This window comes from Kineococcus aurantiacus, from assembly GCF_013409345.1.
Taxonomy (GTDB): domain Bacteria; phylum Actinomycetota; class Actinomycetes; order Actinomycetales; family Kineococcaceae; genus Kineococcus; species Kineococcus aurantiacus.
The window spans coordinates 572197-629867 of sequence record NZ_JACCBB010000001.1 but is presented as its reverse complement, the minus strand read 5'-3'; the positions used below and the strand labels follow the sequence as shown (position 1 = coordinate 629867).

The following is a 57671-nucleotide window of genomic DNA, read 5'->3' as shown; positions in this document are numbered from 1 at the left end:
TCGACCTCGATGCCGTCGGCGAACCCGGGGTAGCCGCGCTGGGCGAGCGTCTCCATGACGTGCTCGCGGTACCGGGGGGCCAGCCGGTCCCAGTGGATGCGCTCACCCGCCGACAGCGAGGGCGTCGGGAACAGCACGTAGTAGACGTGCTTGCCGTCGGGGGCCAGCGAGGCGTCGGAGACGGTGGGCCGGGAGACCAGGACCGAGGGGTCGCTCATGAGGCGGCCGTCGAGCAGCTCGGCGAACACCTCCTTCCACGCCGACCCGAAGTGGATCGAGTGGTGCACCGGGTCGGGGTAGTCCTTGCTGGAACCGGCCAGCAGCAGGTAGCAGCTGGGGGAGTACGCCAGCTTGCGGCGCACGGGCGCACCCAGCAGCTGCTCGCGGGCGACCGGCAGGTCGGGGTTGAGGACGACGACGTCGGCGGCGAAGCGGCGCCCGTCGGTCGTGGTCACCGCCCGGGCCCGGCCGCCGGAGACCTCGACCCGGTCCACGGTCGTGCCGTAGTGGAACTGGACGCCGTGCTTCTCGGCGGCCGCCGCCATCGCCGTCGGCAGCGCGTGCATCCCGCCCTTGGGGAAGAACACCCCCGCCACCGAGTCCATGTACGCGATGACGGCGTACAGCGCCAGGGCGTCGTACGGCGACAGCCCCGCGTACAGGGCCTGGAAGGAGAACATCCGCTGCGTGCGCGGGTCCTTCAGGAAGCGCCCCACCTCCGGGGCCATCTTCTTGAAGCCCCCGGCCGCCAGCAGCCGCACCAGGTTCGGTTTGAGCAGGTCCAGCGGGGTGTCGATGTTGCTGTCGATGAAGTCGCGGATCTCGTAGCGGTACAGCTTCCCGACGTGCTCGACGAAGCGCCGGTACCCGTCGGCCTCGGCGGCCCCGCACAGCTCCCCGATCGCCTCCGCGGTCCGCTCCACGTCCGCCGAGACGCGCAGCGACGTGCCGTCGGCGAAGTTCCCCCGGTACAGCGGGTCGACCGGGTGCAGGTCCAGCCAGTCGTGCACGTCCTCGCCGAGCGCGTCGAAGCAGTCGGCGATGAGGTCGGGCATCGTCAGCACGGTCGGGCCGGTGTCGAACCGGTACCCGTCCTTCACGACCAGGCCCGCCCGGCCCCCGGGGACGTCCTCGCGCTCCAGGACGGTCACGGTGCGCCCCGCGCCCGCCAGCCGCATCGCCGCCGACAGCCCCGCCAGCCCGGCGCCGACCACGACCACGTCCTGCGTCGGGCCGCTCACGTGCCGGGTGCGGCCCGGCAGCCAGTCCAGGGTGCTCACGAGCGCCTGCTCGTGGCCGCGACGACCAGTTCGTGCAGCGCCGCGCGGGCGCTGTCGGTGAGGTCCGCCGCGTCCAGCGTCGCGCACGCCGCGTCGACCTGGGCGCTGATGAGCTCCTCCACCCCGGCCAGCGCCCCCGTCTCGGTCAGCACGGTCCGCAGGACCTCCACCCCCTCCGCGTCCAGGTCCGGCGCGCCCAGCAGCCGGTCGACCTGCTCGGCCTGCGCCGGCGTCGCGTTCTGCACCGCCAGCCCGACGAGCACCGTCCGCTTGCCCTCGCGCAGGTCGTCCCCGGCGGGTTTGCCCGTCTCCGTCGGGTCCCCGAAGACCCCCAGCACGTCGTCGCGCAGCTGGAAGGCCTCGCCCAGGGCCAGGCCGAACCGCGAGTAGTCGGCCAGCAAGTCCGTGGAGGCCCCCGCGAGCGAACCGCCCAGCAGCAACGGGTGCTCGATGGAGTACTTGGCGCTCTTGAACGTCAGGACCCGGCGCGCGCGGTCCACCGCCCCGGCCGCCCCGCGCTGGGTGGAGGAGGCCTGCTCGAGCATGTCGAGGTACTGCCCGCCCATGAGCTGGGTGCGCATCGTGTTGAAGACCTGCCGCCCCCGCAGCAGGGCGTCGGCGGGCAGCTCGCTGCGCGAGAACAGCTCGTCGCTCCAGCCCAGGCACAGGTCCCCGGCCAGCACCGCGCCGGCCAGCCCGAACCGGGTCCCGCTGCCGTCCCAGCCGCTCTCGCGGTGCAGCGCCTCGAACCGGCGGTGCACCGCCGGCTGGCCGCGGCGGGTGTCGGAGTCGTCCATGACGTCGTCGTGGATCAGGGCGGCGGCCTGGAAGAGCTCCAGGGCGGCGGCCGCGGTGACGACCCCGGCGTCCGGCAGCCCCTCGGCGACGCCGTGGTAGCCCCAGAAGCAGAAGGCGGGCCGCAGCCGCTTGCCGCCGGCGACGAGGTCGCGGACGGCGTCGAGGACGGGTTCGCAGTCCTCGCTCACCTCGCGCAGGACAGCGGTCTGGTCGTGCAGGAAGTCGTCGAGGACGGCGGACACGGCGGTCCGCAGGTCGCTCGTCGCCCGCAGGGGGGCCGTGGTTTCGACACTGGTGGGCGGCACAGGGGGCACTCTAGGCACCTCCCCCTCCGGGGGCGAGCGGGTGGTGAGCGGGTGTCGTCGCTGGTCACGGGCAGGTCACGCAGGGTCGGGTCCTACGCTCGGCAGCGTGGCGATGGACCGGGAGGCCTACCTGCGGCGCTGGAGCGCGCTGCACGGCGGCACGCGCACCAGCGGGCTCGTGCGCGGCTGGCTCAGCGGCGCCCACGCGCTCGCCCGCCCGCTGGCCGACGCGGGGGTCCCGCCCGCCGCGATCACCCTCCTCGGCGCCGCCCTGGCCGCCGCCGCCGCCGCGGTCGCCGTGGTCGGCGGCCGGGGCGGGGCCGCCGCGGTGACCGCCGGCGCTCTGCTGGCCCTCGCCGGCGTCCTGGACAACCTCGACGGCGCGGTGGCGGTCATGACCGGCCGCACGAGCAGGCGCGGGGCGCTGCTCGACGCCACCTGCGACCGGGTCGGCGACGCGGCCTGCGCCGTCGTGCTGTGGGCCTGCGGGGCCCCGGCGTGGCTGGCGGTCCTCGCCGCCGGCCTGGCCCAGCTGCAGGAGTACGTGCGCGCCCGCGGCCAGGGGCTCGGCGCCGACGACGTGGACGTCGTCTCCGTCGCCGAGCGACCCGTCCGGCTCGCGATCGCCGCCAGCAGCGCCGTCGCCACCGCCCTGGTCGTCTGGCTCGACTGGGCGACCCTGGGCGCCGCGGTGTGGGCCGTGCTCGGGGTCATCGGGCTCGGCCAGGTCGCCACCGCGGTGGGCCGCCGGCTCTAGGCCTCGCCCACCAGGTCGGCCACGATGCGCGCGGACAACCCGACCAGCGGCAGCCCCCCACCGGGGTGGGCGCTGCCGCCGACGAGGAACAGCCCCGGCACGGGGGAGCGGTTCGCCGGGCGCAGGAACGCCGACCGCGCGCCGTTGCTGGCCGTGCCGTAGATCGCGCCGCCGTCGCTGCCGGTCAGCCGCTCCAGGTCCGCCGGGGTGCGCACCTCGCTCCAGCGCAACCGGTGCCGCACGTCCAGGCCGCGGCGCGCCATCGTGTCCAGGACCGTGCGGGTGTACCGCGCGACGAGCCCGGCGTCCTGCCAGTCCGTCCCGCGCCCCGGGTCGTGCACGGGGGCGTTGACCAGCACGAACCACGCCTCGCAGTCGTCGCCCGGGCGCAGCGCGGGGTCGTCGGGGGCGCTGACGTAGACGGTCGGGTCGGCCACCGGCCGCCCCGCCGCCAGGTCGGCGAACTCGGCGTCGTAGTCCGGCGGGAACAGCACCGTGTGGTGCCGCAGCCCCGGGGTGCGGCCGTCGAGGGCCAGCAGCAGGACGAACCCCGAGGACGAGCGCAGGCGCCGCTGGGGCTGCAGCCGCGGGCGGGGCAGCAGGTCCCGGTACAGCCGGGCCGCGTCGACCGCCGAGACCACGACGTCGGCCGCCACCTCGGTGCCGTCCGCCAGCCGCACCCCGCCGGCCCGGGTGCCCGACTGCAGGACCGCCGCCACGGGGGCGTCGGTGTGGATCCGCGCCCCGTTGTCCACCGCGCGGTCCGCCACGGCCCGCGCCAGCCGGTGCAGACCGCCCCTGACGTACCAGGCGCCGAAGGCCTGCTCCACGAACGGCACGGTGGCCAGCGCCGCCGGGGCCCTGGCCGGGTCCGACCCCGAGTACGTCGCGTACCGGTCCAGCAGCGTCCGCAGCCGCGGGTCCTGCAGGTACGTCCGGCCCAGGCCGCGCAGCGACGCCCACGGGGCCACCGTCCGCAGGGCGGAGGTGTCGCGCGCCAGCCGGACCAGCGTGCGCGAGCCGTCCAGCGCCGACTCCAGGAACGGTTCGCGGGCGACGTCCCAGATCTGCGCGGCCCGCCGCTGGAACGCCGTCCACTGCGCCCCCGTGCCCGCCCCCAGGGCCTCGTCGAGCGCGGCGGCGACCGCCGGCAGGCCCCCGCCGGGCAGGTCCAGCTCGGTGCCGTCGCCGAACCGGTAGTGCGCCACCGGGTCCAGCGGCACGAGGTCGAGGACCTCCTCGACGGGGGCGCCGGTCTTGAGGAACAGGTCCCGCTGGACGGCGGGCAGGGTCAGCAGGGAGGGGCCGGTGTCGAAGGAGAAGCCGTCCCGGCTGAACCAGCCGAGCTTCCCGCCGACCTGCGGGCCCTGCTCGAACACCTCGACGCGGTGGCCGCGGGCGGCCAGCCGCGCCGCGACCGACAGCCCCCCGAACCCCGCCCCGACGACGACGACGCGGCTCACAGCGCCCGTCCCTTCCAGCGCAGCCCGCCCCGTGACCGCGACCGCCACGAGTCGGCGAGCAGCCCCAGGAGCACGGCGATCGAGGCGGGGTGCGCGAAGGCGTCCGGCACCGACCGGCCACCGGTCCGCTCGGCCACCGCGTACCGGCCGACCACGGCGGCCAGGTACCCCACCGCGCCCACCGGCGACCCCGTCACGGCCGCCGCCGGGGGGACGAGGTACGTCACCGCCAGCCCGATCCCCACCGCCACCGCCGCCGGCCGCGACCCGAACGCCGACCACAGGGACTTCCCGTACCCCGCCCGCACCTCGGCCCAGCCGTCGTACATCCGGCACGTCGCCAGCGCCGTCCCGTCCGCGACCCCGCCGCGCCCGCCGGCGGCCTTGACCGCCCGCACCAGCGCCAGGTCCTCCAGCACCTCGGCCCTGACGGCCTCGTGCCCACCCGCGCGCCGGTACGCCGCGGCGTCCACCACGAGGAACTGCCCGTTGGCCGCGGCCAGGGACGGGCGCGGGGACACCTCGGCGCGCCGCAGCGGCAACGTCGTCAGCCACGACCACTGCAGCAGCGGCTGGACCAGCCGCTCGCTCCACGTCAGCGCCAGCTGCCGCGGGTACGGGCACACGACGTCCAGCCCCGCGCCGCGCAGCAGGTCGACCGCCGCGGCCACGGCGTGCGGGGCGAGCACGACGTCGGCGTCGACGAAGACGAGCACCTCACCCGTGGCGTGGCGCGACAGCACGTGGCACGCGTGGGTCTTGCCCAGCCACCCCGGCGGCGGGCCCTCGCTGCGCACCAGCCGCACCCGCGGGTCGGTGGCCGCCACGTCCGCCACGACGTCCGCCGTCCGGTCCCCGGAGGCGTCGTCCACGACGACCACCTCGTAGTCGGGCAGCTCCACCTGGTCCAGCAGGGACGCCAGGCAGGCCCGGACGCGTCCCTCCTCGTCCCGGGCCGGCACCAGGACGCTGACCCGCCCCGCCACCGGCGGCGGGTCCAGCGCCGGCACCCGCAGGGACCGGGCGTTGAGCAGCGAGTGCGCCGTGAGCGCGACGGCGCTCGCCGACCCCACCCACGACAGGGCCCGCCAGGGCCCCACCGGCCACGCGCTCACCGGCCACGCGCCAGGGAACGCAGGTAGGGGAGCACCGTCAGGCCCATGGCCGCCCCGCCGTACGCGGCGACCACGGGACGGCGGAAGAAGACCGCGTTGCCGAGGGTCGAGCCCAGCCACGTCCAGCCGATCAGCGTCGCCGGGACGGTCTGCGGCTCGTCGCGGTCGGGGGGCAGCGTCAGGTGCAGGGCCGAGCAGATCGCCAGGGCCGTCAGCAGCCAGCCGCCGTAGTTGGACAGCGGGATCCCCGGGACCCCCGGCAGGTGCGGGTGCGGCCGGGCGAAGGACCAGTGCCCCGCGGCCGTCATCTGCGGGTCGAGGAACAGGTCCCACGAGGCGAGCGTCCAGGCGGCCGCCGCGACCGCCGCGACGTCGCGCGTCCTGCCGGTCAGGCCGCGGCTGAGGTGCCGCCCCAGCCGGACGCTGGGGTGGGCCACCATCGTCCACGCCAGCGGCACGACGACCGGGACGTCGAGGACCTGCAGGCCCAGCGTCCCCGCGTACCGGTACCGGCCGAAGGGCCGGCCCGTGCGGGTGCCGACGGCCTCGGCGACCAGCCCCAGCCCGCCGGCGACCGCGAGCGTCCCCAGGGCCGACCGGGCACCCCCGCGGCGGGCGGCGTCGGCCACCGCGGCCGCCGAGAACGCGACGACCGACCCGATGGTCGTGCGCCGCAGGCGCTCCCCCCGCAGCAGGGGGTGGGCCACCTGGGTCAGCACGGCACCCCCGGCGAGCGCGCCGGAAAGGGTTCGGAGCAGCGTCGAGGGCACGGCCAGCACTCTAGGGACGCCGTCCGACACCTCCGACACGGGCCGACGTCAAGGGGTCCGGCCGTCGAGGGTGCCCCGCACGTCCACGACGCCGAACCGGGCGAACAGCTCCTCGGCGTACCAGCCCTCCCGGGGCGTGCGGTTCATGACGTCGCGGTGCGCGGGGCCGCGGTGGGCGAACTCCCGCAGCGCCTCGGTCGACTCCCACACCGAGAACGTGCCCTGGTAGCCCAGCGGGGCCTCGCCGATCCCGATCGCGCAGCGCAGCCCGGGGACGGTGTGCAGCTCCTGCGCCACGGGGGGCACCGACCGCCAGAACGAGGCCGCCCGCGCCGGGCGCAGCCGCGCCCGCGTGAGGGAGGCGACCGGTCCGGCCACCGCCCCGCCCGCGTCCGCGCCGAAGGGCTCCCGGCCCGACCACCGGCCGCGGCTGCTGCGCGGGGCGAGGCGGAACTGGACGCGCTCGCGGGCGATGCCGGCCCAGGCGCGGGCGGTCCGGGACCCCTCGAACGCCTCGGCGTCCTCCCGCGCGTCCCAGGCCACCAGCGCGGCCCAGCGCAGGGGGTCGGCGTCGCGGACGGTGAACGTGCGGCCGTCGCCGGTGCCCAGCATCTTCGCGAACCGCGCCCCCGGGAGCCGGCCGAGCAGCGGCCGGTCGGCCGCCATCCGCCACAGCGCGCGGGGGACGTCCCGCGCCCCCACGGTCCACACGTCGAGGGTCACGAGGTCCGGGGCGCTCACCCGCGGAGGCTACCCGCGGCAGGTGCTCTCGACCTGTTCGCGCACCACGCGGGCGCAGTCGGCGGGCCGGTCCCACGTCGGGACGTGCCCGCAGTCGGGCCACTCGATCCAGCGCGCGTGCGCCGGGGCGCAGGAGCGCCGGCAGTACCCCGGCGGCAGGACCCGGTCCCGCCCGCCCGCCACCACGGTCACCGGCGCGCGCACTTCCCCGGCGCGGGTGAAGGCCCCCGCCGCGATGCCGGCGTCCGCGGCGACGTAGCCCGGTGCCGTCGCGATGGCGGTCAGCGCCTCCCGGACCACCTCGACGGGCAGGGCCCGCGGCGCGGTGCTCGTGGCCGCCAGCGCGAGCGTCACCCCCAGCCGCGTCGTCGCGACCTGCCCGGGCAGGCGCCCGGCCCACCGCGCGAACTGCTGCCCCGTCGGCACCAGCGGGGGACGGCGGCGCGGAGTGGTCCACAACCCGGCCGGGGTGAAAGCGGTGACGTCCGCGACCACGCCGTCCCGCTCCCCGGCGGCGGCCTCCAGCGTGATCCAGCCGCCGAGGGAGTGACCCACCAGGTGCACCCGCTCACCCTGGGCCGCGGCGAAGCGCCGCAGCCGCGCACCGAGGGCGGCCGGCGTCATGCCCGCCGGCGGGACGGGCGGGGCCTGGCCGTGGCCGGGCAGGTCGAGCACGAGGAGCCGGTGGTCCTCGGCCAGCCGCGGCACCAGCAGCGACCACGCCGAGGCTGCGCCCCCCAGGCCGTGCACGAGGACCAGCAGGGGGTGCGAGGGGTCGGAGGACCCGGCGCGGTGGACGGCGAAGCCCTCGACCAGCCCGGTCATCCCAGTTCGACGGGGTGCCCCCCCGTCAAGCGCAGCAGCTCGTCGTAGCGGGTGCGGAACACCGCGTGCGGGTGACCCGCCGGGACCCAGATCTCGGGCTGGGGCGCCAGCGCGACGTCCACGTACGTCGGCAGCGGCTCGGCCAGCGACAGGGGGGAGGCCGACCCCAGGACCGAGCCGGTGCGGCGCAGCACGTCGGCGTCCCCGTCGCGGAACAGCTCCGGCTCGCACAGGACGGCGGCCAGCGAGGGCAGGAAGAGGGGGTGGGCGGCCGAGGAGATGACGAACAGGTGCTGGTCGGCGCGGGTGCGCAGGACGGCGGTCATCGCGATCGCCGCCACCGGCACCCGCAGGTGGCGGGCCAGGTCCGCGGGGTCCTGGAGGGAGGCCGGCACCTCCCGCACCTCACCGGCCGCGTCGAGGTCGACGAGGGCCTCCGCGGTGCACTCGACCACCGGCAGCTGCAGCACCGTCGGGGACTGCTCGGGGGGCGGACCCGTCAGGGAACCACCGCCCGCGGGGGGTTCCTGACGCGACGTCCACCTCATGCCCCCTCACCGTAAGACCGTTCCCGCGGCACGTCGCGCCGAGCGGCTCCGCCCTCCCGCCCGAGACCCTCGGGGCGGCCCGCCCCTCAGCGGTCCGGGGCGACGAGGACGTTGCGTCCCGCCAGGACGTGCACGGCCACCGGCGCCGAGGTCGTCGTCGCCGTCCCCTCGACGGGCCGGTACGGCAACCCCGCGATCGTGTACTCCCCGGCCCACGTCGTGGTGAGGGTGATCGCGTGGTCGCCCGCCGCGGTGTAGGTGTGCGTCAGCGTCTGGTGCGGGTACGGCCGCCCCGGGTCGTCCGTCGGCCCCACCACCGCCCCGTCCCCGAGGGTCCACGTCCACGACACCGGGGTCGCCCGGATCGTCACCGGGAACCCCAGCACGGTCGTGTCCCGGGTGACCGTCCCGCCCGTCGTGGTGAGGATGAGCGGGACGTTGAGCAGGGCCTCGCCCGTGCCCGGCTGCAGGTTCACCGGGCTTGGCGGGAGACCGACGCGCTGGAGGTCGGCGACGGTGACGGTGGGGATGGTGACGGCGGCCGCACCCCCGTTCCCCGCCGCGACGCACTGCATGTCTCCCGCCGCCCACGTCCCGTCGAGCCCCTTGGTCCACGTGGTCATCAGGGTGCTGTCGGCGACGCACGGGCCGAGGTCCACGCCGCACCCGATGCCCTGACCCGGAGCGCCTCCGGTGTCCACGCGGCAGGAAGGCTTTTTGATCGTTTGAGGCGGCGGTGCAGTTGAAACCTTCTTGCGCCCGCTGTACCAGTCAGGCGTTCTAGAACCTGAAATTTTCTTGCTAGCGCCTACTGATATCGACGAGCCGTTCCCTCTTGCCCAGTTGCTGCTTTGTGCATGAGCAGGTGCAGCGGTGAGTTGAACGACTCCGAGTAGGGTCAAGAGGGCGCTGGCTGCAATCCTGGGGATCTTTCCAATCACTGTGCTTCCCAAACAAGCCAGTGGTTGTCGACCCACTTCAACCACAAGTAGAAACTCGCGTCAGTCGCTCCTGGCGCTTCATCGATGACCGTCCCGCCTCGATCAATGACAGAATGTGCAGGTCGATCTACGTAGACCTGCATTTGAGAGTCGCCAGTGGCCGGCTCCCACGATCCGAACTCGATCTTTCGAAATTGCGTCTCAAGTCCGTCGTGTGAATAGCCGTGAGCGAGGTAGAAGGACACCTCGCGCACGTCGTCATCGCAGGCAGCGCAGTCAGGGGCGGAAATCGAGCGCAAAACCTCCACGTCCCCAGAATTGCGCGAGTAGTTCAGGACTTGGACGTAGTAGATCGCGAACGCCCCGCTCCCTTCCTGGGAGAACTCCTTCCCCAGCTCCGACAGCTCCGGCACCGGCAGGTCCCGGGTCGCCGTCGGGCTCGGCGTGGCGCTCGCGCTCACCTCCGGGGTCGGCTCCGCCGCCTCGCCGGGTGCCGCCATCGCTGCCGTCGCCCTCGCGGCCGGCGTCCCCGGGGCGTCCGGGGAGCCGTTCGAACACCCGGCGAGCAGGGCCGCTGCGGCGAGGGGTGCGAGGAGGGCGGGGAGGCGGATCACCGCGGCACCGTCCCACGCCGCGCGCTCGCGGGGAGGCCGCCGGGGCCCCGCTGTGGACAACTCGTCGGCCGTTCGGGTGACCCCTGGCGGGCCCTCGCAGACCGGTCACCCCGTGTCTCCTGGTGGCCGCTCTGCGTCGTGTGGACAACCCGGTTCGGCGTTGACGGGTCCTGAGGGCCGTGGTGTAGCTTCGAAACGTGTTCGAACCGGTGTTCGAACACGAGGCCGCCCGAGGTGCGGTCCGGGGAGAGGGGAAGCTCCGCGGGCCGCGCCCGGGCGTGTCCTCGCGGGCCGCTTCCCCCGGCTCGCCGCGTCGCGCGTCCTGCCGCGGCGCCGGCTCGAGTGGGGAGGGTGAACGACGGTGCGACGGTTCTCCGACGAGGTGCACGTGCGGTCCGCCGAGGCGGGTGGCACCCCGACCCAGTTCGTCTGGCGCGGCAGGCTCTACGTGGTGCGCGAGGTCCTGTCCCGGTGGCGCGAGCGCAGCGCCTGGTGGGAGCACGACGCGGTGGCCGCCGTCCACGGGAACGCCCCCCGCGCCGGGGAGGGACCGCGGCCGAGGCGCCCGGTGCTCGAGATCGGCGACCTCGAGCGGGAGGTCTTCCGCGTCGAGGCCAGTGTCGGCCGCATGGGGGGGGCCGGAGTGTACGACCTCGCCCGGCCCGTGACGCTGGGTACGGCGGTCGTGTCGGAGGGCAGTGCTACTTCTTCTCCCGAACCGTCCGAGGACTGGCAACTGCTGCGCGTCAGCGACTGAGACCGGCCGACGACACCGACCGCACGACCGGAGGAGAGATCGATGCCCACCTTCGACGTCCCCGCTGGCGTCCCCCGTCCGCTGACCACGGCTGCCCTGGACCTCCTGGCCCGGTGCGAGGACGAACTGCTCGCCGCGCTGCGGACCGAGGACGTGGCCGAACGCTACGTCCACGCCCACCTCGCCGCGTTGCGGGCCGGGGCCGCGCTCGTCGCCGTCAACGGCCGCCCCGCCCGCGGCCGTCGCAGCGGTGGCCCGCGCAGCGTGTGGGAGATGCTGCCCGCCTACGACCCCGCCCTGCAGGCGTGGGCCGACCGGTTCGCGGCGACCGCCCCGGTGCGCGCCGCCGTCGAGGCCGGCCGGGTCGGCGCCGTGGACCAGGCCGCGGCCGACGGCCTGCTCGCCGACGCCGAACGGTTCCACCGCCTCGTGGAGTCGGTGCTGGGGCTCAGCGCCGTCCAGCCGCTGGCCGGCTGAGGCCGCGGCGCCACCCGCCGCCACCAGGACCACAAGAACCCGCAACACCCCGGCCTTCCCCACGGGCACGTTCGAAGGACGTCCCACCCATGGCCACCACCGCGCGCACCGCGGCCCCGTTCCCCCACCTGCACGTCGCCTCCGGGTACTCCCTGCGCCACGGCACCTCCACCCCCGCGGACCTCGTCGGCCGCGCCGCCGAGCTGGGCCTGTCGACCCTCGCCCTCACCGACCGGGACGGGCTGTACGGCGCCGTGAAGTTCGTCCGTGCCTGCAGCCAGGCGGGCCTGCGTCCCGTCCTTGGCGTCGACCTGGCCACCGCCCCGACCGGGCTGGTGCGGGGGCTGCCCGCCTGGGCCGACCCCTCGGTCGCGGTCCGCCGCACTTCCCGGGCCCCGGTCCGCGGTGGGGCCGCCGTCGACCTGAGGTTCCCCCGCGTCACCGTCCTGGCCCTCGGCGCCGCCGACGCCGGGGCGGGCGCCGGCTGGGCGGCGCTGTGCCGGCTGGTCAGCGCCACCCACCTCGGTGGCCGGCGCGGGAAACCGGTGAGCAGCGTCGAACTCGTCGCCGGGCACGCGCACCGACCCGACGGCCGGCCCGCGCTGGCCGTCCTGCTCGGGCCCGGTTCCGAACTCGGCCGGGCGCTGCTGGCCCGCCGCGAGGACCTCGCGAGCGCCGTCCTGCGGCGCTGGCGCGACCTCCTGCCGACCGGTTCCCTGCACCTCGAGGTCGTCTGCCACCACTCCGCCCCGGGGACCGCCGGCAGCCTCGAGCACGCCGCCCGGGTCCTGGCCTTCGCCCGCCGGTCAGCGGTCCCCGCGGTCCTGACCGCCGCCGTGCGGTCGGCCGGTCCGGAAGGGGCGGTGACCGCCGACCTGCTCGACGCCGTCCGCCGGCTGGTGCCGCTGGGGGTCAGGCACACCGACCGGGTCAGCGGTCAGGGGCACCTGCTGCCCACCGAGGACGCGGTCCGCACGGCCGCCGACGTCGCCCGCGCCGCCGGTGAACCGCCCGCGGCCGCCGAGCTCCTCGCCGCCACCCACCTCCTGGCCGCGCGCGCCGTGCAGGACCCGGCGACCGACCTCGGCATCGGGGCCCACCACCTGCCCGACCCGGCCGCGCTCGGGCTCGCGGTGGGGGCCGACCGGGACGCCGTCCTGAGGGCGCGCTGCGAGGCCGGCGTCACCCGGCGCTACCCGGCGGCCGGCGCGGAGCTGCGGTCCCGGGTCCTGCGCCGCCTCGACGACGAGCTCGCGACCATCCGCGCGGTCGGTTTCGCCAGCTACTTCCTCACCGTCGCCGACGTCTGCGACCTCACCCGGGCCCTGGGGGTCAGGGTCGCCGCCCGGGGCTCGGGCGCCGGCAGCCTCGTCAACCACCTGCTGGGGATCTCCGACGTCGAGCCGCTCGGGCACCGCCTGCTCATGGAGCGGTTCCTCAACCCCCTGCGCGCGCAGCTGCCCGACATCGACCTCGACGTCGAGTCCGCGCGCCGCGAGGACGTCTACGAGGCGATCCTCGACCGGTTCGGCGGGGAACGGGTCACGTGCGTGTCGATGGTGGACAGCTACCGCGTCCGGCACGCCGTGCGCGACGTCGGCGCGGCCCTCGGGCTGCCCCCGGTCGAGGTCGACGCCATCGCCACCGCGTTCCCGCACCTGCGCGCCCGCGACGCCCGCACCGCCGTCGCCGAGCTGCCCGAACTGCGGCGCAGCGGCCTGGACGACGAACGCCTCGACGTGTTCTTCGACCTCGTCGAACGGCTCGACGGACTGCCCCGGCACGTGGCCCTGCACCCGTGCGGCGTGGTGCTGTCCAACCCCGGGCTCCTGGACCGGACCCCGGTGGAGGCCAGCTGGAAGGGCTTCCCCATGAGCCAGTTCGACAAGGATGACGTGGAGGACCTGGGGCTGCTCAAGCTCGACGTCCTCGGCATCCGGATGCAGTCCGCGATGGCGTACGCGGTGCGGGAGGTCGCCCGCGTCGAGGGTGTCGCGGTGGACATCGACGACCGCGAGCAGGTCCCGCTCGACGATCCCGCCACCTACAAGCTCATCCGGTCCACCCGGACCCTCGGCTGCTTCCAGATCGAGTCCCCGGGGCAGCGCGAGCTCATCGGGAAGTTCGGGCCGCAGACCTTCGACGACATCGTCGTCGACATCTCGCTGTTCCGGCCCGGGCCGGTGAAGTCGGACATGGTGACGCCGTTCCTGCTCGCCCGGCAGAGCTGGACCGCCCCGGAGCACCTCGACGACCGCCTGGCGGACGTCCTCGGGCCCACCGGCGGCGTCGTCGTGTTCCACGAGCAGGTCATCGAGCTCATCCGGGCCACCACCGGGCACGACCTCGCGCGGTCCGACGAGTACCGGCGCCACCTCGGGACCCGGGCCGGCCAGGCGGAGATGGAGCCGCAGTTCCGGCGCGCGGCCCACGAGCACGGGTACCCGGCGGCCACGGTGGACCGGGTCTGGGAGGTCCTCACGGCGTTCGCGTCGTTCGGCTTCTGCAAGGCGCACGCCGCGGCGTTCGCCCTGCCCACCTACCAGTCGGCGTGGTTGAAGGCGCACCACCCGGCCGCCTTCCTCGCCGGGGTCCTCACCCACGACCCGGGCATGTACCCCAAGCGGCTGATCCTCGACGACGCCCGCAACCTCGGCGTCACCGTCCTCGGCCTCGACGTCAACGCCTCCGGCGACACCTACCGCGTCGAGGAGGTCGGCCCTCCCGGGCACCGCCCCGCGCAGGACCAGGACCCCTGGCCCGGCGGTCCGGGGGGCCGCAACCCCGACGGGCTCGGGGCGGGCGTGGCCGACGGCACAGGGTTCGGGATCCGGTTGTCCCTGACCGACGTCAAGGGGATCTCGGCGGAGGAGGTGGCGCGCATCGTGGCCGGGCAGCCCTACCGGTCGCTGGCCGACCTGTGGCGGCGGGCCAGGCCCTCCCGCCCCGTCGCCGAACGGCTCGTCCTGGCCGGGGCGCTGGACCGCCTGCACGGCACGCCCACCACCGGCCGGGCCGGCGACGCGCCGCCGCGGCGGGGCAGGACCAGCCGCCGCGACCTGCTGCTGCAGGTCGCCGAGCTCGAGCGGTGGGACCGGCCGGACCCGGGCACCCCGCCGGCTCGCCGGGCCGCCGGGCACCCCCGCGGCCCGTTCGACGTGCGCGCCGCCGCGGCCGCCCAGTCGCAGGCCGCTCGCCCCGCCGGGGACCGCCTCCGCACGGTCCAGCTCGCCCTCGACCTCGGCGACGCCTCCGAGGAGGTCCCCCGCAGCGGCCTGCCGGAGATGACCGGGGACGAGCGCGTCCGGGCCGAGCTGGACGTCCTCGGCCTCGACGTCAGCGCCCACGTCGTCGACCCCTACGTCCCGCTGCTGCGGGCGCTGGGGGTGACCCCCGCCCGGGACCTGCGCTCCCGGCGCAGCCGGGCCGAGCTGCTCGTCGCCGGGGTGAAGGTCGCCACGCAGACCCCACCGGTGCGGTCGGGGCGGCGGGTCGTGTTCCTCACCCTCGACGACACCACCGGCCCCGTCGACGCCACGTTCTTCGAGGACGCCCAGGGCCCGTACGCGGCGACGGTCTTCCACTCCTGGCTGCTCCTCGTGCGCGGGGTGCTGCGCCGCACCGGCCCCAGGGGGGTGTCGCTGCGGGCGACCGGGGCGTGGGAGCTGCCCGTGCTGTGGGACGCCTGGACCGGCGGGGGGACCGGTGCGGTCCGCGAGCTGCTCGCCGCCGCCCCGGACCCCGGGTACTCGCCCGCGGCGACCGCGGGCGCCGCCGCGAGCCGGTCCACGCGCCCCGTCGTGGCCCGGCCCCCGCACCTCGGGCCGGGCCACCCGTCCGGGGACGGCCCGGGAGCCCACCGGGTCCTGGTGCACGCCAGCGGGTTCCGCCAGTCCCCGTACGCCGACCTGAGGCCGGCGGGGCAGGACCCCCGCACCTCCCGCGCCCTCGGCGCCGCCGCGACCCGCGCTGACCAGCCCGTCCGCAGGCTGTGGCACGCCAGCTCCGGCAGCGCGGGACGGTGACCGGGATGGCCGGTGAGCACCCGGTGACCGGGTGTCTAGGGTGGGCAGGCACAGCACCACCCGCACGAGGCTGGAGGAACGAGTGGCGAAGGAACGGGGCCGCCCCCGCACGTCGACGGTCCTCTGGGAGGGGGTCCAGCGTCTGCTCGCCGGGGCGAGCGCCGACCTGGACGCCCCCGAGCTCACCGTCGTCGACCTCGGGGGCGGGACCGGTGGGCTGGCCGTGCGGGTCGCCGCGCTCGGGCACCGCGTCGTCGTCGTCGACCCCTCGCCCGACGCGCTCGCCGCGCTGGAGCGCCGCACCGTCGAGGCCGGCCTGTCCGGCCGCGTCCGGTCCGTCCAGGGGGACGCGGCCGAGCTGTCGGGCCTGCTCGGCCCCGGCAGCGCCGACGTCCTGCTGTGCCACGGCGTCCTGGAGGTCGTCGACGACCCGGCCGCGGCCCTGCGCGCCGCCCACGACGCCCTGCGCGCCGGGGGGCGGCTCAGCCTGCTGGTCGCCCAGTGGCCCGCGAGCGTGCTGTCCCGCGTCCTGGCCGGCCAGCTCGGCCAGGCCCTGCACGTCCTGTCCGGGGACGAGCGGCGCTGGAGCCCGAACGACCCGCTGCGCCGCCGGTTCGACCGGGCGAGCGCGACGGCGCTGGCCGAGCAGGCCGGGTTCACCGTCACCGCGGTCGAGGGGGCGCGCACCTTCAGCGACGTCGTGCCGCCGGCCAGCACCGAGTCCGACGACGAGGTGGCGCTGCTGCTCCAGCTGGAGTCCCTGGCCGCGTCCTCGCCCGAGCTGCAGGTCCTGGCCGGTCAGCTGCACCTGCACGCCACCCGCTGACCCGGCGCCGGGCCGGGCGGCCGGTCGGGCGCCGGCCGGGGCGGGGCCCCGGTGAGCCGCCGTCAGGTGCCGCGCCCCGACGTCCCCGGCGGCTGGGGCCTGGGCGACGACGACACCGGCTGCACGGTGCTGCACGTCGACATGGACGCGTTCTACGCCTCCGTGGAGCTGCTGCGCCGGCCCGACCTCGTCGGCACCCCAGTCGTCGTCGGCGGGGGTGAGCGCGGCGTGGTGCTGTCGGCGACCTACGAGGCGCGCCGGTTCGGTGTCCACGCGGCCATGCCGATGTCCCGCGCTCGCCGGCTCTGCCCGACCGCGACCGTCCTGGCCCCCCACCACGAGGACTACGCGCGGGTCTCGGCCGGGGTCATGGAGGTGTTCCGCTCGGTCACCCCGGTCGTGGAGCCGCTCAGCCTCGACGAGGCGTTCCTCGACGTCTCCGGGGCGGTGCGCCGGCTGGGCAGCCCGGCCCGGATCGGGCAGGTGCTGCGCGACCGCGTCGCCGACGAGCAGGGCATCACGTGCTCGGTGGGGGTGGCCTCGACGAAGTTCGTCGCCAAGCTGGCCTCCGGGGCGGCCAAGCCCGACGGTCTGCTCGTCGTCCCGCACGCCCGGACGGTCCCCTTCCTGCACTCCCTGCCGGTCGGGGCGCTGTGGGGGGTGGGGGAGCGGACCGAGGAGGCGCTGGCCCGGCTCGGCCTGCGCACCGTCGCCGACGTCGCGCACACCCCCGTGGCCACCCTGGTGCGGGGGTTGGGGGAAGCCACCGGCCGGCACCTGCACGCCCTGGCGTGGGGCCGGGACGAGCGCCGCGTCGTCGCCGTCGTGCCCGAACGCAGCATCGGCTCGGAGGAGACCTTCTCCCGCGACGTCGACGACCCCCGCCTGGTGCACCGCGAACTCCTGCGCCTGGCCGAGCGGACCGCGGCGCGGGCGCGGGCGCGGGGGGTGGCCGGGCGGACCGTCGTGCTGAAGGTCCGCTTCGCCGACTTCACGACCATCACCCGGTCCCGGACGCTGCGCGAGCGCACCGACGTCACCCGGGAGATCCACGCCACGGCCCGCGACCTGTTCGACGCGCTCGGTCTGGACCGCGCCCGGCTGCGCCTGGTCGGGGTCCGGCTGGAGGGGCTGGCCGAGTCGGCGACCTCCCCGCGCCAGCTCGTCCTGGGCGAGCGGACCCACGGCTGGCGCGAGGCCGACAGCGCCGTGGACCGTGCGGGCGCCCGCTTCGGGGCGGGCAGTGTGAGACCCGCCACCCTGCTGCACCGGCCGTGAGCCCTCCGGACCCCCGCGCAGGCCCCTGACCTGCGGCGGAACCGGACGGACGGTTCCCTCGTTGCCCCAGCGGGAGGACGGGACACGCGAACCGCCCGGCAGCAGGGCCGCCGGTGGGGGACGATGTGGTAAGTCGAGTTTCGCCCACCGCCGCAGGGACATATCCTTGGACGACAACGTGCGCACGCCAGGAGGTACAGGTGCCGCTCTCGGAACATGAGCAGCGTCTGCTCGAGCAGATGGAACGTGCGCTGTCCGCGGACGATCCCAAGTTCGCCAACGCCATGAAGGGTTCCCGTCACGGACGTGCCGCCAAGCGGCGCCTCGTCATCGGCATCGCTGCCGTCGTGGTGGGTCTCGTGCTCCTCATCATCGGGGTGAGCACGAGCCAGGTCTGGCTGGGGGCAGGCGGTTTCATCGTCATGCTCGCCGGCACGATCTGGGCCTTCTCACCGGCTCGGGGAGCATCGGGGGCAGCCACCGGGCAGCCACCCACGGGTGCTCCGCGCCCGCCGCGACCCGGGAAGTCGCGGCGCACCGGGTCATTCATGGAACGCCTCGAGCAGCGGTGGGACCGTCGCCGCGGTCAGTGGTGAACACTTCCTCACCGTCTCCCGGACGGTGAGATCGAACGGGCGTCGCGGACTCCGCGGCGCCCGTTCCCGTTCCCGGGCGCGCACCACCGCTCCGGCCCGGCACGAGGAGGCCCCCGCCGCACCGCGACGGGGGCCTCCTCGTGTGCCGTCAGTCCGCGTCCCACCAGTCCAGGAAGCGCCGCACCCCGGCCATCGGGAACAACCGGGCCCGCCACCGCCGCCACCGGGGCCGGGTCGCCGCGACGGCGTCGACGACGACGTCCACCTGCGACCGCACGAGACGGCCCGACTGCCGGTCGGTCCGCTCGTCCAGCAGGACCCCGCCGCGCGCGGGGGCCGCGCCGAAGCGGGCGCTCTCGACCGCTGCCCGCACCCGCTGCAGCTCCACCCCCGCCGGTGACCCCGCCTGCAGGAGACCGCCCAGGGCCGCCTCCCGCTGCCGGGGCGTCGCGGAGGCCGGCCAGCTCAGCCCGAGGTCGTGCACCCGGTCGGTCAGCTCGCTCCACGCGGCCTCCGCCGAGCTCGCCCGGTCCTCGACCCGGGCCCAGCGCCGCCGCGACAGCCGGGCCGCGGAGACCCGCGGGGTCAGCGCCGCCACGACCAGCAGCAGCGCCCCGAGGATCCAGCCCCACGGCAGCGCCGCGAACCGGTCCCAGCCGGTCGGCTCGGCCTGGGCCGCCGCGGCCGACGTCGTGGCGGTCGAGGTGCTGGCCGTCGCCGTCGCGGTCGTGGCCGACGCGCTGGGCAGCGCCGCGCCGGGGGAGACCGACGGCGCCGCCGGGGAGGTGATCGCCGGCGTCGTCCAGGCCGGGGACTGGCCCGTGCGGGTCGCCGGGGTCGGCTCGAACCGCACCCACCCCACGCCGTCGAAGTACAGCTCCGGCCACGCGTGGGCGTCCTGCGCGCTGATCCGCCAGCGCCCGCCGCTGGTCTGCCCGTCCGCGACCTCCTCACCCGGCAGGAACCCGATGGCCACCCGCGCGGGGATGCCCAGCGAGCGGGCCATCACGGCCATCGCCGAGGCGAACTGGACGCAGAACCCGGACTTCTCGTTGAGGAAAGTCGCGACGGCGTCGGCGCCGCCGTCGTTCGGCGCGGTCGTGGAGTAGGTGAACCCGCCCGTGGAGCGGAAGTACCGCTGCAGCGCCGCGGCCTGCTCGTAGTGGTCGGTCGACCCCTGCGTCACCTGCACCGCCGTGTCCCGCACCACCTGCGGCAGCGAGTCCGGCAGGGCGGTGTACCGCTCCTGGACGTCGTCCGGCGCCTCTCGGGGCGCGGCCCGCAGCTCCGCCTCGGTGGGGTCGACCTCCAGGTGGGTCGCCGTGTACGACCGGCCCCGCGTCGTCTCCCCGTCCCCGACGACGTTGAGGCTGTCCTTCTCGAACAGCCAGTCCCCGGCGATGTCGACGCGCACGCTCGGGTAGGGCAGCGGCAGGTACGTCTGGTCCAGGCCGCGGACCGCGATGGACGTCGTCCGCACCACCGAGGCGTCCCGCACGGCGTCGGAGAGGCCGGGGGCCTGGGTCAGCCCGTCCTGCACGCGCTGGCTGCGGGGGATGTCCGCCCCCGTGCTCGGCGCCCACGTCTGCCCGTCGAAGACGTCGGCCGTCACGATGCGCAGCGGCGCGGGGTCGGGCTCGTCGGTCTGGTAGGTGATGATCGTCGCGTCCGAGCGCGCCCCCAGCGAGGCCTTGAGGTTCAGGATCGGGTTGATCACCGCGATCGTGTCGCCGGGCCCGGTGTCGATGGTCAGGGGTCGCTCGTCGAGGTCGGGGACCGCGGCGGGGACGGCGACGGCGGCCACGAGCGCCACCGCGGCCGTCGCGCCCGCCGTGACCCCCACCACCGAGCGGCCGCCGCCGGAGGCGCTGCGCCGCGGCGCGGGGCGGCGGTCCCCGGCCAGGAGCACGAGGAACGGCACGGCCGCCACGACGAAGGCGATCGCGCTCGACCCGCCCGGGGTCAGGGCCAGGGGCACCGCGACCACACCCAGCAGCGGCACCCCCGCCAGCGCCGGCCGCCGCAGCGTCACCGCGAACAGGTCCACCGCGAACGCCACCAGTCCGGCGCCGCTGACGAGCAGCAGCCGCAGGCCGCGCAGGTCCACGGCCGGGACGCTGTACCGCTGCACGACCTGCACGCCGTCGGCCGCGAGCTGGGCCAGCCGGGAGAACGTGGCCGGTGTCGGCACGACGCCCGCCAGCGCCGTCCCGCCGTTGAACAGGACCACCAGGACGCCCAGCACCACGAGGGCCTGGACCGCGACGGCCAGGCCGCGCCGGTGGAACAGGCCCCGCACGAGCAGACCCGCACCGGCCACGGCGCACACCACCCCGAGCGCGCCGACGACCCAGCCGGAGGAGACGACCAGCGGGCGCAGGGTGAGCACCGCGGCGGCGCTGGCGGCTGCGGCCCACAGGGCGGTGCGGGCGCTGCGTGTCACGGGGTGACCTCCTCGACTGTGGTGGGGGTGGCGGTGGTGGGCGGGGCGGGGGGCGGGACCGCCGGGGTCGGGGAACCGCCGGACCCGGCGCGCGCCAGGTGGGCCCAGACCTCGGGCACGGTGTCACCGGGCCCGGCCACGGCCGTCCGCCAGCCGGCGCGCGCCAGCACGAGCCGGGCCCGTTCGAGGCCGGGGGAGGCGGTGTCCTCGGAGCCGCCCCACGCGGTGGTGCGCAGCAGCACCGCCAGCGCGGGCACGCCCAGCGGGCGGGCGGACAGCAGGGGGGCGACGTCGGCCTCGTCGACCGCGCCGAGCACGGCGACCAGCAGCGTCGACTCCCCGCGGCCCAACGCGGCCACCGAGCGGGCCAGCCCGTCCGCGGGGCCGGGGCGCAACCGGGCCAGGGACCGCATGAGCCCGCGCACGGCCGAGGTGTCGTCCAGCTCCCGCGGGGGGTCGAAGGCGCCGTCGTGCAGGAGGCGCACCCGGTGCCGGCGCCGCTGCAGGTGCGCGGCGACCGAGGCCGCGGCGCTGATGGCCCACTCCAGGGAGCTGGCGGCTCCCGGTCCGGCGTGGGCGCCGGTCCGGGTGTCCAGCAGCACCACGACGTCGGGGCGGCCGGGGTGCTCGTCGGAGCGGACCATGACGGCGCCGCGGCGGGCGGTGGAGCGCCAGTGCACGCGCCGCAGGTCGTCGCCGACGCGGTACTCGCGGATCGAGACGTCGTCGGGGGCGGCCGCGGCGGAGGCGCTGGCCGACGAACCGCGGGACCCGCCCAGCTCACCGAGGGTGAGCTCGGCCAGCGGGTGGACCCGCGGCAGGACGTCGAGGGTGACGGGGGCGCCGAGGGTGCGGGTCGCGCGCACGAGGCCGAAGACGTCCACGGCGACGACGGTGGCGGGTCCCAGGGAGTAGGAGCCCCGCACCTCCGACCTCACCCTGTACTCCAGGTCGAGGGTCTCGTCCTCGCGCAGGCGCGGCACGGCGAGCCGCGTCGTGCCGCCGAGGGCGAGGGGGGCGCGGTCCTCCACCACGAGGCGGACACCAGCCCGGGCGTGGCCGACCACGGCGAGCCGGACGGTGCTGGGGACCCCGGCCTCGACGAGCTCGTCCTTGGACCTCGACACGAGGTCGACGGTCCGCGCGCTGCGCCGGGTCGACCAGGCGGCCACCGCGACCAGCACGAGCAGCAGCAGGGCCACGCGCAGGATGTCGCGCTGACCCAGCAGCGGGGCCCCCGCACCGGCCACCAGGCCCACCCCGGCGAAGACCCACCCCCGGGGGGTCGGCCGCAGGCGCACGGCGCCGGCGGGGGAGGCGGACGGGCTCACCGCGGGCTGGGCAGGGCCGTGGTGCGCAGGACGTCGGTCACCACGTCCGCGCCGTCGCGGCCGGCCAGGAGGGCGTCGGCGGTCAGCAGCAGGCGGTGGGCGACCACGGGCACGGCCAGGGCCTGCACGTCGTCGGGCAGGACGTGGTCGCGGCCCTGCAGCGCGGCCCGGGACCGGGCGGCCCGCAGCAGGTGCAGCGCGGCGCGGGGGGAGGCGCCCAGCCGCAGGTCGGGGTGGGTGCGCGTGCGGCGCACGAGGTCCACGACGTACTGCTTGAGGGCGTCGGCCGCGTGCACGCCGCGGACCGCGCCGGACAGCTCCCGGACCTCGGCGACGTCGACGACGGGTTCGACGGCCTCCAGCGGTGCGGTGGCCCCGTGCTCGCTGAGCATGGTCAGCTCGGCCGCGGCGGAGGGGTAGCCCATGGAGACGCGGGCCATGAACCGGTCGCGCTGGGCCTCGGGCAGGGGGTAGGTGCCGTCCATCTCCACGGGGTTCTGCGTCGCGAAGACGATGAACGGGCGGTCCAGCTGCCACGTCGTGCCGTCGACGGTGACCTGCCCCTCCTCCATGCACTCCAGCAGCGCGGACTGCGTCTTGGGCGAGGCGCGGTTGATCTCGTCGCCGATGACGACGTTGGCGAACACCGCGCCGGGGCGGAACTCGAAGGCGGCCCGCTCCTGGTTCCAGACGCTGGACCCGGTGACGTCGCTGGGCAGCAGGTCGGGGGTGAACTGGATGCGCCGGACCGTGCCCTGGACGGCGCGGGCCAGCGACTTGGCGAGCATGGTCTTGCCGACGCCGGGGACGTCCTCGACCAGCAGGTGCCCCTCGGCGAACAGCACGGTCAGGGCGAGCCGGACCGTCTCGTCCTTGCCCTGGATCACCCCGTCGACGGCGGCGGCGAGCGCGTCGGCGGTGCTGCGCAGCCGGTCGAGCGCGGCGGGCAGCTCCTGCGGGGGGAGGGGCAGGGGCTCTGCGGGGTGGCTGCCGGGAAGTGCGCTCGTCGTGGTCACGTGCCCTCGTCTCCGCTCGGTGGACGTCGCGGGATCGAACGTCCGTCCCCGGCGTGCGGTGCCCGGCCGCGGGGCCGTGGGGACCCGACGACCGGGCACCGGCGCCGGACGCCTCCACTGTGCCCCACGGGGCACCCCCTCCGCCCGTCCACCGGCGCACCCGCGGGGGGACGACCGGCCCCCGCCACCCCCACTTCCCCCCACCCGTGGGTGTCCGCGGCGGTCCCGGGGCCCGGGGGCGGCCGCGCGGGGCCCGTGGAGCGGTCCGGCGGGCCGTGTGCGGACGGTGACGACGGTGACGGGCCCCGAGCTGCCCCACCGCGCCGCACCGCCTCTGACCTGGGTCGACACCGCAGTCGCGCCGTCACTCTGGGTCGAACGGCGTTGACGGTGGAGGAAAGTGGAGTACGGTGGAGGAGTCTGGTCCACAGGGGGTCGGACGAACAGGCACGAAGCCGTTCGGTGGAGGTGCGTGGTGTTCCTGGGCACCCACACCCCTCGACTGGACGACAAGGGGCGGCTGATCCTCCCGGCGCGTTTCCGGGACCAGCTGCTCGACGGTTTGGTGATCACCCGGGGGCAGGACCGCTGCCTCTACGTCTTCCCGATGCAGGAGTTCCAGCGGATGCACGAGGAGCTGCGGCGAGCGCCGCTCACCAACAAGGAGGCGCGCGACTACCAGCGCGTCTTCCTGTCGGGTGCCTCGAGCGAGGTCCCGGACAAGCAGGGCCGCGTCACCGTGCCCCCGCTGCTGCGCCAGTACGCCGGGCTCGACCGCGACGTCGCCGTCATCGGCGCCGGCAGCCGCGTCGAGCTGTGGGACCTGCCCACCTGGGAGACCTACCTGCAGGACGCCGAGACGTCCTTCGCCGAACGCAGCGAGGAGGTCCTGCCGGGGATCCTCTGATCCTCACCCTCGAGCCGTCGACGGCTCGAGGTCCGTCGGGCGCGGCCTCCAGCCGCCCGGTCCCCGACGGTCCTGACGCCACTTCCCCGGCGCCAGGGCCCGGGGAACCGAGCGGATGGGGACCGGGGTCGACGGCTCCAGCGGACCAGAGGTGGCAGGGCGTGACGGCGGTGCGGACGGCGGGGCAGGGGGTGGACCAGGTGGACGACCGGCGGTCGCCCGGCACGCGTGCCGCGGAGGCCGCGAGCCGGCACGCGTCGGTCATGCTCGAGCGCTGCACGCAGGTGCTGTCCCCGGCCCTGCAGCACGAGGGCGCGGTCAGCGTGGACCTCACCCTCGGCATGGGCGGGCACGCCGCCGAACTCCTGCGCCGGCACCCCGGGCTGCGGCTGGTCGGCATGGACCGCGATCCCCACGCCCTGGAACTCGCCGCCCACCGCCTGCACGAGTTCGGCGACCGCGTCACCCTCGTCCACAGCGTCTCCGACGACTTCACCGAGGCCCTGGACGACCTGGGTCTGGAGACCGTCGACGCGGTGTTCCTCGACCTCGGCGTCTCGTCCCTGCAGCTCGACGACGACGACCGGGGTTTCTCCTACGCGCGGGACACCGCGCTGGACATGCGCATGGACCCCACGGTCGGGCCCACCGCCGCGGACCTGCTGAACACGTTCTCCCACAGCGAGTTGACGCGCGTCCTGCGGACCTACGGCGAGGAGAAGTTCGCCCCGCGCATCGCCTCGGCCGTCCTGCGCGAACGCCAGTCGGCGCCGTTCGCCAACTCCGCCCGGCTCGTGGACCTGGTGCGGGACAACGTGCCTGCCGCCACGCGGCGCACCGGGGGCAACCCCGCCAAACGCACCTTCCAGGCCCTGCGCATCGCCGTGAACGACGAACTCGGGGTCGTCGAGCGCACCCTGCCGGCCGCCTTCGAGCGGCTCGCGCCCGACGGTCGCCTGGCCGTCCTGACGTTCCACTCCCTCGAGGACCGGATCGTGAAGAACGTTCTGCGGCAACTGTCCTCGAGCTCGGCGCCGCCGGACCTGCCGTTCGTGCCGGCCGGATCCGGGCCGCGCGCCGAACTCCTCACGCGCGGCGGGGAACAGGCCGACGAGCACGAACTGGCGGAGAATCCGCGCGCCGCGTCGGCGCGCCTGCGTGCGGTGCGTCGCCTGCCCGAGGAGAATTCCCCCAGACCCCCCGACCGCCACCGCCAGCACGACCCGCGCAGCCCGACCCGCAGGCGCCGCGACCGGCAGAACCACGAAACCCTCGAGCCGGACGAGCCCGGCACGACCGACGGAAGGACGCCGTGATGAGCCAGCCCCTGATCGCGGCCCGGAACGCTCCGGTCCGCCAGCTCAAGACGTCTGCCGAGGCGCGCCCCGAGCTCCAGGTCGTCACCCCGCCGGTGGTGCGCCGGCTGCGCCTGCCGCTGCCCGTGGCGTGCGTGCTGCTGCTGACCCTGGGTCTGCTCGGCCTGCTCATGACGAACATCGCCATCGCCGGCGACGCGTACGAGATCACCGACCTGCAGGTCCAGTCGCAGCGGCTGAGCAACGAGCAGCAGGCCGTCGCGGAGTCCCTGGCCCAGCAGTCCTCCCCGGAGCAGCTGGCCCGGCGCGCCCAGCAGCTCGGCATGGTCGCCGCCCCCGACCCCGTGCACCTGTCCGAGCACGGGGTGGTCGGGAAGGCCACCCCGGCGCCCAGCCCGACGGCGAGCGCGGCGCGCTGACGCCGCCCGCCCACCCCGGCCCGAGAGGTTCCCGCGTGTCCCGCCGCCGTCCCCAGCCCGCCGACCAGAACCCGCGGCCCGACATGCGGATGCGCGTCTACACCCTCGGGGTGCTGGGCGGGCTCACCGTCCTGGGCGGCCGGCTCGTGCAGCTGCAGGGCGCCGACGCCAACGCCCTGGCCGACCGCGCCCTGGAGCAGCGGACCTCCGAGACGACGCTGTACGCCAAGCGCGGGGACATCCTCGACGACGAGGGCGTCGTCCTGGCGACGTCGGTGGAGCGGCGCGACGTCATCGCCGACCCCCGGACCATCAGCGGGTTCAACCTGCGCAACGGCAAGCAGCTCGAGGAGCGGTACGGGACCGGGCCTGCGGGCGCGGCCGCGCTGCTGGCGCCCGTCCTCGGGATCGACGAGGAGACCCTGACGGCCAAGCTCACCGGCACCAACCGGTACGCCAAGGTCGCCGTCGGCATCACCCCCGAGCTGTGGCAGCAGGTCTCCGACCTCGGCATCGCCGGGATCACGTCCGTGCGCCAGACCCAGCGCATCTACCCGACGGGGGCCGCGTCCTCCACGCTCGTCGGCATCCTCGGCACCGCCGAGACCGACGCGCACGGCAACACCGTCGACAAACCGCTGTCCGGCCTCGAGAGCGCCGACCAGCACCTCCTGCAGGGCCGCAACGGCCTCATGCGCTACGAGCGCAGCCTGGGCGGTCAGGAGATCCCGCTGGGCAACCGCGAGACGACCGAGCCGGTCGACGGGACGTCGCTGCACCTGACGATCGACTCCGACCTGCAGTGGAAGGCCCAGTCGGCGATCGCCGCGAAGGTCGCCGAGACGGGCGCCCGCTCCGGGACGGTCGTCATCATGGACAAGGAGCAGCGGCTGCTGGCCCTGGCCAGCGCCCCGAGCATCGACCCGACGAACCTCGCGCACCTCACGAACGCGCAGCTGCAGAACACGGCGCTCACCGAGTCCTTCGAACCGGGGTCGACGGCGAAGGTCGTCACGATGGCCGCGGCGCTGGAGGAGGGCGTCGACACGGCCGCCAGCCGGTTCACGGTGCCCGGTGAGCTGAAGCGGTCGGACAAGACGTTCCACGACTCCCACGAGCACGGCGACGAGCGGCTCACCCTCGCCGGCGTCCTGGCCCAGTCCAGCAACATCGGCACGATCCTGGCCGGGGAGAAGATGACCGCGGAGGTCCTCTACCGCTACCAGCGCGCCTTCGGCTTCGGCAGCAGGACGACGCTGGAGTTCCCGGGGGAGACCGGCGGCATCGTGGCGAAACCCGAGGACTACTCCGGGACCCAGCGCTACACGGTGATGTTCGGGCAGGGGCTGTCGGTGAACGCCGTGCAGGCCGCGTCGGTGTTCGCGACCATCGCCAACGACGGTGTGCGCACCGAACCCACGCTCATCGCCGGGACGTCCGACCCCCAGGGGAACTACACGGCCGAACCCGCTGGGGAGACCACCCGGGTCGTCAGCGCGGCGACGGCGAAGACGTTGCGGGACATGATGCAAGCCGTCGTCGGCGAGTCCGGCACGGCCGCCGACGCCGCCATCCCGGGGTACCTCGTGGCGGGCAAGACCGGCACGGCGAACCGCTACGACTCCGACCTGGGCCGGTACTCCGGGTACACGGCCTCGTTCATCGGGCTGGCCCCCGCCGACGAGCCCGAACTGGTCGTCGCGGTCATCCTGCAGGACCCCAAGACGAACTACTACGGGGGTTCGGCCGCCGGGCCGGTCTTCAAGGACGTCATGACGTACGCCCTGGCCCGTCGCGGGGTCGCCCCCTCCTCCCAGCCGCCGGCGGACCTGCCGCTGACCTGGGGCGGGGACGCCGAGGCCGAGCAGGAGATCACCACGGGTGCCGTCGGGGACACCGCCGGGCAGTGAACCGACCGCCCCGGACGACCCGTCGCCCGACACGCACCGCGACCGGTTCGGGAAGCGCTGCGCGGACGGGTAACCTCCCACCGTGCCGATGACCCACGGCGAACAGCTCACCCTCGCGGACCTCGCGCAGGTCCTCGGCACCCGTTTCCCCGGAACCGCTCCCGAGCACCTCGCGACCCCCGTCCTCGGGGTCACCCTCGACTCGCGCCGCGTCGCCCCCGGCGACCTCTACGCCGCGCTGCCGGGCGCGAACGTGCACGGTGCGCGGTTCAGCGACCAGGCCGCGCGCGCCGGTGCCGTCGCCGTCCTGACCGACCCCGCCGGCCGCGAGCAGGCCGAGGCGACCGGGCTGCCGGTGCTCGTGGTGGACACCCCCCGCGCCGTCCTGGGCGACCTCGCCAGCCGCGTCTTCGGGCGTCCCGGGGAGGCGCTGACGACGTTCGGCGTCACCGGGACCAACGGCAAGACGACGACGGCCTACCTCGTCGAGGCGGTGCTGCGGTCGGCCGGCTGGACCACGGGTCTGCTGGGAACGGTCGAGACCCGCATCGCCGGTGAGCGCGTCGGCAGCGTCCGCACGACCCCCGAGGCGCCGGACCTGCACGCCCTGCTGGCGCGCATGGTCGCCGCGGGCGTGCGCGGCTGCGCCCTGGAGGTCTCCTCCCACGCCCTGGCGCTGCACCGCGTCGACGGCCTGGTCCTCGACGTCGCCGCCTTCACCAACCTGTCCCAGGACCACCTGGACTTCCACGGGTCGATGGAGGACTACTTCGCGGCCAAGGCGCAGCTGTTCACCCCCGCCCACTCCCGCCGCGGCGTCGTCTGGGTGGACCCCGACCAGCCGTGGGGCGCGCGGCTGGCCGCGCGCTCCGGCGTGCCCGTCGAGACCGTCGGGACGGGCCCGGGCGTGGACTGGCGCGTCGGCGACGTGGTGACCGACCGCGCCCGCAGCACCTTCCGGCTCACCGGCCCCGGGGCCGACCTGCACCTGACGTGCCCGCTGCCGGGGGACTTCAACGTCGCCAACGCCGCCCTGGCCGTCGTGTCCGCCCTGCGGCTGGGGCTGGCCGCCGCCACCGTCGAGCGGGGGCTGGCCGCCGCCGAGGGGGTCCCGGGCCGGATGCAGCCCGTCGTGCGCGACGGGGCCCCGCTCGTGGTCGTCGACTACGCCCACACCCCCGACGCCCTCGACCGGGTGCTGCGGACGCTGCGCGCCCTCACCCCGGGCCGGCTCGTGGCGCTCGTCGGGGCCGGCGGGGACCGCGACCGCGGCAAGCGCCCGCTCATGGGGGCCGCGGCGGCCGCCGTCGCCGACGTGGTCGTCGTCACCGACGACAACCCGCGCTCGGAGGACCCGGCCGCGATCCGCGCCGCGGTCCTGGCCGGCGCGCGGGAGGCGCACGGGGCCGGTGAGGTCGTGGAGGTCGCCGACCGCCGCGCGGCGGTCGCCGCCGCGCTGTCCCGGTGCACCGGCGAGCACGACACGGTCCTGCTCGCCGGCAAGGGGCACGAGACCGGGCAGGAGACCGCCGGGGTGGTGGCGCCGTTCGACGACCGCGAGGTCGCCGCCGAGGAGCTCGGACGATGGAGCGCGGCGACCGCCGCGCGAGGAGGTGCGCAGTGATCCCGCTCACCGCGGCGGAGGTGGCGGAGCTGGCCGGTGGCCGGGTCCACGCCCCCTCGACCGCGCAGGACCCGCCGATCTCGACCGGGGGACCGGTGGTCATCGACTCCCGCGCCGCCGCACCGGGTTCGCTGTTCGTGGCGTTGCCCGGTGAACGCGTCGACGGCGCCGACTACGCCGCCGCCGCGGTCGCCGGCGGGGCGAGCGTCGTGCTGGCCGAGCGCGAGGTGGACCTGCCCGCCGGGGCCGCGCTCGTCGTCGTCGACGACGCGGTCGCCGCCCTGGGGCGCCTGGCCGCCGGGGTGCTGGACCGGTTGCGCCGCGACGGCTCCGGACCGCTCGTCGTCGGCGTCACGGGATCGCAGGGCAAGACGACGACCAAGGACCTGCTCGCCCAGGTCCTGCCCGGGCCGCTCGTCGCGCCCCGGGGCAGCTTCAACAACGAGATCGGCGCCCCGCTGACGGTGCTGCGCGCCGACGCGGGCACGCGCTCCCTCGTGGTGGAGATGGGCGCCCGCGGCATCGGCCACATCGCGCACCTGTGCCGCATCGCCCGCCCCGACGTCGGGGTCGAACTCGTCGTCGGCGCCGCGCACGCGGGGGAGTTCGGCTCCCTGGAGGCCACCGCGCAGGCCAAGGGCGAGCTCGTCGAGGCGCTGCCCGCCGACGGCCTGGCCGTCCTGAACGCCGACGACGACCGCGTCGCGGCCATGGCCCCGCGCACCACCGCCCGGGTCCTGACCTTCGGCCGCGGCCCGCACGCCGACGTCCGCGCGGTCGACGTGGTGCTCGACGACCACGCCCGCCCCGGCTTCCGCCTCGAGCACGCCGGGGCCTCCGCGTCCGTCCAGCTGCGGCTGCACGGCGAGCACCAGGTGACCAACGCGCTCGCGGCCGCCGCCGTCGCGCTCGGCACCGGCGGCTCGGTCGGCGACGTCGCCGCGGCCCTGTCCGCCGCGGACCCGGCCAGCCCCGGGCGGATGCAGGTCGTCGAGCGCGCCGACGGGGTGACCGTCGTCCACGACGCCTACAACGCCAACCCCGACTCGGTGCGCGCCGCCCTCAAGGCCCTCGTGGGGATGGCCGGTGGCCGCCGCACGTGGGCGGTCCTCGGCGAGATGCTCGAACTGGGCGCCGCCTCCCGCGACGAGCACGACCTCGTGGGCCGCACCGTCGTGCGCCTGGACGTCGACCAGCTCCTCGTCGTCGGCGCCGGGGCCCGACCGGTCTACACCGGCGCCGTCATGGAGGGGTCCTGGGGCGAGGAGGCCGCGTTCGCCGACGACGTCGACGCCGCCCTGGAGTTCCTGACCCCCCGGCTGCGGCCCGGGGACGTGGTCCTGGTGAAGTCGTCCAACGGTGCGGGCCTGAGCCGGCTCGCCGAGACCCTGATCAGTGCGGAGGCGTCACAGACGTGAGGACCGTCCTCATCGCGGGAGCGTTCTCGCTCGTCGTCGCCCTCTTCGGGACACCGCTGTACATCCGGTGGCTCGTGCACCGCAAGTACGGCCAGTTCGTCCGCGACGACGGGCCGACCACGCACCACACCAAGCGCGGCACGCCCACCATGGGCGGTGTCGTCATCATCCTGGCCGCGCTGCTGGCGTACGCGGCCGCGCACCTGTTCACCGGCCGCGCGCCGACGGTGTCGGGCCTGCTGTGCCTGGGGCTCATGACCGGGCTGGGCGTCGTCGGGTTCCTCGACGACTTCCTGAAGATCTCCAAGCAGCGCAGCCTCGGGCTCACGGCCCGCGCCAAGCTCATCGGCCAGGGCGTCGTGGGGATCGCCTTCGCGGTCCTGGCCCTGCAGTTCCCCTCCGAGGCCAGCGGCCACGCGACACCGGCCTCGACGCGCATCTCCGTCCTGCGCGACACCCCGCTGGACCTGGCCTGGTTCGGGGCGGTCGGCGGCACCATCGCGTTCGTCGTGTGGGTGCTGCTCATCACCTCCGCCGTCAGCAACGGCGTGAACCTCACCGACGGCCTGGACGGCCTGGCCACCGGGGCCACGACGATGGTCCTGGCGGCCTACGTCCTCATCTGCACCTTCCAGTCCAACCAGAGCTGCTGGACGCTGCGCGAGGTCGAGGCCCGCTGCTACGAGGTCCGCGACCCGCGCGACCTGGCCGTCGTGGCGGCCTCGGTCATGGGCGCCTGCTTCGGGTTCCTGTGGTGGAACGCCAGCCCGGCGAAGATCTTCATGGGGGACACCGGGTCCCTGGCCCTGGGCGGGGCGCTGGCCGGTCTGGCCATCCTGTCCCGCACGCAGATCCTGCTGGTCGTCCTCGGCGGCCTGTTCGTCATCATCACGCTGTCGGTCATCCTCCAGGTCGGCAGCTTCAAGCTCACGGGGAGACGCGTCTTCCGGATGGCACCGCTGCAGCACCACTTCGAGCTCGCCGGGTGGGGTGAGGTCACGATCGTCATCCGGTTCTGGATCATCGCCGGGCTGTTCGTGTCCCTGGGCCTGGGCGTCTTCTACGCGCAGTGGGTGACGGGCGCGTGAGGGTCTTCGACTCCTGGCTCGGCAACCCCAACCCCCGGGCCGACGACACCGACCGCGTCCGCGAGCTGCGGCACCTCACCTCCCGCTGGGCCGGGCTGCGCACCCTCGTCACGGGCATCGGCCTGTCCGGGTTCGCCGCCGCCGACGCGCTCCTGGAGGTCGGCGCCGAGGTCGTCGTCGTCGACGCCGCGACGGGGGAGGCCCAGCGGGAGAAGGCGCAGCTGCTGGAGGTCCTCGGCGCCACCGTCCACCTCGGGCCCGAGCACGTCGGCGCGCCGCCGGTCCCGTGGGACGCCTTCGACCTCGTCGTCACCTCGCCCGGCTGGCACCCCGACGCCCCGCTGCTCGTCTCCGCCGCCCTGGCCGGCGTGCCCGTCTGGGGCGACGTCGAGCTCGCCTGGCGGATGCGCCCCGAGACCGGTGCCGCGCCCTGGCTGACGCTGACGGGCACCAACGGCAAGACGACCGTGGTGGAGCTGCTGGCCTCGATGCTGCGCGCCGCCGGGCTGCGCGCCACCAGCGCCGGCAACGTCGGCACCCCCCTGGTGGAGGCGCTGCGGCACCCGCACGCCTACGAGGTCCTGGCGGTGGAGCTGTCCAGCTACCAGCTGCACTGGCTGTCCACCGACCTGGAGAGCTCGGTGCGGCCCCGGGCCTCCGCGGTGCTGAACATCGCCCCCGACCACCTCGACTGGCACGGCTCGCTGGAGGCGTACGCCCTGGCCAAGGGCCGCATCTACCAGAACACCGAGGTCGCCTGCGTCTACAACGTCGCCGACCCGCGCACCGAGGACCTCGTGCGCGAGGCCGACGTCGTCGAGGGCGCCCGGGCCGTCGGGTTCACCCGCGGGGCGCCGGGGCTGTCGATGCTCGGGCTCGTCGAGGACGTCCTGTGCGACCGCGCCTTCGTCGAGCAGCGCCAGTCGCACGCCGCCGAGCTGTGCTCCCTGGCCGACCTGCGTCCGGAGGGCTCCAGCGACCCGGTCCCGCCGCACACCGTCGAGAACGTCCTGGCCGCCGCCGCGCTGGCCCGCGCCCACGGCGTCCCGCAGGTCGCGGTCCGCAACGGGGCGCGGGCCTTCACCCCCGCCCCGCACCGCGTCGCGACCGTCCTGGACCCCGCGCGCTCGGCGGGCGTCCGGTACGTCGACGACTCCAAGGCCACCAACGCCCACGCCGCCAACGCTTCGCTGGCCACCTTCGAGCACGTCGTGTGGATCGCCGGCGGCGACGCCAAGGGCGCCTCCTTCGACGACCTCGTGCGCGCCCACGGCCCCCGGCTGCGGGCCGCCGTGCTCATCGGCCGCGACCGCGACCTCGTCGCCGACGCGCTGCGGCGACACGCGCCCGACGTCCCCGTCGCCGCCGTGGACCTCCCGCAGGATGGTTCCGTGAGCGACCTCATGGACCTCGTCGTGGCGCGCGCCGCGGACCTCGCGCGCGCCGACGACACCGTCCTGCTCGCCCCGGCCTGCGCCTCCTGGGACCAGTTCCGCTCCTACGGCCACCGCGGCGACGAGTTCGCCGCGGCCGTGGCGCGACGGTTCACCACCCCGCCGGGCGCGGGGGCCTGAGGTGGCCGTCGAGGGCGCGCGCGGTCGCGCCGGCTGGCAGTCCCGCTGGCGGCGGCCGCCGTGGCTGGACGCCACGGGCGAGTGGGTCCGGGACCGGACCAGGCTCCTGGACTCGCCGCTGGCGACGCACCACGTGCTGCTCGCGACGACGTCGGTGCTCGTGGTCATCGGGCTCGTCATGGTGCTCTCCAGCTCCAGCGTCGAGGCGCTGACCAAGACGGGCTCGCCATACACCTACTTCAAGAACCAGGCGATGTTCGCGGTGCTCGGCGCGGTCGTGCTGGTCGTGGCCAGCCGGGTCCCGGCGCGCACGTGGCAGCGGCTGGCCGTCCCCGCCCTGTTCGCCTCCGCCGCCTTCCAGCTGCTCGTCTTCGTCCCGGGCATCGGCAAGGTCGTCAACGGCAACCGGAACTGGATCGAGGTCGGGCCGCTGTCCGCCCAGCCCTCGGAGGCGGCGAAGGTCACCCTCGTCCTCGCCCTGGCCCTGGCCCTGACCCGCCGCCGCGACGTCCTGCACCAGCCGGCCAAGCTCCTCGGCGCCCTCGTCGCGCCGGTCGGGCTCACGGTCGGCATCGTGCTGCTCACCAGGGACCTGGGAACCGCGCTGATCATGATGGCGGTCGTCGTCGTGATGCTGTGGGTGGCGGGCATCCCCGGCCGGTGGTTCCTGCTGGCCGGCGGCGCGGCGGCGGCCGTCGCCTTCGTCGCGGTCGTCACGAGCACCAACCGGGTCAACCGCGTCAAGGACTGGCTCTCGGGCACCTCCGACAGCGCCACCCAGATCCAGGGCCTGCAGTGGCAGCCGGTCCAGGGCAAGTACGCCCTGGCCTCCGGCGGCTGGTGGGGGCTGGGGCTGGGCGCGAGCCGGGAGAAGTGGTCCTGGCTGCCCGAGGCCCACAACGACTTCATCTTCGCCATCATCGGCGAGGAGCTCGGGCTGCCCGGCACGCTGACGATCCTCGTGCTGTTCGGCGTGCTGGCCGTCATGGTCATGCGCCTGGTGCGGCGCTCGGAGAGCTTCTACACCAAGCTCGCCGTCTCCGGCATCGGCGCCTGGATCCTCACCCAGGCCGTCGTCAACACGGGTGTCGTCCTCAGCCTGTTCCCCGTCATCGGGGTCCCGCTGCCGCTCATCTCCGCCGGGGGTTCCGCCCTCGTCCTGACCCTGCTCGGGATCGGGATCCTGCTGTCCTTCGCGCGCGCCGAACCCGGTGCACCGGAGGCGATCCGCGCCCGCGAGTCGGTCGTGGCCCGGTCCCTGGCCGTCCTCCCGCACCGGGGTGCGCGCCGCACCCGCTCGACGAAGGGTCCTCGGTGAACGTCCTGCTCGCCGGCGGTGGCTCGACGGGGCACGTCGCCCCGCTGCTGGCCACCGCCGACCGCCTGCGCCTGCGCGACCCCGGCGCCGGGGTCCTCGTCCTCGGCACGGCCGAGGGGCTGGAGTCGCGGCTCGTGCCGCAACGGGGGTACGAGCTGGCCGTCGTGCCCCGCGTCCCGTTGCCCCGCAAGCCCTCCGGGGACCTGCTGCGGCTGCCGGTCCGGTTGCGCGCCGCGGTCGCCGGGGCCGCGGAGGCGATCCGCGCCGTCCGGGCGGACGTCGTCGTCGGGTACGGCGGGTACGTCGCCGTCCCGGCCTACCTCGCCGCCCGCCGCGCGGGCGTGCCGATCGTCGTCCACGAGCAGAACGCGCTGCCCGGCATCGCGAACCGGCTCGGGGCCCGCTGGGCCGTCAGCACGGCCGTCACCTTCCCCGGCACCCCGCTGCCGCGCGCGGTGCACACCGGGATGCCGTTGCGCTCGGAGGTCGTGGCCCTGGCGCGCGCCGCCGACCGGGACGCCCTGCGCCGCCGGGCGCGGGCCGAGCTGGGGCTGGACCCCGGCACGCCGACGCTGCTGGTGACGGGCGGGTCCCTGGGCGCCCAGCGCGTCAACGACGTCCTGGGGGCCTGCGCGCCGGAGCTGCTCGCCGCCGGGTTCCAGGTGCTGCACGCCTGCGGGCGCGGGAAGTCGGTGCCGCTGGCGGCGGACGTCGACACCTCCCGGTACGTCGTGCGCGAGTACCTCGACGGCATGGACACCGCCTACGCGGCCGCCGACCTCGTGGTGGGCCGCAGCGGCGCCGGGACCGTCAGCGAGCTGACGGCCGTGGGGCTGCCCGGCGTCTACGTGCCCCTGCCCGTCGGCAACGGGGAGCAGCGGCGCAACGCCGAGTCCGTCGTCGCCGCCGGCGGTGGCGTGCTGGTCGCCGACGCCGACCTGGACGCGCAGTTCGTCCGCTCCCGCGTCCTGCCGCTGCTGTCGGACCCGGCGGCCCTGGCGGCCGCGGCGCGCGCCGCCGCCGGGTTCGGCGTCCACGACGGCGACGAGCGGCTCGCCGACCTCGTCGAGGCGGCCGCCCGGTGAGCGCCCTGGAGGAGCTGGGCCGGGTGCACCTGCTGGGTCTGGGCGGGGTCGGGGTGTCCGGGGTCGCCCGGTTGCTGGCCGCCCGCGGCGTCCCCGTCTCGGGGACCGACGCCGTCGACTCGCCCACGCTGCGGCGGCTGTCCGAGCTGGGCATCCGCACCTTCGTCGGCCACGACGCGGCGAACCTGGGCGACCTGGGCGCCGGGGACACCCTCGTGGTCAGCTCGGCCGTGCGGGCCACCAACCCCGAGCTCGTCGCCGCGCGCGAGCGCGGGGTGCGGGTCCTGCACCGCTCCCAGGCGCTGGCGGCGCTCATGGAGGGCCGCCGCGGCGTCGCCGTCGCCGGCACCCACGGCAAGACGACGACGACCTCGATGCTCGCGGTCGCGCTCGTCGCGGCCGGCCTGGACCCCTCCTACGCCATCGGCGGGGAGCTGACCGGGGGGACCGACGGCGGTGCCCGCGACGGGTCCGGGCCGTTCGTCGCCGAGGCCGACGAGTCCGACGGCTCGTTCCGCGAGTACGCCCCCGTCGTCGACGTCGTGACGAACGTCGAGCCCGACCACCTGGACCACTACGGCACGGCGGAGGCGTACGCGGCCGCGTTCGAGGAGTTCCTCGCCCGGTTGCGCCCCGGTGGCCTGCTCGTCGCGTGCGCCGACGACGCGGGGTCGGCGGCGCTGGCCGCGCACGCCCGCGCGCGGGGCGTGCGGGTGCGGACCTACGGGACGTCCGCGACGGCCGACGTGCGGCTGAGCGAGGTGGAGCTGGGCACCGCGCCCCGCGCGCTGCTCACCGACGCGGGGGTCGCCCGCGAGCTGCGGCTGGCCGTCCCGGGCGAGCACAACCTGCGCAACGCCGCGGCCGCCTACTGCGCGGCCGCCGAGCTGGGGGCCGACCCGGTCGCCGTGCTGGAGGGGCTGGCCGGTTTCGGCGGTGCCCGCCGCCGGTTCGAGCTCAAGGGCGAGGCCGGCGGGGTGCGGGTGGTCGACGACTACTCCCACCACCCCACGGAGGTCGAGGCCCTGCTGCGCGCGGCCCGCCCGGTGGCCGGGGACGGTCGCGTCGTGGTGGTCTTCCAGCCGCACCTGGTGAGCCGCACGCGGACCTTCGCGGCGGAGTTCGGCCGGGCCCTGGGGCTGGCCGACGAGGTCGTCGTCCTCGACGTCTACGTGGCCCGCGAGGACCCCGACCCGGCCGTCACGGGGGCGCTGGTGGCCGACGCGGTCCCGCTGCCGCCCGGGCGGGTCCGGTTCGTGCCGGCGCTCGCCGACGCCCCGGGGGTCCTGGCCGCGACGGTGCGCCCGGGGGACCTGCTGCTGACCGTCGGGGCCGGCGACGTCACGACGGTCGGCCCGCGGGTGCTCGAGCTGCTCGGAGCGCGCTGATGGCCCGCCCGACGCCGCCGCGCCGGCCCCCCGCCCCCGCCACCCCGCCCGAGCCGAAGGTGACCGGGGCCCCGCAGCGCCGGCGGGCCGGGCGCGCGGCCGGGCAGCCCCTGCCCCGGACGCCGCGCACCGCGCAGGGCGCGGCCCCGGTTCCCGGGCGGGGGAGCGCGACCCGCCCGGCCGCCCGCGACCGTGCGCCCGAGCGGCCGCGCGGTGCCGAGCGGACCCGGGTCGCCGACCTGGCCGGGGCCCGTCGCGCCCGGCGCTGGCGACCGGGACGGCGCACCGCCGTCGTCCTGGCCGTGCTGGTCGTCCTGGCGGTGCTGGCCGGCTGGGTGCTGCTCGCCTCGCCCTGGCTGCGCGTCGCGACGGTCCGGACCCAGGGTGTCGAGCGCACCGACGCCGCGGTCGTGCAGCGGGTCGTGGACGGTGAGCGCGGTGTCCCGCTGGCCCGCGTGAGCGCCCGGTCGCTGGCTTCGCGCCTCGAGGAGCTGCCGCTGGTCGAGAGCGTCGACGTCACCCGGTCCTGGCCCTCCACCCTCGTCGTGACCGTCCGCGAGCGGCAGGCCGTGGCCGCCGTGCCCTCGACGTCCGGGGGGGTGGACCTGGTCGACGGGGCGGGCAACGTCCTGGTCCACGAGGACCGCGCCCCGGCCGGGGTGCCGACGCTGGACGTGGACGTCGCCGCCGCGGGGGACCGGGCGCTGCAGGCCGCGATCGCGGTGAACGCCTCGCTGTCGAGCGAGCTGCGCGCTCGGGTGACCTCGATCTCGGCGACGGGCCCGGAGGCGGTCGTGCTGCACCTGGCCGAGGGCCCGACCGTGGTGTGGGGCGACGACAGCCGTCCCGAGCGCAAGGCCGAGGTCCTGCTGCGGATGCTGTCCGAGGAGGCGGTCGCCTCGGCGGCGTCGGTCGACGTGACGGCTCCGGACGCCCCGGCCGTTACTCCCTGAGGTCCGCGGGACCCGCCGACTTCGGCGACTTTACGTCACATTCTGATTACTCAGAGCAAGAAGTGGGGCGGAACGGCCCTCCATCCGGGGTGTTGTCGCGACACGCCGGAGGATTGGTTGCAGTGAAGCCGTTCCGCTCCCTACGGTCACCACCCAACAGGAAATGACATAACGTTGACCCTCTACCTGAGGGTCAGGGTTGGGTCCACAGCTCGGACAGACCAGGCGAAAGAGGCGAGAGGCAACCACCGTGGCAGCTCCGCAGAACTACCTAGCGGTCATCAAGGTCGTCGGCGTCGGCGGCGGTGGTGTGAACGCGGTCAACCGGATGATCGAGGTCGGCCTCAAGGGCGTCGAGTTCATCGCCGTCAACACCGACGCCCAGGCGCTGCTGATGTCGGACGCCGACGTCAAGCTCGACGTCGGGCGCGAGCTCACCCGCGGTCTCGGCGCCGGCGCCGACCCCGAGGTCGGCCGCAAGGCCGCCGAGGACCACGCGGAGGAGATCGAGGAGGTCCTCAAGGGCGCCGACATGGTCTTCGTCACCGCCGGCGAGGGCGGTGGCACCGGCACCGGCGGCGCCCCCGTCGTGGCCCGCATCGCCCGCTCGCTGGGCGCCCTGACCATCGGCGTGGTCACCCGCCCCTTCGTCTTCGAGGGCCGCCGCCGCGCGAACTCCGCCGAGAGCGGCATCGCCGAGCTGCGCGACGAGGTCGACACCCTCATCGTCATCCCCAACGACCGGCTGCTGTCCATCTCCGACAAGCAGGTCAGCATCCTCGACGCCTTCAAGTCGGCCGACCAGGTGCTGCTGTCCGGTGTCCAGGGCATCACCGACCTCATCACGACCCCGGGTCTGATCAACCTCGACTTCGCCGACGTGAAGTCCGTCATGCAGGGCGCCGGCTCGGCCCTCATGGGCATCGGCTCGGCGCGCGGCGACGACCGCGCGATCCACGCCGCGGAGTCGGCGGTCAACTCCCCGCTGCTCGAGGCGAGCATCGACGGCGCCCACGGCGTCCTGCTGTCCATCCAGGGCGGCTCGGACCTGGGCCTCTACGAGATCAACGAGGCCGCCCGCCTGGTCCAGGAGGCCGCTCACCCCGAGGCCAACATCATCTTCGGGACGGTCATCGACGACGCGCTCGGCGACGAGGTGCGCGTCACCGTCATCGCCGCCGGGTTCGACGCCGGCACGCCCAAGACCCGCCGCGACGAGCGCGCCCTCGGCCAGGTCTCCGGCCGCCCCGTCCCGGCCAGCGCCGTGCCCCCGCGCACCGCGCGCCCGGCCGCCGCGGTGCCCGAGCAGCCCGCCTACGCCCCGGCGCAGCAGCAGCCGCAGTACGCCCCGGCGCAGCCCCAGCAGCAGCAGCCGTCCTACGCGCCGCAGCCGCAGTACGCGCAGCAGCAGCAGCCCGCCGCCGAACCGCAGCAGCCGCAGCACCAGCCGCAGCACCAGCAGCCGCAGCAGCAGTACGCGCAGCAGGCCCCCCAGGTCGTGCCCAGCCCGGACCCCGTCCAGGTCCCGCGCATCATCGAGCTGCCGCAGGACACCGCCGCGTCGCGCCGCCCGAGCCGTCCGCGTCCGGAGGAGGACGACCTGGACGTGCCCGACTTCCTCAAGTGAGGGGTGCGGTCGTCCACCGGTGAGCACCAGCACCGTCCCGCTGCTGGACGCCGGCCTGCCGGCCGGTGTCCGCGGCGGGTTCACCACCCGCGCCGGGGCGCCGGGTTCGGGCGCCTACCCGGGCCTGAACCTCGGCGACCACGTCGGGGACGACCCCGCCGTCGTGGCCGCGCACCGGGACGCGCTGCGCCGCAGCGTCCGCGCCGACGCCCTCGTGGTGCCGCAGCAGGTCCACGGCGCGCAGGTCGTCGAGGTCGTCAGCCCGCCCGCCACGGCACCCACCGCCGACGCGCTGTTCACGCGCGTGCCCGGCATCGCCGTGGCCGTCGTCGTCGCCGACTGCGTCCCGGTCCTGGTGGCCGGGGCCGGTGTCGTGGGCGTCGCGCACGCCGGCCGCCCCGGTCTGGTCGCCGGGGTGGTCCCCGCCCTCGTGGGGGCGGTGCGCGCCGCGGGGGCGCGCGACCTCGTGGCCGTCGTGGGCCCCTCGATCTGCGGCGCCTGCTACGAGGTGCCCCGGCAGATGGCCGACGACGTCGCCGCCCTCGTCCCGGCCGCGCGGGCCCGCACGCGTCGCGGCACCCCCGCCGTCGACGTCGCCGCCGGTGTCCTGGCCCAGCTCGCCGACCTCGGCGTCCCGGCCCGGCACGTCGCGCGCTGCACGTCCGAGCACGACGACCTCTTCTCCTACCGCCGCGACGGCGTCACCGGCCGCAGCGGCGGGGTCGTGGTCCTGGCGTGAGCCGGCGCGAGGACCTGCGCGCCGCCCTGGCCCGCACGCGCGAGCGGGTGGCCGCGGCCGAGCGCGCCGCCGGGCGGGCCCCCGGCAGCACCACGCTGGTCGTGGTGACGAAGTTCTTCCCCGCCTCCGACGTGCGCGAGCTCGCCGCCGCCGGGGTCCGGGACGTGGGGGAGAACCGCGACCAGGAGGCCCGCGCCAAGGCCGCCGACCTGGCCGACCTGGCCGACCCGGCCGGCGGGGACGGCCTGCGCTGGCACTTCATCGGGCAGCTGCAGACGAACAAGGCCCGCTCGGTGGCCGGGTACGCCGACGCGGTGCACTCGGTCGACCGGACGCGCCTGGCCCACGCGCTGGCCGAGGCGGCCGAGCGCGCCGAGCGGCACCTCGGCGTCTTCGTGCAGGTCGACCTGGCGGCCGCGCTGGGGCTCGAGGCCGACGCGGGCCGGGGCGGGGCGGCCGGTGAGGACGTCCTGCGCGTGGCCGACGCCGTGGCCGGGGCCGGGCACCTGCGGCTGCGCGGCCTGATGGCGGTGGCCCCGCTGGGGGTCGAGCCGGAGCGGGCCTTCGCCGAGCTGGCCCGGACCGCCGAGCGCGTGCGCCGCGACCACCCCGGCGCGGCGGAGCTGTCGGCCGGGATGAGCGGGGACCTCGAGGCCGCCGTGGCCGTGGGAGCGACACACCTGCGTGTCGGCAGCGCGATCCTGGGCACGCGCCCTCCCGCGCGGTAACGTCCGGGACGCTCGCCCTGCACGGGGCGGGTCCGACGACAGCACGATCCCGAGGAGCCCGCGATGGCCGGCGCGCTGCGCAATGCGATGGTCTACCTCGGCCTCGCCGAGGACGACCGCTACGCCGAGGACGCCGAGGTCGAACAGGCCCGCCCGCGGGCCGAGGCCGCCCGTGAGGTGCGCCACGAGACGCGCGAGCCGATCCGGCCCGAACCGCGCCCGGAGGTGCGGCACGAGTCCCGCCCGGACCCGGCCCCCGAACGTCGCGCCGTCCCCGCGCCCACCGCCCAGGTGACCCCGATCAGGAAGCAGGTGGCCCACGTGGTCCCCCAGACCTCCGCCTCGTCGCCCTCCTCGGCGGGCGAGCTGCACCGGATCACCACGATCCACCCGCGCACCTACAACGAGGCGAAGATCATCGGCGAGTCCTTCCGCGAGGGCGTCCCGGTCATCATGAACCTCACCGACATGGACGACTCCGATGCCAAGCGCCTCGTCGACTTCTCCGCCGGGCTCGTCTTCGGCCTGCACGGGTCCATCGAGCGTGTGACGAACAAGGTCTTCCTGCTCTCGCCGCAGAACGTCGAGGTGGCCACGCAGGAGGAGGAGCGTCCGGTGGAGCGGACGTTCTTCAACCAGTCCTGAGCGCGGACGCCCCGAGCACGCAGCGTCATCAGGCAGGATGAGTCCGTGGCCCTGTTCTTCGGCATCCTCGAGTTCCTCGTCCTGATCTTCTTCATCTGCCTGATCGGGCGGCTCATCCTCGACTGGGTGCAGGCGCTCTCACGGGAGTGGCGCCCGCGCGGGGTGGTGCTCGTGCTGGCCGAGGCCGTCTACACGGTCACCGACCCGCCGCTGAAGCTGCTGCGCAAGATCCTGCCGCCGCTGCGTCTGGGGGCGGTCCAGCTGGACCTGGCCTTCCTGGTGCTGGCGATCCTCTGCTCGATCCTCATGCCGGTCCTCGACGGGGCGTCCAACCGCTACGCCTGAGCCGTCCCGGCGGGCCCGCGACCGCCCGGGGGGCGCGCGATCACGTCCGCTACCGTGTGCCCACGGTCCCGGCCGTCGGCAGGGACGGCCCGGCGCCACCGGGTCCGTCAGCACCGTCCGTCAGCAGAGGTGGGGAAGATGCCGCTCACTCCCGAAGACGTCGTCGAGAAGCGTTTCAACCCCACGCGGGTGCGCGAGGGGTACGCCCAGGACGAGGTCGACGACTTCCTCGACGAGGTGGTCGCCGAGCTGCGCCGCCTGAACGCCGAGAACGCCGAGCTACGCGGCCAGCTGAACCAGTGCCAGGCGCGGGTCTCGGAGCTGACGCGCGCCGGGGCCCAGACCGCGCCCGCCGCGGAGGCGGCCCCCGCGGCGCCGGAGGAGGCGCCGGAGGTCGTCGCGCAGGCGGCTCCCGAGGTCGTCGTGGTGCCCGAGCCGTCCCCGGCCCCGGCGCCCGCCGAGGCCCAGGTCGACGCAGCGGGGACGCCGGGGGGCGAGGACGCCGCGGCCCGGGCCGCCGGGGTCATCGCCCTGGCCCAGCGCCTGCACGACGAGTACGTCCGGGAGGGGGAGTCGCAGCGCGACGCCCTGGTGATGGCCGCCCACGAGGAGGCCGAGCGCCTGGTCGCCGAGGCCGAGGAGAAGCGGGACCGGACGCTCGGGGACCTCGAGGGGCGCCGGCTCCAGCTGCAGCAGTCCATCCAGCAGCTGCACGGCCGGGAGACGACCTACCGGGAGCAGCTCGAGCAGTTCATGGCCACCCAGCTGGAGGACCTGCGCCGCGTCGCTCGCGCCGTCCCGGACGACGCCGTCACCTCCTGAGCCGCGCCGCTCCCGTCCGCAGCCGTCGCCCGTCCGGGCGGCGGCTGTCGTCGTTCCCCCGGCGCGCGCGGTGACCGCACCGGGCCGGCAGGGCCCCGGACGGCCGAATCTCGACAACTTTCTGTTTCCGGTTGCTTACACACGGTGATAGTCCTTAGTGTCTCCCGCACGCGGCACCACGGCCGCACGACGAGAGGGGGGACCCCGATGCACGGAGCGTCTGCGGGTGCGGCCACGGCGACGGCCTCGCTGGGGGTGACCGGGCGCGACGCGCGCGCGGCGGCGGTGCGCGAACTGCCGGTCAAGGACTCCGAGGAGGCCTGGACCCCGGCCGAGCTGGCCGAGGTCCGCGGTGAGCTCACGGCCGAGGTCGACCGCCTGACCCGTGAGCTCGACGACGCCACCTCCTCCTTCTCCGCCCTGGTCCGCTCCGGCGGCGAGGGAGCCGGTGACGACCAGGTCGACCACGGCGCCACCACGGCCGGCCGCGAGCACGAGATGACCATCGTCAACAACGCCCGCGACCTGCTGGAGCAGACCCAGCGCGCGCTGGTGCGGATGTCCTCGGGCGTCTACGGCGTCTGCGAGTCCTGCGGCGGCGCCGTCGGCAAGGCCCGGCTGCAGGCCTTCCCCCGCGTGACCCTCTGCCTGCCCTGCAAGTCCCGCGCCGAACGGCGCTGAGACCCGCACGCCGCCGCCCCGGGCGCACCGCCCGGGGCGGGGGCGGGGCCGTGGGAGACTGGCGAGGCCATGAGCGAAGCCGACACCTCCCCGCCGCGATCGCGTCGCGCCCTGTGGACGCTGTGCGTCTGGGCCGTCGTCTACGTTCTCGACCAGGTCACCAAGGTCCTCGCGGTGGCGCACCTGACCGAGGGGCGGCCGCAGCCGTTCGTCGGTGAGCTGCTGCAGTTCCACCTGATCCGCAACCCCGGGGCGGCCTTCAGCTTCGCCACGGGGTTCACCTGGGTCTTCACGCTGCTGGCCGCCGTGGTGGTCGTCGTGGTGGTGCGCATGTCCCGCAAGCTGCGCAGCCTGCCGTGGGCCCTGGCCTTCGGCTTCCTGCTGGCCGGGGCGACCGGCAACCTCACCGACCGCCTCCTGCGCGAGCCGGGCTTCGCCCGCGGTCACGTCGTCGACTTCCTCCAGCTCCCGCGCTGGCCGATCTTCAACGTCGCCGACGCCAGCATCTGCGTCGCCGCCGTCCTCATCGCGGTCCTGGCGGTGCGCGGGGTCGGCCTCGACGGCCGCCGCGAGGTGCGCGGTGCGCGGAGCGGGGCCGAGAGTGCCTGAGATCCGCAGCCTGCCCGTCCCCGACGGCCTGGAGGGCGAACGCGTCGACGCGGCCCTGTCCCGCCTGCTGGGCCTGTCCCGCACCCGGATCGCCGAGCTGACCGCCGACGGCCTCGTCGTCGTCGACGGCGCGGCCGTGGGCAAGTCGGACCGGCTGCGCGCCGGGGCCTGGCTCGAGGTGGAGGTCCCCGACCCGCCCGCCGCCCCGCAGGTCGTCGCCGAGACCGTCGAGGGCCTGACGGTCGTGCACGACGACGACGACCTCGTCGTCGTGGACAAGCCCGTGGGGGTCGCCGCCCACCCCAGCCCCGGCTGGACGGGCCCGACCGTCGTCGGCGGCCTGGCCGGCGCCGGCTACCGCATCTCCACCTCGGGCTCGGCCGAGCGCCAGGGCGTCGTGCACCGGCTCGACGTGGGCACCTCCGGGCTCATGGTCGTGGCCAAGAGCGAGCACGCCTACACGGCGCTCAAGCGGGCCTTCAAGGAGCGCACGGTCGACAAGGTCTACCACGCGCTGGTCCAGGGGCACCCGGACCCGTTGCGGGGCACCATCGACGCCCCCATCGGCCGGCACCCCGGCAGCGCCTGGAAGTTCGCCGTCACGGCCGAGGGCAAGCCCAGCGTCACCCACTACGAGGTCCTGGAGGCCTTCCGGGCGGCGGCGCTGTGCGAGATCCACCTCGAGACCGGCCGCACCCACCAGATCCGCGTGCACTTCTCCGCGCTGAAGCACCCCTGCGTGGGGGACCTGACCTACGGGGCCGACCCGACGCTGGCCGCCCGTCTGGGGGTCTCGCGGCAGTGGCTGCACGCGGTCCGGCTGGGCTTCGAGCACCCCGGGACGGGGCAGGCCGTGGAGTTCACGAGCTCCTACCCGGCCGACCTGGCCACGGCCCTGGGCCGTCTGCAGGACTGAGACCACCGGCGCCCGTGTCGGGGCGCGGACCTGTCCGACTCGGCGCCTACCATCGTCAGGCACGCACAGCACCACGCTCCTGGAGGCGCCTCCCCATGTCAGCCGGCCCGTCGTCCAGCGACTCGTTCGTCCACCTGCACGTCCACACCGAGTACTCGATGCTCGACGGTGCGGCGAAGGTGGACGACCTCTTCCGCACGGCCGCCGAGCTGGGGATGCCCGCCGTCGCCACGACCGACCACGGCTTCGTCTTCGGCGCCTACGACTTCTGGAAGACGGCCAAGAAGCACGGCGTGAAGCCGATCATCGGCGTCGAGGCGTACCTGACGCCGGGCACGGCCCGCCAGGACAAGACGCGCGTGAAGTGGGGCGACCCCAACGGCCGCTCGGGCGACGACGTCTCCGGTGCCGGGTCGTACACCCACATGACGATGCTGGCCCAGAACACGACCGGCATGCACAACCTGTTCAAGATGAGCAGCCTGGCCAGCCTGGAGGGTTTCCTCTACAAGCCCCGCATGGACCGCGAGCTGCTGTCGCAGTACGCCGACGGGCTGATCGCCACGACCGGCTGCCCCTCGGGGGAGGTCCAGACCCGGCTGCGCCTGGGCCAGTACGACGAGGCCCGCCGGGCGGCCGCGGACTACCGCGACATCTTCGGCCGGGAGAACTTCTTCTGCGAGCTCATGGACCACGGCCTCGACATCGAGCGCCGCGTCCACGACGACCTGCTCAAGCTCGCCAAGGACCTCGACCTGCCGCTGCTGGCCACCAACGACCTGCACTACACCCACGCCGAGGACGCCCGCGCCCACGAGGCGCTGCTGTGCGTGCAGTCGGGGTCCACGCTGGCCGACCCCAAGCGCTTCAAGTTCGACTCCACCGACTTCTACCTCAAGAGCCCGGCCGAGATGCGCCACCTGTGGCGCGACCACCCCGAGGCCTGCGACAACACCCTGCTCATCGCCGAGCGGTGCGAGGTCGAGTTCACCGAGTCCACCGGCGCCTACATGCCCCGCTTCCCCTGCCCTCCGGGGGAGAACGAGGAGAGCTGGTTCGTCAAGGAGGTCTGGGCCGGCCTGAACCACCGCTACGACGGCGCCATCCCCGACGACGTCCGCAAGCAGGCCGACTACGAGATCGAGGTCATCACCTCCAAGGGGTACGCCGGGTACTTCCTCGTCGTCGCCGACTTCATCAACTGGTCCAAGGCCAACGGCATCCGCGTGGGCCCGGGCCGCGGGTCCGGCGCCGGGTCGATGGCCGCCTACGCCATGAAGATCACCGACCTGGACCCGTTGCGGCACGGCCTGTTCTTCGAGCGCTTCCTCAACCCCGAGCGCATGTCGATGCCCGACTTCGACGTCGACTTCGACGAGCGCCGCCGCGGTGAGGTCATCCAGTACGTCGTGGAGAAGTACGGCAGCGACCGCGTCGCCCAGATCGTCACCTACGGCACCATCAAGGCCAAGCAGGCCGTCAAGGACTCCTCCCGCGTGCTGGGTTTCCCCTTCTCCATGGGGGACCGGATCACCAAGGCGATGCCGCCGGCCGTCATGGGCAAGGACATCCCGCTGTCGGGCATCTTCGACCCGAACCACAAGCGGTACTCCGAGGCCGGGGAGTTCCGCGAGCTCTACAAGTCCGACCCCGAGGTCGTGAAGGTCGTCGACACCGCCCGCGGCCTGGAGGGCCTGAAGCGGCAGTGGGGCGTGCACGCCGCCGGCGTCATCATGTCGTCGGACCCGCTGATCGACCTCATCCCGATCATGAAGCGCGAGGCCGACGGCGCGATCATCACGCAGTTCGACTACCCGACGTGCGAGACGCTCGGGCTGGTCAAGATGGACTTCCTCGGCCTGCGCAACCTCACGATCCTCGACGACGCGCTGAAGAACGTCGTCGCCAACGGCAAGGAACCCGTCGACCTCGAGAAGCTCGAGCTCGACGACAAGGCGACGTTCGACCTGCTCGGCCGCGGGGACACCCTGGGCGTCTTCCAGTTCGACGGCGGCCCCATGCGCTCGCTGCTGCGCCTCATGCGGCCGGACAACTTCGAGGACATCTCCGCCGTCGGCGCGCTGTACCGGCCGGGCCCGATGGGTGCCGGTTCGCACACGGCGTACGCCCGGCGCAAGAACGGCCAGGAGCCGATCACCCCGATCCACCCCGAGCTCGAGGAACCCCTCAAGGACATCCTCGGCACGACCTACGGCTTGATCGTGTACCAGGAGCAGGTCATGTCGATCGCGCAGAAGGTCGCCGGGTACACCCTCGGCAGCGCCGACCTGCTGCGCCGCGCGATGGGCAAGAAGAAGCGCGAGGTCCTCGACGCCGAGTTCGTCGGCTTCGAGAAGGGCATGCTGGACAACGGCTTCAGCAAGGAGTGCGTCAAGGCGCTGTGGGACATCCTCGTCCCCTTCTCCGACTACGCCTTCAACAAGGCCCACTCGGCGGCGTACGGCCTGGTCTCCTACTGGACGGCCTACCTCAAGGCCAACTACCCGGCCGAGTACATGGCCGCGGTCCTGACCAGCGTGCGCGACGACAAGGACAAGTCGGCGCTGTACCTCAACGAGTGCCGCCGCATGGGCATCAAGGTGCTGCCGCCGGACGTCAACGCCTCCAGCGCGAACTTCACCGCCGTCGGCGCCGACATCCGGTTCGGCCTGACCGCCATCCGCAACGTGGGGGCCAACGTCGTCGACGCGGTCGTGGACGCCCGCACCGCCAAGGGCCGGTACGAGAACTTCCAGGACTTCCTCACCAAGGTCCCGGCGGTGGTCTGCAACAAGCGGACCATCGAGTCGCTCATCAAGGCCGGTGCGTTCGACTCCCTCGGGCACGTCCGCCGCGCGCTGGTCGCCAAGCACGAGGACGCCGTCGACGCCGTCGTGGACGTCAAGCGCAACGAGGCCATCGGCCAGTTCGACCTGTTCGCCGGTCTCGGCGGCGAGGACGGCCCGGCCGGTGCGGGCGGTTTCGAGGTCGTCATCCCCGACCTGCCCGAGTGGGAGAAGTCCGAGCTGCTCGCCCACGAGCGGCAGATGCTGGGCCTGTACGTCTCCGACCACCCCCTGTTCGGGCTGGAGCGGCTGCTGCAGAACGCCTCCGACGTGCCGATCGCGACGCTGCTGGAGGACGAGTCCCGGCCCGACGGCTCGAACATCACCATCGCAGGGATGATCACGGGCCTGCAGCGCAAGACGACCAAGCAGGGCAACTACTGGGCCATCGTCACCGTCGAGGACCTCGCCGGGGCCATCGAGTGCCTGTTCTTCCCCCAGGCCTACACCGACGTCGCGCAGCTGCTGGCCGAGGACCTCGTCGTCGTCGTCAAGGGCCGGCTGAACCGCCGCGACGAGGTGCCGACGATCTACGCCTCCGGGCTGAGCGTCCCCGACATCTCCTCCACCGACGGGGTGCCGGTGACGGTGACCCTGCCGACGGCCCGCTGCACGCCGAAGGTCGTGGAGCAGCTCAAGACGGTGCTGGAGACCCACCGGGGCTCCACCGAGGTCCGGCTGCGGCTGACGAAGAACGGCGGCGGCAGCGGCACGCTCATGCGGCTGGACGACTCGCTGCGCGTGACGCCCAGCCCGGCGCTGTTCGGGGACCTCAAGCAGCTGCTCGGGGCCTCGTGCCTGGTGTGAGCACCGGGCCCGCAGGGGACCGGCGCACGCCGTTCGCCCTGCTCTTCGGCCAGGCCGCCCTCGGCCTGGTGGTGGGGGTGGTGTGGTGGCTGCTCACCCGCCACCCCGCGCCGTGGGTGGTGGGGGAGCCGGTCGTGACGTCCAGCTCCGTCTACCCCGTCGCCCGCGACGGGGTGTTCAGCGTCCTGACCGCCCTGGTCGGTCTGGCCGCCGGCGTCGTCGTGGTGGCCCGCGGCAGCCGCGACGCCCGGCCCCTGCTGGTGCTCGGCACCGCGCTGGCCGGGGCGCTGGCCGGTGCGCTCATCGCGGCCGGGCTCGGGTCCTCGCTGCCGCCGGCGGGCCAGGGGGAGGTGGGGCACGTCACCGTGCGCGCCTGGGTCGTGCTGCTGGTGCAGCCGTTCGCGCTGACGGCGGTCGTGGCGGTCGTGACGCTGGTGCAGGCGTTGCTGGAGTGGGCCAGGACGGCCTGAGCCGCCCCGCCCCGCCCACCGGGGTCACCGGCCGAGGTCGGCGAAGCTCCCGCCGGTGACCGCCACGAGGTCCTGCGGCGCCAGCTCGACCTGCAGCCCGCGCCGCCCGGCGCTGACGAGCACGGTCGCGAACCGCTGCGCGGAGGCGTCGACGAACGTCGGCAGCGCCGTCCGCTGCCCCAGCGGGCTGATCCCGCCCACGACGTACCCGCTGCTGCGCTGGGCGCGCGCCGGGTCGGCCATGACGGCCTTCTTCCCCCCGGCCGCCGCGGCGAGCGCCTTGAGGTCGAGCATCCCGGCGACGGGCACGACGGCGCAGACCAGCCGCCCGTCGACGTCGGCGAGCAGGGTCTTGAAGACCCGGTGCCCGTCCACGTCGAGCCCGGCGGCCCGCAGCTGGCGCACGGCCTCGTCGCCGAAGCCCGCGCCGTCGTCGTGGTGGGCGCCGTGGTCGTAGGGGTGCGGCACGTGGTCGATCCCGCGCGCGGTGAGCAGCTTCAGCGCGGGCGTGCCGGTGTCCGCCTTCTTCGCCATCGCCGGTGGTCCCTCAGTTCGCGTTCACGGGCCACTCGGGCAGCTCCGTCGCCGGGACGGCCCCGAAGGTGGTGATCAGCGCGGTTTCGCGCCGCAGGACCTCCAGCTCGGCCTGCAGGCGCCTGACGGTGTCGGGCGCCTCCAGCAGCCGCTGCCGCTGGTCCAGGTCCAGGACCGTGGCCGCGGCCACGAGGTAGGACAGCACCCGCGGGTCCTGCGGCGCCTCGGCCCCGCCGATGCCGAGGACCTCGCGGTAGTCGTCGAAGGCGCGCGCCACGGAGTCGGCCAGGACGGTCAGGCGCCCGTCGCCGTCGTCGTCCTCGACGTCGTCGTCGCCGAAGGGCTCGACGAGCCCCGTCAGGTACGGGGTGCCGGCGTCGGTGTCGATGCCCACGACCCGGAAGCGGCTCGCACCGACCGTCACGAGCTCGTAGCGGCCGTCGTCGGTCTCGGTGACCTCCCGGACCAGGGCGACGCAGCCGACGCTGTGCAGGGCGTGGACGCCGTCCGCGCCGACCTCGTGGCCGGCCTTGATCGCGACGACGCCGAACCCGCGCACGCCGTCGGCGTCCTCCAGAGCCCCGTCGCCCACGAGGTCCTGCACCAGCACGCGGTACCGGGGCTCGAAGACGTTCAGGGGCAGGACGAGACCGGGGAACAGGACGCTGCCGAGGGGGAACAGCGGGAGGCGTTGCGGCACGCCGGACACCCTATGTCGCTCAGCTCCTAGACTCCCCCCGTGAGCACCCCATTCCTGCGCCGGATCGACCTGCGGGGGCAGACCCTCGACGCCATGGCCCTGCGCTCGGTCGTCCCGCGCGCCGACGTCGACGTCGCCGCGGCCCTGGCGAGCGTGGCCCCGATCTGCGAGGACGTCCGCACGCGCGGCGTCCCGGCGCTGCTCGAGCTCACCGAGAGGTTCGACGGCGTCCGCACCACCGACGTGCGGGTCCCCGCGCACGCCCTGACCGACGCGCTGGCCGCCCTGGACCCGCAGGTCCGCGCGGCCCTGGAGGAGTCCATCCGCCGGGCCCGGCTGGTGCACGCCGACCAGCGCCGCACCAGCACCACCACCCAGGTGGTGCCCGGCGGCACCGTCGCCGAGCGCTGGGTCCCGGTGGGCCGCGTGGGCCTGTACGTGCCCGGCGGCCGCGCGGTCTACCCCTCCAGCGTCGTGATGAACGTCGTCCCGGCCCAGGCCGCGGGCGTCACCTCGATCGCGGTGACGAGCCCGGCCCAGAAGGAGTTCGGCGGCTCGGTCCACCCCACGATCCTGGCCGCGTGCGCGCTGCTGGGCGTCGAGGAGGTCTACGCCGTCGGCGGCGCCCAGGCGATCGCGATGTTCGCCTACGGCGCCCGCGACGCCGACGGCACGGTCGTCGTGCAACCCGTCGACGTCGTCACCGGCCCGGGCAACATCTACGTCGCCTCGGCCAAGCGGTACGTCCAGGGCGTCGTGGGCATCGACTCCGAGGCCGGTCCCACCGAGATCGCGGTCCTGGCCGACGCCACGGCCGACCCGGTCCACGTGGCCGCGGACCTGGTCAGCCAGGCCGAGCACGACCCGATGGCGGCGGCCGTCCTGGTCACCGACTCCACCGCGCTCGCGGACGCGGTGGAGGAGGCCCTGGTGGGGCGGGTGGCGGCGACGAAGCACGCGGGCCGGGTGGAGGAGGCGCTGCGCGGACGGCAGTCGGCCGTGGTCCTCGTCGACGACGTCGACGCCGGCCTGGCCGTGGTCGACGCGTACGCGGCCGAGCACCTGGAGATCCAGACCGCCGACGCCCGCGCCGTCGCCGCCCGGGTCCGCAACGCCGGTGCGGTCTTCGTCGGCGCGCACTCGCCGGTGTCGCTGGGGGACTACTGCGCGGGGTCGAACCACGTCCTGCCGACCGGGGGGACGGCCGCGCACTCCGGCGGGCTGAGCGTGCAGACCTTCCTGCGCGGCGTCCACGTCGTCGACTACGACGAGCGGGCCCTGCGGGAGGTGGCGCCGCACGTCGTGGCGCTGGCGCAGTCCGAGGACCTGCCCGCCCACGGTGACGCGGTGACGGCCCGGTTCGCGGGGGAGCAGCGGTGAGCGAGGAACCCGGGGAGTTCGACTTCGACGCCGAGTTCGAGAAGGCCTTCGGCCCCAAGCCGCCGGTCCGGTCGGTCCTCGTCGCTCCGGTGCTCGACGCGAGGAAGCTCGCGGAGGTGTGCACGGCCGCGGGCGTGAGCGCGACCGTGGTCCCCGTGAAGGGGCTGGGCTGCGTCCTGGTGACCGCGGACCCGAGCAGCGGTGAGGCGGACGCGCTGACCCTGTCGCGCCTGCTCCGGGGGGCCGAGGTCGTGCTGCTCACCGTGGGGGAGGAGTCGATCGAGGGTCAGACGTGGGTCGGTGGTGAGCGCGGCGCCGACCCCAAGCCCGGTCTGCTGCTGTCCGTGTGGCCCGACGTGGTGCAGCAGCTGGTCCTGGGGCGCCTCGACCCCTCCGAGGCCGCCGGTGCCGCTGCCGGTGGGCAGGGCAGCCGCTTCGGCGCGTTCCGGAAGCTGTTCCGCGGCAAGGACACCGACGCGGAGGACGACCGGTCGCGAGGCCCCGACGGGGAGTAGCCCGGGTCAGATGAGCAGCAGCCCGCCGTCCTCGGCGTCGATGACGGCCCGGGCCAGCGCTCGCGGGGACGCGAACTCCGTGAACGGCAGGGCGTGGGTGAGGTAGCCGCCGCGAGGTCCTCCGCGGTCGACGTGGACCTCCTTGGTCCCGTCGACCACGATGTGGATCTCCCGGCCGTGGGGGGTCACCCGCACCTTCCGCCCGCGGTAGCCGAAGTCGTCGTCGGTCGGCAGGGCCACTGCCTCGGTGTCGGGGAAGGGCCACACGACCGTCCCCACGACGGCTCCCGCGAACAGGGCCCACGCCCCTGCGACGTAGTGCCTGCGACTGATCATCGTGGCTCCTAGGAGTACTTGTACCCGAGCGTCCGGATGTCGAGGACCTCGGCGATCGGCCGGGGGGTGATGAGCTGCTGCATCACGTCGTTGCGGTTGTGGCCGACGGGTCCCCCCGAGGCGGGCTGGTACTTGGTGGTGACGCCGTAGCGGGACTGCCACGACCACCAGATGCGGTCGATGTTGCAGTGGTGCAACCAGAAGACGGGGTCGTTGGGCGAGGTCCCCACCAGCATGTCCCCACCCACCCACCGGTGCACCTGGTTGTGCAGCCGGGACCCGGCGTGCCACCCCTCCAGCCGGTTGCGGAAGCTGGCGACCGTGGCGTCCCAGGGAGCCAGGTCGTAGGTCGTGAAGTTGTTCAGGGCGTCGGTCACCTGGGCCTGGTCGGCGAGCGTCGTGACCCCGCCGGGGTCGCGGCCGAGGCGCCGGACGAGACCGGGGGTGGAGCGCGGTACGAAGGTGTTGGTGCTGCTCTGGTGGATCAGTGCGGTCCACGACGCGAAGGGACCGTCCTGGACGCGGTCGCCGGCCGTCGCCACCCCGTCGGACCCCACGAGGGCCGCGCTCCAGAACCGCGAGGTCGCGGGCTTCCCCGCGTTCAGGGCGGACTCCTGCTCCCACTTCCAGTACGGCAGCCCGGAGATCGAGGGGTCGACGCTCAGCAGTGCGCTCTCGAACTCGAGCAGCGATGCGCGGTGCCACGGGAGGAACGCCGGACCTCGGTGCGCCACGTTGCGCGACGACCCGGCGGGCGTCGCGGTGTTCATCGCCCTCATGTGGCGACGGGTGAAGTTGTCGTAGCGACCGTCCGCCTTGAGCGTGTTGAAGGCGGCGAACAACCGCTGCGTCTCGGCTGCTGTCAGGCTGAGGATGTTCTTGCGCACGGACACAGGAGGTCCTCCATGTGACGGGCCGCATCATGAGCTCCCGAACGACCCGGTGGCCGAGGCGTCGCGGCAGCGAAGTGCTGGCGGTGAGGTTAGCGGTACCCGGCCCTACGGGGAAGGGGCAGCCGTGCTGCCCGCCCGCCGCGCACCGCGGTCGACACGTCCTGGGCCTGATCACGATCGGCGTGCCGGGGCTCCGGGCGCAGGTGCAGCCGGTGACCAGGGCGTGGGCCGTGCCGGCCGGCTCAGCCCGGTCCCCGTCGAACCGCGCGCGTCGACGTCACAGCGGTACGCGACTGGCCGCCTCCCGGGCACCCGGAGACGCGACGCGGCGATCCGCTCCGTGGTCGACCGGCGGCACGGGGGTCTCGTCGAAGGACGGCAAGCGCCAACGCCGACCGATCCGCAGGTCGAGTTCATCGGGCTGCCAGCTGATCGTCCCGCTCCCGGGGTACGGGGTGATCTCCCCGAACCAGACCTGACCGTCGTGCTGGTAGAGGTCGACCCGGATGAAGTCGAACCCACGCCCCATCGCCGAGGCCGCCTCGAGCATCTCCTCGAGGAGTTCCGGGCGGGGCACGTCCTCTCCCGTGGGCATCCCCTTGGCGCGTCCGACCCACTGCCAGTCCGGCGAGTAGAGGCGGTGCCCGCGATGGGTGAAGCGGTTGGTGTCGGTGTGCACGAGGGCGACGTCGCCCTCGAACACGTAGAACTTGAAGTCGGTCAGTTCGTCACCGGGAACACCGATCCGGTCTTCCACGAGGTAGGACGCGTCCGCCAGCGTGTACGCCCACTCGCCCAGCGCTACCCACTGCAGCGGGTCCAGCCACCCAGCGGTGCGGGACAGCAGGTCGTCGACGTCCGGAGCGCCGCTGCCGAACTGGACCAGAGCGGAGCGGTGGTTGGGTTTCAGCACCCAGTGCTCCGGCAGGTCGACGTCCGCGAGCTCCCTCAGGTCCCTCCCCTGCCAGCGCAGGCGCGGGATCTGCACGAACGCCGGGGCGTTCTGCCGCGCCCACTCCTTCATGCGCGCTTTGTCGCAGGTGACCGCCAGGAGCTGGCGGCGGTCGTGGGCGATCCTCCAGAGCACCTTCTCGGTGAAGTACTGCGGGTCGTGCACGGAGGGCCAGCGGCCGAAGTCCCGGCGGTAGCGCAGGTTGCGGTAGTGGTACCAGGCGCCGTGTCGCACGCGCAGCGGAAGGGCGTCGACAGCACGGCGGTAGAGGGTGGCGGCCGAGGGGAAGCGTTGCTGGGGTGCTGCAGTCGTCGTCATGGGTTTCTCCTAGCCCAGGGGTGTCCGCCGCCGGTCGCAGCACGAGGCCCGGCCGAGACGAGAAGGGGCGGTGTGCCGTCAACCGGTTCCTGCTGTCGTTCGTGACACGGGGATCGAGGTGCTCCGACGACCGGGCCGAGCCGGGGAGGTGCGAGCGAGCCACCCGCGCCGGGAGCACCCCCGCGAGGACGACGCAGGAACTCCCCCCGCACTCGGCTCGACGACCTCGTGCTCCTCGTGGTGCGGCTCGTGCCCGACAGCGTCCTCGACGCGCGCCACCACCTCGCGCATCGAACTGCCGGTGCACCCGGCGGATCGGCCGCACAGCAGCGCAACGGCGCGTCCCTGCCCACGGGTGTCCTGCACCGCCGGCGGAGCAGCTCGCCGCGAGGCCGACCACGGCCGCGCCGCGCTCGAACCGGGTCGCCCCACCCCGCCGCCCGCGCCCCGGCGGCGGGACGGCGAACGGTGCGATCGATCACCACCTTCACCCTCCCAGCTCTCCTCGCGGCACTACGATCAGCGGGTGAGCCGCATCGTGTTCGCAAGTCACACCGCGAGAACCTCGACCTTCCGCGTGGGAAGTCACCACCTGTCGCGGGAACTGGCGCGCCAGGGCCACCTCGTCGTCCACGTGTCGACGCCCCTCTCGCCGTTGCGCTTCACGGGCTCCACCGGTTCGTCGAACCTGACCCGACGCTGGCGGGAGCACTCGATGGGTCCCTGGCAGGTGGAGGAGAACCTCGTGGACATCGTCCCCTTCACCGTCGTCCCGGTGCAGGGGAACGGTTTCCTGCCCCGTCCCGTCGTGGAGCGGGCCGTGTTCCCGGGTCTGCGCACCACGCTGTCCGCGCTGGACATGGACGATCCCGACTTCCTCGTGATCGACGAGCCGCTCTTCGCCGGCCTGGAGGACGTGCTCACCCCCCGCCGGGTCGTCTACCGCCCCACGGACCAGTACGAAGGCCGCTTCCACGGCGCCGCGCAGGCACGCCTCGTCCGCAGAGCGGACGGCGTGGTCGCCACCTCCGAGCAGGTGCTCCGAGCCCTCCCCGCCCGTGCGCGTCAGGTACCGCACCTGACGCTGCCCAACGGGGTGGACCTGGCTCACGTCGTCCGCCCCGCGAGCGGTGCCGCGCGGATCGCGGGTGCCGTCTACGTCGGCGCCATGGACGACCGCTTCGACGCTGCGTGGCTGGCTGAGGTCGCATCGCTCGCGCCGGAGGTGCCGTTCGCCCTCTACGGCCCCCGGCCACCGGGCCGGGACTGGCCCGCGAACGTCACGCTGCACGGCCCGCTCCCCTACGACGACCTGCCGGACGTGCTGGCTCGGTACCGCGTCGGTCTCATGCCCTTCCGGGACGTCGTCCAGAACCACGGGCGGAGCCCGATGAAGATGTACGAGTACCTCGCCTGCGGGTTGTTCGTGGTGTCGACCGGCGCCGTCCGGCAGGTGAGCGCGGAGGGGGCGCCGGGCGTGTGGGACGTGCCGGACGCGGCCGCGGCGGCACGACGCATCTCCGAACTGGCGACATCGGCGCAGCTGAACCAGGAGGGGGCGGACGTCGCCCAGGGCAAGGGGTGGGTGGGCATCGCCGACCGGTTGGCGGCCTTCCTGCAGTCCCTCTGAGGCTGCTGGAGGGCGTTGACCAGCCGGCTGCTGCCCACCCGCCGGGCCGGCACCGGCCCCCGCCGCGTCCTGAGCTGCCCGACCCGGGCGGTCGCACCGCCGCAGCTCGTGCGTCAGCACGCCACCCCCGCAGGCCTGGCTCGCGGCGGCACCGTCGGCCTCTCCGCTCCCCAGCGCGAACCGCCACGTGCACGTGGTGCTCGACGCCCTCGACGCCCTCGATGCCCAGGTACCCGAGCTGTCCGGGGTCGTGGGGGTAGCGCACGGAACACCTGAGCGTCCACTGCTGAACGGCGCCCTGATCACCACCGACCGCGTCCACGACCGGGCCGCGACGGTGTGACCGGTGGGTTCGTGGCGGAGGCCGTCGACGAGGTGGTGCCCGACGGGCTGCCGGCACCGCCCACGTGCTGGTCCGGCTGCACCTGGGTGCAGGTGCCGACCGCGCAGGTGGGCCGGTCGAGTGTCACCCCGGCCCCTCACCGGTGGACCGGGGGACGCGACGGATCCGAGGACCACCTGCTCACCGGTTCCGGGAACGCCTGCTGGTCGGCGCATCGGGCATCGTCGAGGGGGTTCAAGGTCGGCCGCGCCTGCGCCCGGGGTACCCGCACGTCGATCGTGCTCACGACGACGCGGTGTCGACCGCGGTGTCGACCGCCGTGTCGACCGCCGTGTTCTGGGGGAGTGCGGGGGTCGTGCCGCGCACCCCTCGTCGCGGCGTCGCCCACGGTCCCGGCCCGAGCCGCACCCGTCGGGTCGTGGGAGGCAGCCCGGCGTTCGCCCCCTGGACGTCGCCGCTCCCTCTCGGCGTCTGCCGCGGGACGACGTACCCGGAACCGCCGTCGCGCACGTCGACCACGCGGTGCTCCGACTCCCGGGGGGCGAGTTCCAGCATCACCTTCTCGTAGGCGTCGATCGTCGACTCCCAGGACAACTCGGCGGCCCGTTCCAGGGACCGCGAGTGCAGCCGGGCGATCTCGTGCGGATCGGCCGCGAGGTCGACCAGGGCACGTCGCAGGGCGTCCGCGTCCCGGGGCGGGACGACGACCCCGGCCCCCTCGGCCACGTCCCGCACGCCCGGCAACTCCGAGACGACGGGGACGAGCCCGCGCACCATGCCCTCGAGGACGACCAGCCCGAAGGCCTCCGCTCGGGTCACGGAGGGCAGGACGATGACGTCGTGCTCCTGGTAGGCGAGGTGCAGTTCCGCGTCAGGCACCCGGCCGAGGAAGCGGACGTTCTGCGCACCCCTGGATCGGACGGTCCGTT

53 protein-coding genes (2 of these 53 only partly in view) are annotated in these 57671 nt (G+C 75.0%); 34 read left to right on the top strand and 19 right to left on the bottom strand.

Annotated features, from left to right (window positions below):
* Nucleotides 1-1280, bottom strand: the 5' portion of a protein-coding gene (locus BJ968_RS03025) for a phytoene desaturase family protein (protein WP_343077778.1). 253 nt of this gene lie to the left of the window's left edge; 1280 of the gene's 1533 nt are visible here — the first part of the coding sequence; it begins with the start codon at nt 1278-1280; its stop codon lies beyond the left edge, outside the window.
* Nucleotides 1277-2383, bottom strand: a complete 1107-nt coding sequence (locus tag BJ968_RS03020) for a polyprenyl synthetase family protein (protein ID WP_179749099.1) — start codon at nt 2381-2383, stop codon at nt 1277-1279. The genes BJ968_RS03025 and BJ968_RS03020 overlap by 4 nt, the downstream gene beginning before the upstream one ends.
* Nucleotides 2384-2495: 112 nt before the next feature.
* Between BJ968_RS03020 and BJ968_RS03015 the strand changes: the two genes are divergently transcribed.
* Nucleotides 2496-3140, top strand: coding sequence for a CDP-alcohol phosphatidyltransferase family protein (locus tag BJ968_RS03015; RefSeq protein ID WP_246314435.1), 645 nt, complete (start codon nt 2496-2498; stop codon nt 3138-3140).
* Here the strand turns inward: BJ968_RS03015 and BJ968_RS03010 are convergent.
* The 8 genes from BJ968_RS03010 to BJ968_RS02975 all read right to left on the bottom strand — a co-directional run bounded on the left by BJ968_RS03010 (nt 3137) and on the right by BJ968_RS02975 (nt 10157).
* Nucleotides 3137-4603, bottom strand: coding sequence for a phytoene desaturase family protein (locus tag BJ968_RS03010; RefSeq protein WP_179749095.1), 1467 nt, complete (start codon nt 4601-4603; stop codon nt 3137-3139). The genes BJ968_RS03015 and BJ968_RS03010 overlap by 4 nt on opposite strands.
* The gene (locus BJ968_RS03005; RefSeq protein WP_343077777.1) at nt 4600-5718 is read right to left on the bottom strand and encodes a glycosyltransferase family 2 protein; all 1119 of its coding nucleotides are present in this window, start codon (nt 5716-5718) and stop codon (nt 4600-4602) included. Before BJ968_RS03005 ends, BJ968_RS03010 begins: the two co-directional genes overlap by 4 nt.
* Complete coding sequence (locus BJ968_RS03000; RefSeq protein ID WP_179749093.1) at nt 5715-6488, bottom strand: carotenoid biosynthesis protein; 774 nt, start codon at nt 6486-6488, stop codon at nt 5715-5717. The genes BJ968_RS03005 and BJ968_RS03000 overlap by 4 nt, the downstream gene beginning before the upstream one ends.
* 48 nt (nt 6489-6536) lie before the next feature.
* Nucleotides 6537-7229 (bottom strand): monooxygenase, encoded by a 693-nt coding sequence (locus BJ968_RS02995; RefSeq protein ID WP_179749092.1) that lies wholly within the window; start codon nt 7227-7229, stop codon nt 6537-6539.
* Nucleotides 7230-7238: 9 nt separating this feature from the next.
* Nucleotides 7239-8054 (bottom strand): alpha/beta fold hydrolase, encoded by an 816-nt coding sequence (locus tag BJ968_RS02990; RefSeq protein WP_179749090.1) that lies wholly within the window; start codon nt 8052-8054, stop codon nt 7239-7241.
* Nucleotides 8051-8602 (bottom strand): aminoacyl-tRNA deacylase, encoded by a 552-nt coding sequence (locus BJ968_RS02985; protein WP_179749088.1) that lies wholly within the window; start codon nt 8600-8602, stop codon nt 8051-8053. The genes BJ968_RS02990 and BJ968_RS02985 overlap by 4 nt, the downstream gene beginning before the upstream one ends.
* Nucleotides 8603-8688: 86 nt before the next feature.
* A complete protein-coding gene (locus BJ968_RS02980) occupies nt 8689-9225 on the bottom strand; it encodes a PKD domain-containing protein (RefSeq protein ID WP_179749086.1) in 537 nt (178 codons plus the stop codon).
* 314 nt (nt 9226-9539) lie between these two features.
* The gene (locus BJ968_RS02975; RefSeq protein ID WP_179749084.1) at nt 9540-10157 is read right to left on the bottom strand and encodes a DUF6318 family protein; all 618 of its coding nucleotides are present in this window, start codon (nt 10155-10157) and stop codon (nt 9540-9542) included.
* A 361-nt stretch (nt 10158-10518) separates the two neighbouring features.
* On the opposite strand from BJ968_RS02975, the gene BJ968_RS02970 reads away from it, so the two are divergent.
* From BJ968_RS02970 to BJ968_RS02945, 6 genes are all read left to right on the top strand, one after another.
* Nucleotides 10519-10914 carry a DUF6504 family protein gene (locus BJ968_RS02970; protein ID WP_179749082.1) on the top strand — a complete coding sequence of 132 codons (396 nt, stop codon included), beginning with the start codon at nt 10519-10521 and terminating at the stop codon, nt 10912-10914.
* A gap of 42 nt (nt 10915-10956) precedes the next feature.
* Nucleotides 10957-11391, top strand: a complete 435-nt coding sequence (locus BJ968_RS02965; protein ID WP_179749080.1) for an SAV_6107 family HEPN domain-containing protein — start codon at nt 10957-10959, stop codon at nt 11389-11391.
* Nucleotides 11392-11480: 89 nt separating this feature from the next.
* Complete coding sequence (locus tag BJ968_RS02960) at nt 11481-15416, top strand: DNA polymerase III subunit alpha (RefSeq protein ID WP_179749078.1); 3936 nt, start codon at nt 11481-11483, stop codon at nt 15414-15416.
* Nucleotides 15417-15498: 82 nt separating this feature from the next.
* Entirely contained in the window at nt 15499-16242 is a 744-nt protein-coding gene (locus tag BJ968_RS02955; protein WP_179749076.1) for a methyltransferase domain-containing protein, read from the top strand.
* Nucleotides 16243-16293: 51 nt separating this feature from the next.
* Nucleotides 16294-17520, top strand: coding sequence for a DNA polymerase IV (gene dinB / locus BJ968_RS02950; protein ID WP_179749074.1), 1227 nt, complete (start codon nt 16294-16296; stop codon nt 17518-17520).
* Nucleotides 17521-17720: 200 nt separating this feature from the next.
* Nucleotides 17721-18116: a DUF3040 domain-containing protein gene (locus BJ968_RS02945; RefSeq protein ID WP_179749072.1), complete on the top strand. Its 396-nt coding sequence runs from the start codon at nt 17721-17723 to the stop codon at nt 18114-18116.
* 148 nt (nt 18117-18264) lie between these two features.
* Here the strand turns inward: BJ968_RS02945 and BJ968_RS02940 are convergent, their stop codons facing one another.
* From BJ968_RS02940 to BJ968_RS02930, 3 genes are read right to left on the bottom strand one after another with little or no spacing between them, the layout of a single operon-like run.
* The gene (locus tag BJ968_RS02940) at nt 18265-20559 is read right to left on the bottom strand and encodes a transglutaminaseTgpA domain-containing protein (protein WP_179749070.1); all 2295 of its coding nucleotides are present in this window, start codon (nt 20557-20559) and stop codon (nt 18265-18267) included.
* Nucleotides 20556-21890, bottom strand: coding sequence for a DUF58 domain-containing protein (locus BJ968_RS26275; RefSeq protein WP_179749068.1), 1335 nt, complete (start codon nt 21888-21890; stop codon nt 20556-20558). The genes BJ968_RS02940 and BJ968_RS26275 overlap by 4 nt, the downstream gene beginning before the upstream one ends.
* Entirely contained in the window at nt 21887-22906 is a 1020-nt protein-coding gene (locus tag BJ968_RS02930) for an AAA family ATPase (RefSeq protein WP_179749066.1), read from the bottom strand. Before BJ968_RS02930 ends, BJ968_RS26275 begins: the two co-directional genes overlap by 4 nt.
* Before the next feature lie 475 nt (nt 22907-23381).
* Between BJ968_RS02930 and mraZ the strand changes: the two genes are divergently transcribed.
* The 23 genes from mraZ (at nt 23382) to BJ968_RS02815 (ending at nt 49141) form a co-directional block, all read left to right on the top strand.
* Nucleotides 23382-23813, top strand: coding sequence for a division/cell wall cluster transcriptional repressor MraZ (mraZ, locus tag BJ968_RS02925; RefSeq protein WP_179749064.1), 432 nt, complete (start codon nt 23382-23384; stop codon nt 23811-23813).
* Nucleotides 23814-24076: 263 nt separating this feature from the next.
* On the top strand, nt 24077-25129 hold the full coding sequence (gene rsmH / locus BJ968_RS02920) for a 16S rRNA (cytosine(1402)-N(4))-methyltransferase RsmH (protein WP_179756112.1): 1053 nt from the start codon (nt 24077-24079) through the stop codon (nt 25127-25129).
* Nucleotides 25129-25548, top strand: a complete 420-nt coding sequence (gene ftsL, locus BJ968_RS02915; RefSeq protein ID WP_179749062.1) for a cell division protein FtsL — start codon at nt 25129-25131, stop codon at nt 25546-25548. Before rsmH ends, ftsL begins: the two co-directional genes overlap by 1 nt.
* 35 nt (nt 25549-25583) lie before the next feature.
* The gene (locus BJ968_RS02910) at nt 25584-27458 is read left to right on the top strand and encodes a penicillin-binding transpeptidase domain-containing protein (protein WP_179749059.1); all 1875 of its coding nucleotides are present in this window, start codon (nt 25584-25586) and stop codon (nt 27456-27458) included.
* Nucleotides 27459-27546: 88 nt separating this feature from the next.
* Entirely contained in the window at nt 27547-29082 is a 1536-nt protein-coding gene (locus tag BJ968_RS02905; RefSeq protein ID WP_179756110.1) for a UDP-N-acetylmuramoyl-L-alanyl-D-glutamate--2,6-diaminopimelate ligase, read from the top strand.
* Complete coding sequence (locus BJ968_RS02900) at nt 29079-30500, top strand: UDP-N-acetylmuramoyl-tripeptide--D-alanyl-D-alanine ligase (protein ID WP_179749057.1); 1422 nt, start codon at nt 29079-29081, stop codon at nt 30498-30500. The genes BJ968_RS02905 and BJ968_RS02900 overlap by 4 nt, the downstream gene beginning before the upstream one ends.
* Nucleotides 30497-31588, top strand: a complete 1092-nt coding sequence (mraY, locus tag BJ968_RS02895; RefSeq protein WP_179749055.1) for a phospho-N-acetylmuramoyl-pentapeptide-transferase — start codon at nt 30497-30499, stop codon at nt 31586-31588. Before BJ968_RS02900 ends, mraY begins: the two co-directional genes overlap by 4 nt.
* The gene (gene murD, locus BJ968_RS02890; RefSeq protein ID WP_343077776.1) at nt 31585-33162 is read left to right on the top strand and encodes a UDP-N-acetylmuramoyl-L-alanine--D-glutamate ligase; all 1578 of its coding nucleotides are present in this window, start codon (nt 31585-31587) and stop codon (nt 33160-33162) included. The genes mraY and murD overlap by 4 nt, the downstream gene beginning before the upstream one ends.
* 1 nt (nt 33163) lies before the next feature.
* On the top strand, nt 33164-34480 hold the full coding sequence (ftsW, locus tag BJ968_RS02885; RefSeq protein ID WP_179749050.1) for a putative lipid II flippase FtsW: 1317 nt from the start codon (nt 33164-33166) through the stop codon (nt 34478-34480).
* Nucleotides 34477-35565 (top strand): undecaprenyldiphospho-muramoylpentapeptide beta-N-acetylglucosaminyltransferase, encoded by a 1089-nt coding sequence (gene murG / locus BJ968_RS02880; protein WP_179749048.1) that lies wholly within the window; start codon nt 34477-34479, stop codon nt 35563-35565. Before ftsW ends, murG begins: the two co-directional genes overlap by 4 nt.
* Nucleotides 35562-36953 (top strand): UDP-N-acetylmuramate--L-alanine ligase, encoded by a 1392-nt coding sequence (gene murC / locus BJ968_RS02875; protein ID WP_179749046.1) that lies wholly within the window; start codon nt 35562-35564, stop codon nt 36951-36953. Before murG ends, murC begins: the two co-directional genes overlap by 4 nt.
* The gene (locus BJ968_RS02870; protein ID WP_179749044.1) at nt 36953-37906 is read left to right on the top strand and encodes a cell division protein FtsQ/DivIB; all 954 of its coding nucleotides are present in this window, start codon (nt 36953-36955) and stop codon (nt 37904-37906) included. The genes murC and BJ968_RS02870 overlap by 1 nt, the downstream gene beginning before the upstream one ends.
* Nucleotides 37907-38156: 250 nt before the next feature.
* Nucleotides 38157-39533: a cell division protein FtsZ gene (gene ftsZ / locus BJ968_RS02865; protein ID WP_179749042.1), complete on the top strand. Its 1377-nt coding sequence runs from the start codon at nt 38157-38159 to the stop codon at nt 39531-39533.
* Between the two features lie 19 nt (nt 39534-39552).
* Nucleotides 39553-40272: a peptidoglycan editing factor PgeF gene (gene pgeF, locus BJ968_RS02860; protein ID WP_179749040.1), complete on the top strand. Its 720-nt coding sequence runs from the start codon at nt 39553-39555 to the stop codon at nt 40270-40272.
* Nucleotides 40269-41000 carry a YggS family pyridoxal phosphate-dependent enzyme gene (locus tag BJ968_RS02855; RefSeq protein ID WP_179749038.1) on the top strand — a complete coding sequence of 244 codons (732 nt, stop codon included), beginning with the start codon at nt 40269-40271 and terminating at the stop codon, nt 40998-41000. Before pgeF ends, BJ968_RS02855 begins: the two co-directional genes overlap by 4 nt.
* Before the next feature lie 63 nt (nt 41001-41063).
* Nucleotides 41064-41645 (top strand): cell division protein SepF, encoded by a 582-nt coding sequence (locus BJ968_RS02850; protein ID WP_179749036.1) that lies wholly within the window; start codon nt 41064-41066, stop codon nt 41643-41645.
* Between the two features lie 45 nt (nt 41646-41690).
* Complete coding sequence (locus BJ968_RS02845) at nt 41691-41990, top strand: YggT family protein (RefSeq protein ID WP_179749034.1); 300 nt, start codon at nt 41691-41693, stop codon at nt 41988-41990.
* A gap of 138 nt (nt 41991-42128) precedes the next feature.
* On the top strand, nt 42129-42812 hold the full coding sequence (locus BJ968_RS25440) for a DivIVA domain-containing protein (protein ID WP_179749032.1): 684 nt from the start codon (nt 42129-42131) through the stop codon (nt 42810-42812).
* A gap of 207 nt (nt 42813-43019) precedes the next feature.
* Nucleotides 43020-43493: a TraR/DksA family transcriptional regulator gene (locus tag BJ968_RS02835; protein ID WP_179749030.1), complete on the top strand. Its 474-nt coding sequence runs from the start codon at nt 43020-43022 to the stop codon at nt 43491-43493.
* Between the two features lie 69 nt (nt 43494-43562).
* Entirely contained in the window at nt 43563-44102 is a 540-nt protein-coding gene (gene lspA, locus BJ968_RS02830; RefSeq protein ID WP_179749028.1) for a signal peptidase II, read from the top strand.
* On the top strand, nt 44095-45018 hold the full coding sequence (locus BJ968_RS02825; RefSeq protein ID WP_179749026.1) for an RluA family pseudouridine synthase: 924 nt from the start codon (nt 44095-44097) through the stop codon (nt 45016-45018). Before lspA ends, BJ968_RS02825 begins: the two co-directional genes overlap by 8 nt.
* Before the next feature lie 95 nt (nt 45019-45113).
* Nucleotides 45114-48671, top strand: coding sequence for a DNA polymerase III subunit alpha (gene dnaE, locus BJ968_RS02820; RefSeq protein WP_179749024.1), 3558 nt, complete (start codon nt 45114-45116; stop codon nt 48669-48671).
* Nucleotides 48668-49141 carry a hypothetical protein gene (locus tag BJ968_RS02815; protein WP_179749022.1) on the top strand — a complete coding sequence of 158 codons (474 nt, stop codon included), beginning with the start codon at nt 48668-48670 and terminating at the stop codon, nt 49139-49141. The genes dnaE and BJ968_RS02815 overlap by 4 nt, the downstream gene beginning before the upstream one ends.
* A gap of 24 nt (nt 49142-49165) precedes the next feature.
* On the opposite strand, the gene ybaK is transcribed toward BJ968_RS02815, so the two are convergent.
* Nucleotides 49166-49675, bottom strand: coding sequence for a Cys-tRNA(Pro) deacylase (gene ybaK / locus BJ968_RS02810; RefSeq protein ID WP_179749020.1), 510 nt, complete (start codon nt 49673-49675; stop codon nt 49166-49168).
* 13 nt (nt 49676-49688) lie between these two features.
* Nucleotides 49689-50375: an LON peptidase substrate-binding domain-containing protein gene (locus BJ968_RS02805; RefSeq protein WP_179749018.1), complete on the bottom strand. Its 687-nt coding sequence runs from the start codon at nt 50373-50375 to the stop codon at nt 49689-49691.
* Between the two features lie 93 nt (nt 50376-50468).
* On the opposite strand from BJ968_RS02805, the gene hisD reads away from it, so the two are divergent.
* Together hisD and BJ968_RS02795 are read left to right on the top strand one after the other, a co-directional pair.
* On the top strand, nt 50469-51755 hold the full coding sequence (gene hisD, locus BJ968_RS02800; protein WP_179756108.1) for a histidinol dehydrogenase: 1287 nt from the start codon (nt 50469-50471) through the stop codon (nt 51753-51755).
* The gene (locus BJ968_RS02795; protein WP_179749016.1) at nt 51752-52270 is read left to right on the top strand and encodes a hypothetical protein; all 519 of its coding nucleotides are present in this window, start codon (nt 51752-51754) and stop codon (nt 52268-52270) included. The genes hisD and BJ968_RS02795 overlap by 4 nt, the downstream gene beginning before the upstream one ends.
* Before the next feature lie 6 nt (nt 52271-52276).
* Here BJ968_RS02795 and BJ968_RS02790 read toward each other — a convergent pair whose 3' ends face one another.
* The 3 genes from BJ968_RS02790 to BJ968_RS02780 form a co-directional block, all read right to left on the bottom strand.
* Nucleotides 52277-52606 carry a hypothetical protein gene (locus tag BJ968_RS02790; RefSeq protein ID WP_179749015.1) on the bottom strand — a complete coding sequence of 110 codons (330 nt, stop codon included), beginning with the start codon at nt 52604-52606 and terminating at the stop codon, nt 52277-52279.
* Between the two features lie 8 nt (nt 52607-52614).
* A complete protein-coding gene (locus tag BJ968_RS02785; RefSeq protein ID WP_179749013.1) occupies nt 52615-53499 on the bottom strand; it encodes a tyrosinase family protein in 885 nt (294 codons plus the stop codon).
* A gap of 277 nt (nt 53500-53776) precedes the next feature.
* Nucleotides 53777-54616: an ATP-grasp fold amidoligase family protein gene (locus tag BJ968_RS02780; RefSeq protein ID WP_218884727.1), complete on the bottom strand. Its 840-nt coding sequence runs from the start codon at nt 54614-54616 to the stop codon at nt 53777-53779.
* Between the two features lie 730 nt (nt 54617-55346).
* Here BJ968_RS02780 and BJ968_RS25435 point away from each other — a divergent pair.
* Both BJ968_RS25435 and BJ968_RS02770 read left to right on the top strand, forming a co-directional pair.
* On the top strand, nt 55347-56399 hold the full coding sequence (locus BJ968_RS25435) for a glycosyltransferase family protein (protein WP_179749009.1): 1053 nt from the start codon (nt 55347-55349) through the stop codon (nt 56397-56399).
* Nucleotides 56400-56595: 196 nt separating this feature from the next.
* The gene (locus BJ968_RS02770) at nt 56596-56742 is read left to right on the top strand and encodes a hypothetical protein (protein WP_179749008.1); all 147 of its coding nucleotides are present in this window, start codon (nt 56596-56598) and stop codon (nt 56740-56742) included.
* Nucleotides 56743-57024: 282 nt separating this feature from the next.
* On the opposite strand, the gene BJ968_RS02765 is transcribed toward BJ968_RS02770, so the two are convergent.
* Nucleotides 57025-57671: the 3' portion of a glycosyltransferase family 4 protein gene (locus tag BJ968_RS02765; RefSeq protein ID WP_246314071.1), read on the bottom strand. 661 nt of this gene lie beyond the right edge of the window; only the last 647 of its 1308 coding nucleotides appear in the window; its start codon lies off the right edge, out of view; its stop codon occupies nt 57025-57027.

Coding starts and splice junctions, on each gene's coding strand:
- BJ968_RS03015 (WP_246314435.1), top strand. CDS start 2,496: ATGGACCGGGAGGCCTACCTGCGGCGCTGGAGCGCGCTGCACGGCGGC.
- BJ968_RS02990 (WP_179749090.1), bottom strand. CDS start 8,054: ATGACCGGGCTGGTCGAGGGCTTCGCCGTCCACCGCGCCGGGTCCTCC.
- BJ968_RS02985 (WP_179749088.1), bottom strand. CDS start 8,602: ATGAGGTGGACGTCGCGTCAGGAACCCCCCGCGGGCGGTGGTTCCCTG.
- BJ968_RS02980 (WP_179749086.1), bottom strand. CDS start 9,225: ATGACCACGTGGACCAAGGGGCTCGACGGGACGTGGGCGGCGGGAGAC.
- BJ968_RS02965 (WP_179749080.1), top strand. CDS start 10,957: ATGCCCACCTTCGACGTCCCCGCTGGCGTCCCCCGTCCGCTGACCACG.
- BJ968_RS02960 (WP_179749078.1), top strand. CDS start 11,481: ATGGCCACCACCGCGCGCACCGCGGCCCCGTTCCCCCACCTGCACGTC.
- rsmH (WP_179756112.1), top strand. CDS start 24,077: ATGCTCGAGCGCTGCACGCAGGTGCTGTCCCCGGCCCTGCAGCACGAG.
- ftsL (WP_179749062.1), top strand. CDS start 25,129: ATGAGCCAGCCCCTGATCGCGGCCCGGAACGCTCCGGTCCGCCAGCTC.
- BJ968_RS02905 (WP_179756110.1), top strand. CDS start 27,547: ATGACCCACGGCGAACAGCTCACCCTCGCGGACCTCGCGCAGGTCCTC.
- BJ968_RS02870 (WP_179749044.1), top strand. CDS start 36,953: ATGGCCCGCCCGACGCCGCCGCGCCGGCCCCCCGCCCCCGCCACCCCG.
- BJ968_RS02850 (WP_179749036.1), top strand. CDS start 41,064: ATGGCCGGCGCGCTGCGCAATGCGATGGTCTACCTCGGCCTCGCCGAG.
- BJ968_RS25440 (WP_179749032.1), top strand. CDS start 42,129: ATGCCGCTCACTCCCGAAGACGTCGTCGAGAAGCGTTTCAACCCCACG.
- BJ968_RS02835 (WP_179749030.1), top strand. CDS start 43,020: ATGCACGGAGCGTCTGCGGGTGCGGCCACGGCGACGGCCTCGCTGGGG.
- lspA (WP_179749028.1), top strand. CDS start 43,563: ATGAGCGAAGCCGACACCTCCCCGCCGCGATCGCGTCGCGCCCTGTGG.
- dnaE (WP_179749024.1), top strand. CDS start 45,114: ATGTCAGCCGGCCCGTCGTCCAGCGACTCGTTCGTCCACCTGCACGTC.
- ybaK (WP_179749020.1), bottom strand. CDS start 49,675: ATGGCGAAGAAGGCGGACACCGGCACGCCCGCGCTGAAGCTGCTCACC.
- hisD (WP_179756108.1), top strand. CDS start 50,469: ATGGCCCTGCGCTCGGTCGTCCCGCGCGCCGACGTCGACGTCGCCGCG.
- BJ968_RS02790 (WP_179749015.1), bottom strand. CDS start 52,606: ATGATCAGTCGCAGGCACTACGTCGCAGGGGCGTGGGCCCTGTTCGCG.